The sequence below is a fragment of the Microbulbifer taiwanensis genome (genome assembly GCF_014904815.1).
Classification (GTDB): Bacteria; Pseudomonadota; Gammaproteobacteria; order Pseudomonadales; family Cellvibrionaceae; genus Microbulbifer; species Microbulbifer taiwanensis.
Genome location: NZ_JACZFR010000063.1, coordinates 1 through 40,851 on the forward strand (window position 1 = coordinate 1; position 40,851 = coordinate 40,851).

The 40,851-nt window shown below is 61.7% G+C and carries 38 protein-coding genes; 9 read left to right on the forward strand and 29 right to left on the reverse strand.

Features of this window, described 5'->3' with window-relative positions:
- Positions 1–79 precede the first annotated feature (79 nt).
- The 3 genes from prpC to IG627_RS18915 all read right to left on the reverse strand — a co-directional run bounded on the left by prpC (position 80) and on the right by IG627_RS18915 (position 2,980).
- Positions 80–1,207 carry a bifunctional 2-methylcitrate synthase/citrate synthase gene (prpC, locus tag IG627_RS18905; protein ID WP_193194574.1) on the reverse strand — a complete coding sequence of 376 codons (1,128 nt, stop codon included), beginning with the start codon at positions 1,205–1,207 and terminating at the stop codon, positions 80–82.
- Between the two features lie 187 nt (positions 1,208–1,394).
- Positions 1,395–2,273, reverse strand: coding sequence for a methylisocitrate lyase (gene prpB / locus IG627_RS18910; RefSeq protein WP_193194576.1), 879 nt, complete (start codon positions 2,271–2,273; stop codon positions 1,395–1,397).
- A 23-nt stretch (positions 2,274–2,296) separates the two neighbouring features.
- Positions 2,297–2,980 (reverse strand): GntR family transcriptional regulator, encoded by a 684-nt coding sequence (locus tag IG627_RS18915; RefSeq protein WP_226865452.1) that lies wholly within the window; start codon positions 2,978–2,980, stop codon positions 2,297–2,299.
- Positions 2,981–3,308: 328 nt separating this feature from the next.
- On the opposite strand from IG627_RS18915, the gene IG627_RS18920 reads away from it, so the two are divergent.
- On the forward strand, positions 3,309–3,833 hold the full coding sequence (locus IG627_RS18920; RefSeq protein ID WP_193194578.1) for a DUF2062 domain-containing protein: 525 nt from the start codon (positions 3,309–3,311) through the stop codon (positions 3,831–3,833).
- Here the strand turns inward: IG627_RS18920 and IG627_RS18925 are convergent.
- The 5 genes from IG627_RS18925 to IG627_RS18945 form a co-directional block, all read right to left on the reverse strand.
- On the reverse strand, positions 3,830–4,264 hold the full coding sequence (locus tag IG627_RS18925) for a hypothetical protein (RefSeq protein WP_193194580.1): 435 nt from the start codon (positions 4,262–4,264) through the stop codon (positions 3,830–3,832). The genes IG627_RS18920 and IG627_RS18925 overlap by 4 nt on opposite strands.
- Complete coding sequence (locus IG627_RS18930) at positions 4,261–5,523, reverse strand: lipoprotein-releasing ABC transporter permease subunit (RefSeq protein ID WP_193194582.1); 1,263 nt, start codon at positions 5,521–5,523, stop codon at positions 4,261–4,263. Before IG627_RS18930 ends, IG627_RS18925 begins: the two co-directional genes overlap by 4 nt.
- A complete protein-coding gene (gene lolD, locus IG627_RS18935) occupies positions 5,516–6,268 on the reverse strand; it encodes a lipoprotein-releasing ABC transporter ATP-binding protein LolD (RefSeq protein ID WP_193194584.1) in 753 nt (250 codons plus the stop codon). The genes IG627_RS18930 and lolD overlap by 8 nt, the downstream gene beginning before the upstream one ends.
- 166 nt (positions 6,269–6,434) lie before the next feature.
- The gene (locus tag IG627_RS18940) at positions 6,435–7,676 is read right to left on the reverse strand and encodes a lipoprotein-releasing ABC transporter permease subunit (RefSeq protein WP_193194586.1); all 1,242 of its coding nucleotides are present in this window, start codon (positions 7,674–7,676) and stop codon (positions 6,435–6,437) included.
- Between the two features lie 51 nt (positions 7,677–7,727).
- The gene (locus IG627_RS18945) at positions 7,728–9,359 is read right to left on the reverse strand and encodes an alpha/beta hydrolase (protein WP_193194588.1); all 1,632 of its coding nucleotides are present in this window, start codon (positions 9,357–9,359) and stop codon (positions 7,728–7,730) included.
- A gap of 178 nt (positions 9,360–9,537) precedes the next feature.
- Here IG627_RS18945 and IG627_RS18950 point away from each other — a divergent pair, with 178 nt between their 5' ends.
- Positions 9,538–9,834: a hypothetical protein gene (locus IG627_RS18950; protein WP_193194590.1), complete on the forward strand. Its 297-nt coding sequence runs from the start codon at positions 9,538–9,540 to the stop codon at positions 9,832–9,834.
- Positions 9,835–9,873: 39 nt separating this feature from the next.
- Positions 9,874–10,251, forward strand: coding sequence for a hypothetical protein (locus IG627_RS18955; RefSeq protein WP_193194592.1), 378 nt, complete (start codon positions 9,874–9,876; stop codon positions 10,249–10,251).
- 70 nt (positions 10,252–10,321) lie between these two features.
- On the opposite strand, the gene IG627_RS18960 is transcribed toward IG627_RS18955, so the two are convergent.
- The 11 genes from IG627_RS18960 to IG627_RS19010 form a co-directional block, all read right to left on the reverse strand.
- Positions 10,322–10,786 (reverse strand): thioesterase family protein, encoded by a 465-nt coding sequence (locus IG627_RS18960; protein ID WP_193194594.1) that lies wholly within the window; start codon positions 10,784–10,786, stop codon positions 10,322–10,324.
- Complete coding sequence (gene sthA, locus IG627_RS18965; protein WP_193194596.1) at positions 10,783–12,180, reverse strand: Si-specific NAD(P)(+) transhydrogenase; 1,398 nt, start codon at positions 12,178–12,180, stop codon at positions 10,783–10,785. The genes IG627_RS18960 and sthA overlap by 4 nt, the downstream gene beginning before the upstream one ends.
- Before the next feature lie 301 nt (positions 12,181–12,481).
- A complete protein-coding gene (gene nqrM / locus IG627_RS18970; RefSeq protein WP_193194598.1) occupies positions 12,482–12,718 on the reverse strand; it encodes a (Na+)-NQR maturation NqrM in 237 nt (78 codons plus the stop codon).
- Positions 12,715–13,731, reverse strand: a complete 1,017-nt coding sequence (locus tag IG627_RS18975) for an FAD:protein FMN transferase (protein WP_319024613.1) — start codon at positions 13,729–13,731, stop codon at positions 12,715–12,717. Before IG627_RS18975 ends, nqrM begins: the two co-directional genes overlap by 4 nt.
- Positions 13,732–13,826: 95 nt before the next feature.
- Entirely contained in the window at positions 13,827–15,050 is a 1,224-nt protein-coding gene (gene nqrF, locus IG627_RS18980; RefSeq protein WP_193194602.1) for an NADH:ubiquinone reductase (Na(+)-transporting) subunit F, read from the reverse strand.
- A gap of 18 nt (positions 15,051–15,068) precedes the next feature.
- The gene (nqrE, locus tag IG627_RS18985) at positions 15,069–15,677 is read right to left on the reverse strand and encodes an NADH:ubiquinone reductase (Na(+)-transporting) subunit E (protein ID WP_319024614.1); all 609 of its coding nucleotides are present in this window, start codon (positions 15,675–15,677) and stop codon (positions 15,069–15,071) included.
- Between the two features lie 2 nt (positions 15,678–15,679).
- Positions 15,680–16,351 (reverse strand): NADH:ubiquinone reductase (Na(+)-transporting) subunit D, encoded by a 672-nt coding sequence (locus IG627_RS18990; protein ID WP_193194604.1) that lies wholly within the window; start codon positions 16,349–16,351, stop codon positions 15,680–15,682.
- A 2-nt stretch (positions 16,352–16,353) separates the two neighbouring features.
- Positions 16,354–17,136 (reverse strand): Na(+)-translocating NADH-quinone reductase subunit C, encoded by a 783-nt coding sequence (locus tag IG627_RS18995; protein ID WP_193194606.1) that lies wholly within the window; start codon positions 17,134–17,136, stop codon positions 16,354–16,356.
- Positions 17,129–18,340, reverse strand: a complete 1,212-nt coding sequence (locus IG627_RS19000) for an NADH:ubiquinone reductase (Na(+)-transporting) subunit B (RefSeq protein WP_193194608.1) — start codon at positions 18,338–18,340, stop codon at positions 17,129–17,131. Before IG627_RS19000 ends, IG627_RS18995 begins: the two co-directional genes overlap by 8 nt.
- 2 nt (positions 18,341–18,342) lie before the next feature.
- Positions 18,343–19,683 carry a Na(+)-translocating NADH-quinone reductase subunit A gene (locus IG627_RS19005; RefSeq protein ID WP_193194610.1) on the reverse strand — a complete coding sequence of 447 codons (1,341 nt, stop codon included), beginning with the start codon at positions 19,681–19,683 and terminating at the stop codon, positions 18,343–18,345.
- A gap of 533 nt (positions 19,684–20,216) precedes the next feature.
- Positions 20,217–21,680, reverse strand: coding sequence for a glyceraldehyde-3-phosphate dehydrogenase (locus tag IG627_RS19010; protein WP_193194650.1), 1,464 nt, complete (start codon positions 21,678–21,680; stop codon positions 20,217–20,219).
- A gap of 295 nt (positions 21,681–21,975) precedes the next feature.
- Here IG627_RS19010 and mfd point away from each other — a divergent pair, with 295 nt between their 5' ends.
- From mfd to IG627_RS19025, 3 genes are all read left to right on the forward strand, one after another.
- Positions 21,976–25,455: a transcription-repair coupling factor gene (gene mfd / locus IG627_RS19015; RefSeq protein ID WP_193194612.1), complete on the forward strand. Its 3,480-nt coding sequence runs from the start codon at positions 21,976–21,978 to the stop codon at positions 25,453–25,455.
- 130 nt (positions 25,456–25,585) lie between these two features.
- Positions 25,586–26,311 (forward strand): CsiV family protein, encoded by a 726-nt coding sequence (locus IG627_RS19020; RefSeq protein WP_193194615.1) that lies wholly within the window; start codon positions 25,586–25,588, stop codon positions 26,309–26,311.
- A gap of 99 nt (positions 26,312–26,410) precedes the next feature.
- Entirely contained in the window at positions 26,411–27,646 is a 1,236-nt protein-coding gene (locus IG627_RS19025) for a DUF819 family protein (RefSeq protein ID WP_193194616.1), read from the forward strand.
- Positions 27,647–27,770: 124 nt separating this feature from the next.
- Here IG627_RS19025 and IG627_RS19030 read toward each other — a convergent pair whose 3' ends face one another.
- The 4 genes from IG627_RS19030 to IG627_RS19045 all read right to left on the reverse strand — a co-directional run bounded on the left by IG627_RS19030 (position 27,771) and on the right by IG627_RS19045 (position 31,317).
- Entirely contained in the window at positions 27,771–28,010 is a 240-nt protein-coding gene (locus IG627_RS19030; protein ID WP_193194619.1) for a cold-shock protein, read from the reverse strand.
- 288 nt (positions 28,011–28,298) lie between these two features.
- A complete protein-coding gene (locus IG627_RS19035; RefSeq protein ID WP_193194652.1) occupies positions 28,299–29,387 on the reverse strand; it encodes a mechanosensitive ion channel family protein in 1,089 nt (362 codons plus the stop codon).
- Positions 29,388–29,471: 84 nt separating this feature from the next.
- Positions 29,472–30,479 (reverse strand): beta-N-acetylhexosaminidase, encoded by a 1,008-nt coding sequence (gene nagZ / locus IG627_RS19040; protein ID WP_193194621.1) that lies wholly within the window; start codon positions 30,477–30,479, stop codon positions 29,472–29,474.
- 205 nt (positions 30,480–30,684) lie between these two features.
- Positions 30,685–31,317: a TetR/AcrR family transcriptional regulator gene (locus tag IG627_RS19045; protein ID WP_193194623.1), complete on the reverse strand. Its 633-nt coding sequence runs from the start codon at positions 31,315–31,317 to the stop codon at positions 30,685–30,687.
- 193 nt (positions 31,318–31,510) lie between these two features.
- Here IG627_RS19045 and IG627_RS19050 point away from each other — a divergent pair, with 193 nt between their 5' ends.
- Positions 31,511–31,834, forward strand: coding sequence for a DUF6763 family protein (locus IG627_RS19050; protein WP_193194625.1), 324 nt, complete (start codon positions 31,511–31,513; stop codon positions 31,832–31,834).
- Between the two features lie 15 nt (positions 31,835–31,849).
- Here IG627_RS19050 and IG627_RS19055 read toward each other — a convergent pair whose 3' ends face one another.
- A complete protein-coding gene (locus tag IG627_RS19055) occupies positions 31,850–32,488 on the reverse strand; it encodes an LOG family protein (RefSeq protein WP_193194627.1) in 639 nt (212 codons plus the stop codon).
- Between the two features lie 169 nt (positions 32,489–32,657).
- Between IG627_RS19055 and lexA the strand changes: the two genes are divergently transcribed.
- Positions 32,658–33,263, forward strand: a complete 606-nt coding sequence (gene lexA, locus IG627_RS19060; protein WP_193194629.1) for a transcriptional repressor LexA — start codon at positions 32,658–32,660, stop codon at positions 33,261–33,263.
- Positions 33,264–33,440: 177 nt separating this feature from the next.
- Here lexA and IG627_RS19065 read toward each other — a convergent pair whose 3' ends face one another.
- The 4 genes from IG627_RS19065 to IG627_RS19080 form a co-directional block, all read right to left on the reverse strand.
- Positions 33,441–33,698, reverse strand: a complete 258-nt coding sequence (locus IG627_RS19065) for a hypothetical protein (protein WP_193194631.1) — start codon at positions 33,696–33,698, stop codon at positions 33,441–33,443.
- Between the two features lie 115 nt (positions 33,699–33,813).
- Positions 33,814–34,305 (reverse strand): DUF6586 family protein, encoded by a 492-nt coding sequence (locus tag IG627_RS19070; RefSeq protein ID WP_193194635.1) that lies wholly within the window; start codon positions 34,303–34,305, stop codon positions 33,814–33,816.
- A gap of 144 nt (positions 34,306–34,449) precedes the next feature.
- The gene (gene topA, locus IG627_RS19075; RefSeq protein ID WP_193194637.1) at positions 34,450–37,137 is read right to left on the reverse strand and encodes a type I DNA topoisomerase; all 2,688 of its coding nucleotides are present in this window, start codon (positions 37,135–37,137) and stop codon (positions 34,450–34,452) included.
- A gap of 231 nt (positions 37,138–37,368) precedes the next feature.
- Positions 37,369–37,893, reverse strand: coding sequence for a hypothetical protein (locus IG627_RS19080; RefSeq protein ID WP_193194639.1), 525 nt, complete (start codon positions 37,891–37,893; stop codon positions 37,369–37,371).
- A 147-nt stretch (positions 37,894–38,040) separates the two neighbouring features.
- Here IG627_RS19080 and IG627_RS19085 point away from each other — a divergent pair, with 147 nt between their 5' ends.
- A complete protein-coding gene (locus IG627_RS19085) occupies positions 38,041–38,478 on the forward strand; it encodes a universal stress protein (protein ID WP_193194641.1) in 438 nt (145 codons plus the stop codon).
- 179 nt (positions 38,479–38,657) lie between these two features.
- Here the strand turns inward: IG627_RS19085 and IG627_RS19090 are convergent, their stop codons facing one another.
- Positions 38,658–40,529 carry an ATP-binding cassette domain-containing protein gene (locus tag IG627_RS19090; protein WP_193194643.1) on the reverse strand — a complete coding sequence of 624 codons (1,872 nt, stop codon included), beginning with the start codon at positions 40,527–40,529 and terminating at the stop codon, positions 38,658–38,660.
- Positions 40,530–40,851 lie beyond the last annotated feature (322 nt).

Genomic DNA, 40,851 nt, shown 5'->3' on the forward strand with positions numbered 1-40,851 from the left:
AGGCCGGGATCCAGTGCCGTCGGAACCTCCGGAGCAGCTGGATTCCGGCCTGCGCCGGAATGACGAGGTAGCGAGCGAATTAACCGCGCTCGGCGATCGGCACGACTTTGCGCAGTTCCGGACCGGTGTACTCGGCACTCGGGCGGATGATGCGGTTGTCGGCGCGCTGTTCGAATACGTGCGCGGCCCAGCCGGTCAGGCGGGACATCACGAAGATCGGGGTGAACAGCTTGGTCGGGATACCCATAAAGTGGTAGGCGGAAGCGTGGAAGAAGTCCGCGTTGCAGAACAGCTTCTTCTCGCGCCACATGACTTCTTCACAGCGCACGGATACCGGGTACAGAACCTCGTCGCCCACATCCGCGGCCAGTTTTTCGGACCACTCTTTGATGATGGCGTTGCGCGGGTCGGATTCGGTGTAGACCGCGTGGCCGAAGCCCATGATCTTTTCCTTGCGCTCCAACATGCCCAGCAGTGCTTTCTCGGCTTCGTCGGCAGAGGAAAAACGCTCGATCAGCTCCATCGCCGCCTCGTTGGCGCCCCCATGTAAGGGGCCACGCAGAGAGCCGATGGCGCCGGTGATGCAGCTGAACAGGTCGGACAGTGTGGAGGCGCAGACGCGCGCGGTGAAGGTGGACGCGTTGAACTCGTGCTCCGCGTATAAAATTAGGGAAACGTTCATCACCTGCTCGTGCAGTGCGTTCGGCTTCTCGCCGCGCAGCATATGCAGGAAGTGGCCGCCGATGGAGTCGTCGTCGGTTTCGGTTTCGATACGCACGCCGTCGTGGCTGAAGCGGTACCAGTAACAGATGATGGACGGGAAGGCGGCCAGCAGGCGGTTGGCTTTTTCCTGCTGCTGGTCGAAGCTCTCTTCGCCTTCCAGGTTGCCCAGCATGGAACATCCGGTGCGCATCACGTCCATCGGGTGGGCCTCGGCGGGGATGCGCTCGAGCACTTCGCGCAGAGCCAGCGGCAGGCCGCGCATGCCTTTCAGAATACCTTTGTAATCGGCCAGTTGCGCCTTGGTGGGCAGTTCGCCGTAGAAGATCAGGTAGGCGACTTCTTCGAACTCGCAGTTCTGCGCCAGATCTTTGACGTCGTAGCCGCAGTAGGTCAGGCCGGAGCCGGATACGCCTACGGTGGACAGTGCGGTTTTACCGGCGACCTGGCCGCGGAGGCCGGCGCCTCCCAGTTTTTTCTCTGCCATTTTTATTTCCCCTTTCTCTTGAGTTTGTTCGGAGCGTCGGTGCGCACGGCGCACCCTACGGAGTCTTCTGTAGGAGCGGCCCATGGCCGCGATAGATCTTTCCGGTTGTCGAGTCCTATCGCGGCCATGGGCCGCTCCTACAAAGCATTCGTTCAAGGATGTAGGGTGCGCCGCGCGCACCGCCAAATTACTTTTTGAAGAGTTCGTCCAGCTTCTGCTCGAAGTCGTGGTAGTTCAGGTAGTCGTACAGTTCCGCGCGGGTCTGCATGGTGTCGACCACGGCCTGCTGGTCGCCGTTCTGCAGAATACTGGTATAGACGTTCTCGGCGGCCTTGTTCATGGCGCGGAAGGCGGAGAGTGGGTAGAGGACCATGTCTGCGCCGGATTCGCCCAGTTCGGCGCGGTTGTACAGCTTGGTTTTGCCGAATTCGGTGATGTTGGCCAGGATGGGCACATTCAGGGCGTCCTTGAAGGCGCGGTAGTGCTCCAGTTCGGTGACCGCCTCGGCGAAGATGCCGTCGGCGCCGGCTTCGATGCAGGCCTGGGCGCGGTCGATGGCGGCTTCGAGACCTTCCTGGGCGAAGGAGTCGGTGCGGGCCATGATAAAGAAGTCGTCGTCGGTGCGAGCGTCAACGGCGGCCTTGATGCGGTCGACCATCTCTTCCTTGGAAACTATCTCCTTGTTCGGGCGGTGGCCGCAGCGCTTCTGCGCCACCTGGTCCTCGATATGCACGGCGGCGGCGCCGGCGCGGATCATTTCCTGGATGGTGCGGGAGATATTGAAGGCCCCGCCCCAGCCGGTGTCGATATCCACCAGCAACGGCAGCTCGGAGGCGGCGGTGATGCGGCGCACGTCCTCGAGTACATTGTCGAGGCTGGTCATGCCCAGGTCCGGCAGGCCGTAGGAGGCGTTGGCAACGCCGCCGCCGGACAGGTAGATGGCCTTGTGGCCGATGCGCTCCGCCATGATGGCGGTGTAGGCGTTGATGGTGCCCACTACCTGCAGCGGATTGTTTTCTTGCAGGGCTGCGCGGAAACGCGCGCCGGCGGAAGGCTTCTGGCTCATAGACGACCTCAGTGTTCTCTTTTTCAGGTTTCTGTCGTTAGTTTCTTTTCGATATTGTTGCGCGAGGCGCGGATATGGCGGCGCATCAACAGCTCCGCCAGCTCGCCATCCCCCGCTTCAATGGCTTCGATGATATGGCTGTGTTCGCGAAAGGCGCGCTTGGCCCGCGGGCTGGCCATGCCCAGCTGGTAGCGGTACATGCGCACCCGGTAATAGAGGCGATTGCAGAGGGTATCGATCAGCAGGTCGTTCTTGGAGGCCTGCACTATGCGGAAGTGGAAGTCGAAATCCCCCTCCGGCTGGAAGTAGGCCTTGCCGGCCTGTAGCTCTTCCTGCTGCTCGTGGCGGGCCAGCATCTGGCGCAGTTCGGTGAGATCCTCGTCGCTGCGGTTCTGGGCGGCCAGGCGGCAGGCCATGCCCTCCAGGGCCTCGCGCACCTCGTACAGATCCAGCAGGCCGCGCTCGGTCAGATCCACCACGCGCGCGCCGACGTGGACGCGGCGCTCCAGCAGGCCCAGGGATTCGAGGCGCATCAAGGCCTCGCGCAGGCTGCCGCGGCTGGCACTGAAGCGCCGCGCCAGCTCCGGCTCGCTGATCTTGCTACCGGCGGCCAGCTGACCCTCGACGATTTCGCCGCGCAGGGTCACAAACAGGCGCTCGGCCAGGCTCTGGTTGTTCTCTACTGCCTGCAGTTGTCCGCCTTCCAACTCGCGTCTCTCCCGCTCTCAACCCAGATTGTCGACAATCTTTATAAGTTGCGACCATAAACGAGTATAAACCCGGCGTCAACCAAGGCGAAAAGCATGGATTGTTGACAATCTGGCGAGAGATCTGACTTTTTTTGGAGCAGTAGTCTTGTAACAGCTAAGTGGGCATAATAGCGCCCGCGCGGTACGCTCGTGCCCCGCCTGCCCAGGCACTCTATGCTTATAAGGGCAGCGGGGGCGATCCCGCCGCAGAAGGCGACACACCGCCAATAACGATACTGTCCAGGGCTGCCAGTACCCCCACTCCCGGGTAAACAGAAACAGAGTTATGCCGAAGAGTATTATCAGGCGATGGCTGCCAACCCCCGAGCAGGTCCGCGCCAACAACGGCCTGAAGTTTCTCGGCACCCTGCTGCACGACCCCAACCTCTTCCACCTCAACCGCCACTCGGTTTCCGTGGCCTTTGCCGTGGGTGTCTTCACCAGTTTCCTGCCGCTGCCGGGCCAGATGATCATCGCCGCCCTGCTGGCACTCTGGTTCCGCTGCAACCTGCCGCTGTCGATGATCCTGGTGTGGATCAGCAATCCGGTGACCATGCCGGCCATCTTCTACAGCACCTACAAGCTGGGTGCCTGGATACTGGGCACGCCGCCGGTGGATTTCAGGATTGAGCTGTCGTGGGAGTGGCTGACGGAAGAGGTGGGGAAAATCTGGCTGCCGCTGTTTTTCGGCTCGCTATTGGCCGGTATTTTCTTCGCCGCAGTGTCCTACTTCGCGATGCAGGCGCTGTGGCGTTGGCATGTGGTGAAGCGCTGGAAGATGCGAATCAACCGGCGCTCCGCTGTCGGCTAAGGGCACTCCAGCAATTTGCGCGACTTCCCAACGCGTGCCACGGACCAAAGTGCCACAGCTCCTGCGGCGATTGCGGTGGCCGCGGGCAACAGAAAACCCAGCAAACCACCAAGAACCAGGGCGGCTGAGCTACCGATCAGGTAAGCCAGCGCCGCAACCCGCACACGATGGCCACTGGCCGTGAGCGCCGCGGACCAGACGACAAACACTGCGGACAGTGCCGCCCCACCGCAGATCAGCCAGAGCGGCCACCTCTGCCATTCGTCGGTATAGCAGTCCGATCCCTCGCGCATATTCTCGGGACAAAAATTTACGACCCGCCAGTAATCAAACCTGAGTGTGACAATCAGGGCCAGTATCCACGCCGCCAGCGCCGCTGGAATCGGCAGCAGCGCCCTAAGCCATTTCAGTATGTTGCTGGCAGTATTCACTGCTCGTTGCGCAGGGCCGCCGCCGGTTGCACGCGACTGGCCTGTAGCGCCGGGTAGAGAGTCGCCAGCAGGCTGAGCAGGAAGCCCGCCCCCACCACCAGCGCCACATCGCCCCACTGCAGTTCGGAGGGCAGATAGTCCACCGGGTAGACGTCGGATTTGAGGAACTGCACTCCGAACAGGGATTCCAGGCCGGCCACCAGGTCGGTGACAGTCAACGCGCCGAGGACACCCAGTATTCCGCCGACCACGGCGCCCACCAGGCCCACCAGCGCGCCCTGGCTGACGAAGGTCAGCAGTATCTCGCGGGTACTGGCGCCCATGGTGCGCAGGATGGCGATATCGCTGTGCTTGTCGATCACCACCATCACCAGGGTGGACACCACATTGAAGGCGGCGATGGCGATGATCAGCAGCACCAGCAGCCCGACCAGGTTGCGCGACATCTGGATTGCCTGGTAGAGGTTGCCGTGGGTGCTGCTCCAGTCGCTGCCGTAGAAATCCTGCGACGGCAGCTGCTGCAGCAGACTGCGCAGCGTCCAGTAGGATTCGAGCATCTTCCCGAAGCGCAGCTGCACGCCGGCGCCGCCGCTGCCGCCGGCCAGGGCCTGCGCCTGGGGCCAGGAGACCAGCGCCAGGGAGTGATCCAGCGCGGTACCCGAGTGGAATATATCCGCCACCACAAAGCCCGCCAGGCGCGCGGCGCGGCGGCCGCCATCGTCACTCTCACTGCTGGGCACTATCAGGGACAGGTACTCGCCCTCCCCGACGCCCAGTTTGTCCGCGATACCGCGGCCGAGAATCACGCCGGGCTGGGCGGGATCCCCGAGCGCGGCAAAGGCCTGCGGATCGAGGAACTGGCCGATATTCGACACTTCGACGATGGTTTCCGGGTTGATACCCTGCACCAGCAGCGGCGTGACCTCCCGGCCCTTGCGCGCCAGCGCATTGACCTGCCACACCTCGGCGGCGGCCAGCACCTCGGGATTGTCCTCCAGCTGGTCGCGCAGCGCCGGCCAGTCGATATCCGGGCTGGCGTTGTAGATGGTGCCGTGGGGCATGATGCCGAGGATGCGCTCGCGCAGCTCGCGGTCGAAGCCGTTCATGACCGACATCACCACGATCATCAGCGCCACGCCCAGGATCAGGCCGACCATCGACAGGCCGGAGATAAATGAGACAAGGCCTGAGGAGTCGCCGCCGCGGCGCTGGGCGCCGGCGTAGCGCAGGCCGATAAAGGCCGGCAGCGGCCTAAACACGGTCGCCCTCGTGCCAGTTGGCCTCGAGCCTGCCGTCGATCAGGTGCAGGGTGCGATCCAGGGCCGCGGCCAGATCCGGGTCGTGGGTGACGATCACGAAGCTGATCCCCATCTCGCTGTTGAGTCTGTCCATCAGCTTGTGAATTTCTTTGGCCGTCGCGCGATCCAGGTTGCCGGTGGGCTCGTCCATCAGCACGCAGGCGGGCCGGGTCACCAGGGCGCGGGCAATGGCCACCCGCTGGCGCTCGCCGCCGGACAGCTGTGACGGCTTGTGGCTCAATCGCTCGCCGAGCCCCACCGCCTCCAGCATCGCTTTCGCCTCGTCGCGCGCATTGGCAACGGAGTGCTTGCCGATCAGCAGCGGCATGGCGACATTTTCCAGGGCGGAGAATTCTCCCAGCAGGTGATGGAACTGGTAGACAAAACCGAGGCTGCTGTTGCGCAGCCAGCCGCGCTGGTTGGCATCCAGGCTGGCCAGGTTCTGCCCCGCCACCCGCACTTCACCGGCGCTGGGGGTATCCAGGCCGCCGAGCAGGTTCAGCAGCGTGGACTTGCCGGAACCGGATGCGCCGACGATCGCCAGTTTCTCACCGCGCAGCACCTGCAGCTCGACGCCGCGCAGCACTTCCAGCTCCTTGCTGCCCTGGCGGTAGCTCTTGCGCAACTCGCGGCAGGCGAGCACCGGCTCGCCGCCGGGCTTTGCCGGTGCGGCTTCGTCGGTATTTATTTCCACTTGGCTGTTCATCAATTTAATTAGCCTGAGTTTTTCACTCTTTATCAAATAATAATTTGTTCGTCATGCCGGCTCAGAGCCTGTGCCGGATTTGATCCGGTACCGGTATCCAGTTTGGTGGCAGCTGGATTCCGGCCTGCGCCGGAATGACGATGTTGCGCTGTAGTAGCGACTGCCATCACTCGTAGCGCAGCGCCTCCGCCGGCTCTATCTGCGCCGCGCGCCAGGCCGGGAACAAGGTCGCCAGCAGGCTCATCGCGATCGCGGCGGTCAATACAAGGACCGCATCGCCGACGCGAAATTCCGACGGCAGGAAGCTGACAAAAAATACCCGCGGATCGAATATCTTCGCCCCCAGCAGGTTCTCCGCCCAGCTGACCATTTCGGTCAGGTTCAGTGCAATCAGGATACCCAGCAGCGCGCCGACAAAGGCGCCGATAATACCGATGGCACTGCCCTGCACCACGAACACCGACATTATTTGCCGCGATGTCAGTCCGAGGGTGCGCAGCACCGCGATATCCGAGCGCTTGTCGGCCACCATCAACACCAGCGCGGAAACAATATTGAACGCGGCCACGGCGACGATGATCATCAGCATCAATGTCACCACGGTTTTCTCCATTTTCACCGCCTGGAAGAGGCTGCCCTGGGACAGGCTCCAGTCCTCGCCACTGAAACCCTCGCCCAGGTCCTGCGCATAGGCGGATACCCGGCCCAGGGCATTGTCCATATCGTCGAAGCGCAGCTGCAGTCCCTGGGCCCTGCCGCGCATTCTCAACAGTCGCGCGGCGTCATCGATATGCACCAGCGCCATATTCTGGTCCACCTGGGCACCGACGGAGAAGACACCGGCCACGGTAAAGCGCTTGGTGCGGGGAAAGATACCGGCCGGCGTCACCACCACTTCCGGCAGGGTCAGCACTAGGCTGTCACCGGGTATCACATTCAGCTGCCGGGCCAGGATACGGCCGAGCACAATGTTGTAACTGCGCGGCTGCAGTCCATCCAGGCTGCCCATGATCATATGTTCGCCAACCGCGGAGACCTTGCGCAGCGCCTGGGGCTCCACACCCTGGAACTCCACGCCGTGGCTGCTGCCCTTGGCCCCGAGCAGCGCAAAACCGCGCACAAACGGGCTGGCCGCCTCCACGTGGGGCTGCTGCTCCAGTTGCTGCGCCGCACCCTGCCAGTCCTCGAGGCCCCCGGCCTTTTCCACAAAACCGTGCGGCACCACACTGAGGATGCGGGTCTTCAGCTCCCGGTCGAAGCCGTTCATCACCGAGGTCACGACGATCAGCGCCAGCACGCCGAGCGCCATGCCCAGCAGGGAGAAGCCGTTGATAAAGGAGATGAACTGCTGGCGGCGGCGGGCGGCCACATAGCGCAGGCCGATAAACAGGGGGACAGGTTTGATCATGGAGGTGATTTAAGCGGAAAAACGCCAAGAAATCCAAGGATTTGGACACATTTACCTGGCGTTGTAGGTGTTGAGTTTTTCCCGCAGCCGCTGCAGATCCTGTTCCGTCCAGCCCTGCGGCTCCGTCAGCGCCAGCCAGGCGCGCACATAGTCCATCGGCGCATAGGTGTGCCCGAACCCCTTCGGGGCTATGCCAGCGTGCATATCCGCGGCCAGCTGGAACATGGTCACAATCGGGTACCACTTGAGGTCCGGCGAGACTTCCGGGCCCCGCGGTACATTCATCCAGGCCGGCTTGCGGTACAGGGCCTGGGGCTCAAAGAAGACGATCGGGTCGCTGGAATGCTGAAGGTAGGCGAGACGAAAGGTGCCCCAGGGGACCTTACCCTTTTCGTAACCGCCGAAGTGATTGCCGAAACGCACCACGGCACCGCCGCGGAACTGCGGCAGCCAGGCCGGCGAGTCCGGGTCGCGGTGCGCGGTGACCTCGCGCCAGGTATCGCTGCGAAACGGCGGACCCGCCCAGAGGGCGCCGTCAAACGGATCGTCGATAATGTCGTAGAAATCGAAGGAGCGATCGGAGTTCAGGGCCCCGAGGCTGAGACCGAACAGGTACAGCTTCGGCCGCGTCTCCGCCGGCAACCTGCTCCAGTGGCCGTAGATGGCCTCGAACAGTGCCTGTGCCGTTTCCTTGCCATAGGCGTCCTCGGTCATCAGCGCGATCGGACTCGGCAGGTAGGAATACTGCCCGGCGACACTGGCGATATCCCCGCGGTGCAGGAATTCCACCGAGTTGATAGCGCCGGGGTCCACCCAGCCGGTGCCGGTAGGGGTAATCAGCACCAGCACCGAGCGCTCGAAGCCCCCCACCCGCTTGAGTTCTTCCAGTGCCAGGCGGGCGCGCTCCCGGGGTGCCTCGGCCGCGTTCAGCCCCACATAGACGCGGATCGGCTCCATGGATTTGCCGGCCACTTCGCCGATATCGGCAGCCGTGGGTCCGAGCGCCAGATAGCGGCGCCCCTGGTGGCCCATATCCTGCCAGCGCAGCAGGGAATCGGCGCCGCCCGGCTTCGCCGGATCATCCGGCGGCACCATATCCGGCTGCATGCGCGCGTCCAGCTTCTGGTAGATGGAGTCCACCGAGTGCAGGGCCGCATTGAGCAGCACATCGTTGATCACCGCCCAGAAAAGCCAGAAGGCCGCCACCAGCCCCAGCAACAGCGACACGCGCCGCGGAATCCGCTTTTCCAGCCTGCGCGACAGAAAAAAATAAGTGCGCTTGAACAACTTGGCGATCAGCAGCACCAGCAGGAAGAACGCCAGCGCCACCAGCGCGACGGTAAACGGCCGCACGCCGGAAACCTCTTCCAGCCCCATCAGCGAGCGGACCGAGTTCTGCCAGCCACTCGCCTTAAAGAGAAACGCCAGTGCCAACAGCGCACAGAGGGCGGCGGCGATCCAGCGCAGCAACCGCCGGGTACTCGCCCCCGGCAGGGGCAGGCCGAGAAAGGACCAGAGCCAGATCAACAACACCCCAGCACCGTAACCGGCGGCGAAAGACAGCCCGGAAATCGCACCCTGGACAATATCGGTGCGCGGGATCAGGGAGGGAGTCAGCGACAGCGCAAAGAAGACAGTGCCAATCAGCAATCCGGCCGTGGAAAAGAAGTGTCCAAGTCGCATCCGTGCCCGCCCGCAGGTCGAAGTTTGATCTACAGGATAGTCCGAATACAGCCCCGCGGCCCGAGACAGCCGCGCCGCGGGGGTCCAGCCCGGGCGCAAAAACGTGAAGAAATCCAAGTGTTTAGGCAGAATATCTGCTTTAATTGGCCGAAATCCAGAATAACCCCGGTGAGGACATATGTTCAGCAGACTCCGCAACCGCATTCCCCAGTTGGCCGGCGCAGCCGCCCTGCTCTTCTCACTCGGCACCCAGGCAGAAACCCTCGAGGTGCCGGTCGGTGCCCAGGGCGACCACGCCATGGTCGAGCAGGTACGCGGCCTGAAGAAAGACGAAGTCAATTCGCGCCTCGGCGAACCCATCGGTATCCAGGGCCCGGTCGGCGAACCGGCCATCACCCGCTGGGAATACGCCGACTTCTATGTGTACTTTGAGTGGGATGTGGCGCTGCACACGGTAAAAAAGTACCGCGGCTGATCGCCTGATCGAAATCTTTTCCAGGGAGGGAAACCAGTGATGAAATCGCAGACGTCCATTCGCCGGGCACTTGGCCTGGCTATCGCAACCTTGGCCTTCAGCCAGTTCACCATCGCACAAGCCGATCCGGCCCAGCTGGTAATGCCTGACGTGGCGGGCCAGTTGGGTAAGTTCAGCGGCACACTACACGCCATCGCCAGCGCCTGCGGGCACTATTCCAACGAGCAGCTGGCGGAAATGAAAGAGCAGCAGAGAAAGCAGCTGCAAGATTCCGGCATGGACATCAGCGGGTTCGACAAAACCTTCGCCAGCAGCGAGCGCGAAATGGCCGAGAAATGGAAGGCGATGTCCGAGGCGGAACAGTCGGAAACCTGCGAGAAGGTCAAGCAGCAGATGTCCACGGCGCCCACCGGCTGAACTGCTTCAGCACGATCAATACAACGGTTAATCCCGCACGCAGCCAATGACATCGATACCGGTCGGCGACTCAATAGAGATAGGTCGCCGTACCGGTAGCAATCAACTCCTCCGCGTCATTGCGCAATTCCATGCGCGTCACCACCAGCTTGTTGCCGGTGCGCAGAATCGAGCCATGGCAGACAAAGCTCTCGCCCCTGCCCGGCTTCAAGTAGTCCACGCGCATATCCACGGTACCGAGTTTTGACAGGCGCTCGGTTTTTTCCTTCCAGTCGATATCGCCGAGGCGCTGGTAGGCGGCCACCATCGCGGTCAGGCCGCCGACGGTATCCAGCGCGGTGGCGATCACACCGCCGTGCAGGATTTTTTTCCAGATATTGCCGATCAGCTCTGGGCGCAGCTCGAAGTGCGCAGAGAGTGTGAGCGCTTCCAGGTCCAGCTCGCGCATCTCCAGGCCAATCTGGCGATTAAAGGGGATCTGTTCAAAGAACCCCTTGACCAGTGCGCGGAACTCGCTCGGTGATGGCTCGGTCACAGGCGCGCCACCCGGTTGAGTCCATCCAGTGCCGCACTGCGGTAGGCCTCGGCCATGGTCGGGTAGTTGAAGGTGGTGTTGACGAAGAAATCGATTGAATTGTTCGGCGCCGGCTGCTTCATGATTGCCTGGCCAATATGTACGATCTCCGCCGCCTCGGCGCCGAAGCAGTGGATGCCGAGAATTTCGCGAGTCTCTATGTGGAAGAGAACCTTCAGCATGCCCACCCGCTCACCGGAAATCTGCGCGCGCGCCGTGTGCTTGAACAGGGCCCGCCCCACTTCATAGGGCACCTTGGCGGCGGTGAGTTCCGACTCGGTTTTACCGACGGATGAGATCTCCGGCAGGGTGTAGATACCAGTGGGCGCATCCTCGACCACCCGATGGCCGCGGCCGGCAATGGCGGAGGCTACCGCGCGACCCTGGTCATAGGAGGCACTGGCGAGGCTGGGCCAGCCAATCACATCACCCACGGCAAAGATGTTCTCCACTTCGGTGCAGTAGTGCTCGTCGACACTCAGCTGGCCGCGGTGGTTGGCCTCCAGCCCGACATTGTCCAGGCCCAGGTTGCCGGTGTTACCGCTGCGGCCGTTGCACCAGAGCAGCGCGTCGGCGTGGATGCGCTTGCCGGACTGCATCTCCATGATCACGCCGCTGTCGGTGGGCACCACTCTGGCGTACTCCTCGCGGTGGCGCACTGTGACGCCCATATCGCGCAGGTGATAGCTGAGCGCATCGGAAATTTCGTCGTCGAGGAATTCCAGCAGGCTGCCGCGGGTATTGATCAGGTCCACTTTGACACCGAGCCCGGCAAAAATGGACGCGTACTCGCAGCCGATCACACCGGCACCGTAGATCATGATGGAGTGTGGGGTGTGCTGCATATCCAGGATCGTATCGCTGTCGTAGACACGCGGGTGATCGAAATCCACATCTCCGGGCCTATAGGGACGCGAACCGGTGGCGACGACAAATTTTTCCGCGCTGATGATCTCGGTGGCCCCATCCGGCAGCAGCACTTCGACACTGTTGGCATCACGGAATTTGGCTTCGCCGACAATCAGGTCGACGCGATTGCGGGCGTAGAAGGCGGTGTGCATTTCCACCTGGTAGGAGATGACCTTGTTGACCGTGCGCATCACTTCCGGAAAGGTCAGGCGGCGCGGCTCCCCCAAGGCGCGGAATACCGGCTGGGTGTTGTAGCGCATCAGTTGCTTGACCGAGTGGCGCAGCGCCTTGGACGGAATTGTGCCCTTGTGGGTGCAGTTGCCGCCCACCGATTGGCCCTTCTCAATCACTGCCGCGCGCATGCCCTTCTTGGCCGCACTCATGGCCGCAGCCTCGCCGGCGGGGCCGGAGCCGATAACTACCAGGTCGTATTTTTGATCTGCCATCTACAAGCTCTGTCTTATTGGTTTAATGTAATGCGCCGTGCGTACCGAAATTTGTACTCGTCATACCGGCGCAGGAACGTCATGCCGGACTCGATCCGGTACCGGTATCCAGTTCAGCGGCACCTGGATTAGGTGGTGCTCCTGCACCACGCCCTCTGGGCCATTCGCTTTCGCGAATGCTCGCTACGGCATCCATGCCTGCGCAGTCCGGCCTGCGCCGGAATGACGACAAAACGCCCGGGAGCAGCCCTCTCCCCCAGCCCCTCTCCCGCGAGCGGTAGAGGAGAGAAAGTAGAAGGCATCAGCGCTTGCTGGCGTCATAGGCCAGGTCTGCCTGCTTGGAAAGGCGCTGCTGCCGCTCCTGCTCCTTTTTGCACTCGTCGTCGTCACCGCCGCAGATCTCACACCCCTCTTTCAGGCCGAGGGTGTTGAGGCCGCCGCAGGAGCCCTTGAGTGGCTTGTTCTGCACTATCGCACCCAGTGCCATACCGGTGACGACCAGCAGCATGACGACAAAGGCAAATATGAATACTGTCATTTCTCAGACCTCTCTAGATAGGGTTCGAAGGCACTGCTGTAGCGTTCCTCGAACCCCTTATCGGTTTTCACCAGCATAAAGATTGCCAGGTTTTCCTTCTCCGCCAATTTTAATCCGGCGTCGGCACCCAGCACATTCAGCGCCGTCGCCAGGCCATCGGCTTCGGCACAGGTATCGGCGATGACGGTAACCGAGGCCAGGCGGTGCTGCAGCGGGCGCCCGCTACGCGGATCTATGCTGTGGGCATAGCGCACGCCGTCGCGCTCATAGTAGTTGCGGTAGTCACCGCTGGTGGCGACGGATTTACCGCTCACCGTAATCGGCTTCTGCACCACACCACCAGCGGGGTCCGGACTCTCAATGCCGATACGCCAATCCCCGCCCTTGGGATTTTTACCCCGGGTGCGCAGCTCGCCGCCAATCTCCACCAGGTAATTGCGGATGCCCTGGGCTTCCAGCAGCAGCGCAACCCGGTCGACACCGTGGCCCTTGGCGATGGCCGACAGGTCTATCTGAACCGGGCGACTGCGGGTGATGCGATCCGGTGCGCGCTCGACCCTGAGGGCATCGGAGCCGACCTGCTGCAGCAATTCTTCGATCGCCGCATCACTGGGCACCTGCTCCGGTTCCGGCTGGGGTCCGAAACCCCAAAGATTCACCAGCGGGCCAACGGTGATCTCGAAGGCGCCCTCACTGCGACGATAGATATCCATCGACATCTCCACCACATCGGCCAGGTGGCCGCTGACCGGCACTGCCTCGCCTATGGGCCCGCGGTTGAAGCGCATCAGTTCTGAGTCGTCGATATAGGTCGACATCTCCTGATTGACCTGCTGCAACTCAACGTCAACCAGTCGCTGCAGTTCGGCGCGAACTACCCGGGGGGGCACATCCACCACGGTGATATGGTAGCTGGTCCCCATGGTCGGGCCTTGCAGCTGCCAGGTCTTGGACGCCGGCGAACAGCCGGAGATAAATACCGATACTGTTACCGCGACTATTAGCGACGCCACTGCCGATCTAAAAAGCAAAAACAGGGCCGGTATTACGGGCCCTGTTTTTGTTATTGTCGGCACTCGAATTGCTTTTGGCAATTTAAGCTCCCCGATTATCCACCGAAGTCATCCAGCAGGATGTTGTCATCCTCTACGCCCAGATCCTTGAGCATATTGATAACAGCAGCGTTCATCATGGGCGGTCCGCACATGTAGTACTCGCAGTCTTCCGGCGCCGGGTGGTCCCTGAGGTAGTTCTCGTAGACCACATTGTGGATAAAGCCGGTGTAACCGGTCCAGTTGTCCTCCGGCTGCGGGTCGGACAGGGCCACATGCCACTGAAAGTTGTCGAACTCTGCCTGCAGACCGTTGTAGTCATCCTCGTAGAACATCTCGCGCAGGGAGCGGGCGCCGTACCAGAAGCTGATCTTGCGCTTGGAGTGCAGGCGCTTCAGCTGGTCGAAGATGTGCGAGCGCATCGGCGCCATACCGGCACCGCCGCCGATAAACACCATCTCGTTGTCGGTTTCCTTGGCGAAGAACTCACCGAAGGGACCGTACACCTTGATCTTGTCGCCCGGCTTGAGGCTGAAAACATAGGAAGACATCTGGCCCGGCGGCACACCTTCGGTGCGCGGCGGCGGAGTGGCGATACGGATGTTGAACTTCACAACGCCCTTCTCTTCCGGGTAGTTGGCCATGGAATAGGCACGCACCACCGGCTCGGTCACCTTGGATTCCAGGTTGAAGAAGCCGAAGTGCTCCCAGTCGCCGCGGTACTCTTTCTCGACTTCAAAATCGGAGAATTTCACGTGGTGGGGCGGCGCTTCCAGCTGTACGTAACCGCCAGCGCGGAAGTCGACGTTCTCACCTTCCGGCAGTTTCAGGGTCAGCTCTTTAATGAAGGTGGCCACGTTGGGGTTGGATTCCACAGTGCACTCCCACTGCTTCACACCGAACACCTCTTCGGGCACCTCGATTTCCATGTCCTGCTTGACCGCCACCTGGCAGGAGAGGCGCTTGCCCTCCTTCGCATCGCGCGGGGTGAAGTGGGCGGCCTCGGTCGGCAGCATGTCGCCGCCACCGGAATTGACCACGCACACGCACTGGGCGCAGCTGCCGCCGCCACCACAGGCGGAGGCTAGGAACAGGTTGTTGCCCGCCAGGGTCTGCAGCAGCTTGCCGCCGGCGGGGACGGTCAGGGTTTTCTCACCGTTGACCAGTATGTTGACGTTGCCGGTGTTTACCAGGCGCGAGCGGGCGACGAGGATCACCGCCACCAGCGCCAGCACTATGACGGTAAACATGGCTACGCCGAGGATGATTTCAATATTCATTCTATTGTGCTCCCCCGCTTAAATATCGATGCCGCCGAAGGACATAAAGCCCAGGGACATCAGGCCAACGGTAACAAAGGTGATGCCCAGGCCCTTGAGGCCATTCGGTACGTCGCTGTACTTCAGGCGCTCGCGAATACCTGCCAGGGCGACAATCGCCAGTGCCCAGCCGAGACCGGCGCCGAAGCCGTAGGCAACACTCTCACCGAAGTTGTACTCGCGCTCCACCATGAACAGAGAGGCACCCATGATGGCGCAGTTCACGGTGATCAGCGGCAGGAAGACACCCAGTGCGTTGTAGAGCGCCGGCACGTATTTATCCAGGAACATCTCCAGGATCTGCACCAGCGCGGCGATAACGCCGATATAGGACAACAGACCCAGGAAGCTCAGGTCCACGTCCGGGTAACCGGCCCAGGCCAGGGCGCCGTCTTTCAGCAGGTAGGTGTAGATCAGGTTGTTGACCGGCACTGTCAGCGTCAGTACCACGATCACCGCCACACCCAGGCCGAGAGCCGCCTCGATCTTCTTCGACACGGCCAGGAAGGTACACATGCCGAGGAAGAAGGCCAGCGCCATGTTTTCAACGAAAACGGCGCGAATAATCAACGAAATAAAATGTTCCACGATCAGGCCTCCTGCGCTTGCGCCGCTACAGCTTTAGAGTTGGGCGCAATCTTGAACTCGTCCTCTTCCACCTGCGCCGGCTTCCAGCTGCGGATGGCCCAGATAAACAGGCCGATCAGGAAGAAGGCGCTGGGCGGCAGCAGCAGCATGCCGTTGGGCACGTACCAACCACCGTTGTTGACGGTCTGCAGCAGTTCGACGCCGAACAGCTTGCCGGCACCGAAGAGTTCACGGATAACGGCGAGGCCGATCAGGATCACGCTGTAACCGAGACCGTTGCCGATACCATCGAAGAAACTCGGCAGCGGCGGGTTCTTCATGGCGAAGGCTTCCGCGCGGCCCATCACGATACAGTTGGTAATGATCAGGCCGACGAATACCGACAGCTGCTTGGAGATGTCGTAGGCCACCGCCTTGATCACCTGGTCCACCAGGATTACCAGCGACGCGATCACGGTCATCTGTACGATGATGCGGATGCTGTTCGGGATCTGGTTGCGGATCAGGGATACCGCCACGTTGGAACAGGCCACAACCGTAGTCAGTGCGATACACATAACCAGGGTGACCTGCAGCGAGCTGGTTACCGCCAGGGCGGAGCAGATACCGAGAATCTGCAGCGCGATCGGGTTGTTGTTAAAGACCGGCTCGAGCAGAGTATCTTTTACTTTCATGATTACGCCTCCCCTGCTTTCAGGTTTTCCAGGAAGGGACCGTAGCCCTCACTGCCCAGCCAGAAGTTGACCAGGTTATCGACGCCGTTACTGGTCAGGGTGGCACCGGACAGACCGTCCACCTGATGTGCGGCATTGGGGCTGTTCGGGTCGACGCTGCCCTTGATCACGTCGATGTCCACCTGACCGTCCTGGTCGTAGACGACCTTGCCAACCCACTGGGCTTTCCAGTTGGGATTGTCCACTTCACCGCCCAGTCCGGGGGTTTCCTTGTGCTCGTAGAAGCCGAGACCGCCAACGGTCTTGAGGTCGCTCTGCAGGGCGAGGAAGCCGTACAGCTGACCCCAGAGGCCGTAGCCGCGCACCGGCAGAACTATCTTCTGCAGTTCGCCGTCTTTCTCCACCAGGTACACCTCCTTGGTGTTTTCCCGGCGGATGATTTTGGCCTTGTCCTGCTCCGGCTCCAGCTTTTCGCTGGCGGACGGAATCTTGGACGCGGCGCGGCCGCTGCCACCCGCGGGAGCCTCATCGGTAAACTTACCGGTGCGCAGGTCCACGTATTTGATAGTTACGCTTTTGAAAGCCTGCTCAACTTCAGCTGCGCTGGCCTTGGTATCGCTGATCAGGCCGCCGGCCATCAGCACGTTGCGCTTCATATCCAGCTCGGCATTGGCCTCCTGAGCCGGCTTTAGCATCACCGCCGCGGTGGAAACTACCACCGAGCAGACGAGACACATCACCAGGGCAACCAGCAGCGTGCCCTTTACGGAATCTTTATTAGCCACGTGCCAACCTCCGTTTGATATGGGACTGCACCACAAAGTGGTCAAACAGCGGTGCGAACAGGTTGGCGAACAGAATCGCCAGCATCATGCCTTCCGGGAAGGCCGGGTTCACCACGCGAATCAATACACACATGACGCCGATCAGGATGCCGTACCACCAGCGGCCTGTGTCGGTCATGGCAGCGGATACCGGGTCGGTGGTCATGAAGATCAGGCCGAAGGCGAAGCCGCCAACCACCAGGTGCCAGTACCAGGGCACGTTGAACATCGGGTTGGTGTCGGAACCGATCATGTTGAACATGAATGCAGTGGCCATCATGCCCAGCAGGGTGCCGGCGACGATGCGCCAGCTGGCAATCTTCATAAACAACAGGATGGCGCCGGCGATCAGTATCGCGAGCGTCGAAGTCTCGCCGATGGAGCCGTGCATGCTGCCGAGGAAAGCGTCCATCCAGGTCAGCTGGCCGCCGGGCACGCCCACGGCGCCGTTCTGGATACCGTCGCTGGCCATAACGGACAGCGCGGTTGCGCCGGTATAACCGTCGACCGCGGTCCATACCGCGTCGCCGGACATGCTGGCCGGATAGGCGAAGAACAGGAAGGCGCGGCCGGTGAGTGCCGGGTTGAGGAAGTTCTTGCCGGTACCACCGAAGACTTCCTTGCCGACCACCACGCCGAAGCTGATACCCATGGCCACCATCCACAGCGGCAAGTCCGGAGGACAGGCCAGCGCGAACAGGATGGAAGTCACGAAGAAGCCCTCGTTGACCTCGTGGCCGCGAATTGCCGCAAACAGCACTTCCCAGATACCGCCGACCACAAAGGTGACGAAGTAGATGGGCAGGAAGTACATGGCACCGTGGACAAGGTTGTCCCACAGGCTGCCGGGATTGTAGCCGGACAGGGCGCCGATGATGGCGTGGCGCCAGCCGGCCAGTTCCGGATTGGTCATGCCTTCGATGATGGTGTTGGCCTGGAAGCCGACGTTCCACATACCGTAGAACATCGGGATCATGGCACAGGCCCAGACGCTGATCATGATGCGCTTCAGGTCAATGCCGTCGCGTACATGCGCCGTGCCCTTGGTGGTGTCCGCGGGCTGGAAAAGGCCGGTGTCTACCGCCTCGTAGAGCGCGTAGAACTTTTCGTATTTGCCGCCCTTGTGGAAGTGCGGCTCAATGGAATCGAGGAATTTGCGCAACATCCTTAACCCTCCTTCTCAATACGGGTGAGGTTGTCCCGCAAAATGGGGCCGTATTCGTACTTGCCCGGGCACACGAAGGTGCACAGCGCCAGGTCTTCTTCGTCCAGCTCCATAATTCCCAACTGCTGGGCGGTGGCGGTGTCGCCGACGATCAGCGCGCGCAGCAGCTGGGTCGGCAGCAGGTCCATCGGCACCACGCGCTCGTAGGTACCGATCGGCATCAGTGCGCGCTCGGAACCGTTGGTGCTGGTGGTGAAGGGGAACAGGCGGTGCTTGAACAGGCGCGACAGGTAGATCGGCAGTATAGAGAAACGCTTGTTGCCCGCGCGCAGGTAGTGCAGCAGGGGGCGCTCGCGGCCCTCTTCCAGCACGCTCACCTGGTTGTGGTAGCGACCCAGGTAGCCCAGCGGGCCGGCTGCAGTGCGGCCGCCGAAGACAGAACCGGACACCACGCGGTTGTCATTGCCCTCTATCTCGCCGGCAGTCAGCTCGTCCAGGCTGGCGCCCAGGCGAGTGCGCAGCAGGCGCGGCTTGCTGACGCGCGGGCCGCCCAGGGCGACAACGCGATCGGTGAACAGCTGGCCGGTAGTGAACAGCTTGCCGACGGCGATCACGTCCTGGTAGTTGATGGTGAACACGCTGCGACCGGGCTTGACCGGGCTCAGGAAGTGCACATGGGTACCGGAGAGACCCGCAGGGTGCGGGCCGGCAAAGGCCTCGCGGCGAATGTTGCCGGCGCTCGGCACCGGCACATCGGCGTCCGGCGCGGTGCAGACGTAGGTGACATCCGCCAGTTTGGACAGGATTTCCACACCCTGGGCGAAGGCGTCACGCTGCTCGGCGATCACCAGCACCGGGTCCGCCGCCAGCGGGTTGGTGTCCATTGCGTTGATAAAGATGGCTGCAGGCTCGGCGTCCAGGGCCGGCACCTTGCTGAAGGGACGGGTGCGCAGCGCGGCCCAGAGACCGGACTCGACCAGGTTCTCGATCACCTGCTCGCGGGTCAGGTTGGCCAGCTGGTCGGCGCTGTAGCTGGCGAACTGCTCCGCCTCGTCGCCGTCGATCTCGATGACCACGGACTGCAGCACACGGCGGGCACCGCGGTTGATCGCGACAACGCGACCCGCAGCGGGTGCGGTATAGCGCACGCCTTCGGTTTTCTTATCGGTAAACAGCAGCTGTCCGAGTTTGACGCTATCCCCCTCTGCCACCGCCATGGTCGGCTTCATCCCGTGGTAATCGGGGCCGAGCACAGCGACGGTCTTGAGTGCAGGGCCATCGTGGATGACCTGCTCGGGCGCGCCGGATATGGGTAAATCCAATCCCCGACGGATCTTTCTCATACGCCTATGCCTAAGTTTCTAGTTTAAAAAGTATGCAAAATGGCCTCGAAACTCAGACGCAGGGACCCGCGCCCGGATTGCGAAGCCAGATTGAGGAATTCTCGCGCTGCGAGGACTTATGCCGCTTAACCCCGGAATCGGGTGTGGAGAGAACTTCTCGGCGCACGGCGGCCTAGCAAAATCGCGCGCATTATAAAGATGGGCCAGGGGGTTTACCAGTGCACAAGCGGCCGAATTGGGCCCGGGGGAGGAAATTTTTGCTGCAAAAACAGGGAGATAGGGAGGGGAGAATGCGGAATGGTGAATGCGGAATACGCGACCAGGCGCCAGCGCAGCGTCAAGGCTGTGCCCGCGGTCCAGCTTTCGATGGCGCCGAAAGCCGGATCGCGGGCAGAGAACCGCCCTACACTGAGGGGCCGGGCCGCGTATTGACTCGGGCCATCCATGGCCCTTACCCTTCGGGCGCCTGCGGCGTCCAGATTTGTTCCCTACAAATTTGTCCTCATTCCGCATTCCTCATTCCGCATTCAAGATCAGTCCTGCAGCGGGAACAGCTTGTACCTGACGCCGGCCATATCCTCCAGGCAGCGCACCACCTGGCAGCTGTAGCCGAACTCGTTGTCATACCAGCAGTAGAGCACTGCGTTCTTGCCATCGACGATGGTGGCGATGGAGTCGAAGACACAGGCGCGGCGGGAGCCGACGAAGTCGCTGGACACCACTTCCGGGGAGTTTGTGTAGTCGATCTGCTGGCGCAGCGGTGAGTGCAGCGCCACATCGCGCATATACTCGTTCAGCTCGTCCTTGGTGGTCTCCTGACCCAGGTTCAGGTTCAGGATCGCCATGGAGACATTCGGGGTCGGTACGCGGATGGCGTTGCCGGTCAGCTTGCCCTTCAACTCAGGCAGCGCCTTGGCCACCGCCTTGGCGGCGCCTGTCTCGGTCAACACCATGTTCAGCGCGGCGGCGCGGCCGCGACGCTCACCCTTGTGGTAGTTGTCGATCAGGTTCTGGTCGTTGGTGTAGGCGTGCACCGTTTCAACGTGACCGTGCTCAACGCCGTACTTGTCCATCATCGCCTTCAGCACCGGCACAATCGCGTTGGTGGTACAGGAGGCCGCGGACAGTATCTTGTCCTGCTCGGTGATGTCGCCGTTGTTGATGCCGTAGACGATATTCTTGATATCCCCCTTGCCCGGCGCGGTCAGCAGTACCTTGGAAGCGCCCTTGCTCTCCAGGTGCTGGCTCAGGCCATCCTCGTCGCGCCATACGCCGGTGCTGTCGACAACGATGGCATCGTGGATGCCGTGCGCCGTGTAATCCACTTCCTGCGGGGAATTGGCGTAGATCACCTTGATCTCATTGCCGTTGCAGATCAGGGTATTGGTCTCCTCGTCGACGCGGATGGTGCCCTTGAAGGCGCCATGTACCGAGTCGCGACGTAGCAGCGAAGCGCGCTTGACCAGGTCGTTATCGGCCTTGCCCTTGCGCAGCACAATGGCACGCAGGCGCAGCACGTCGCCACTGCCGGCCTTGTCGATCAGCAGGCGCGCCACCAGGCGACCGATGCGGCCGAAGCCGTAGATGACAACATCTTTGGGTTCCGGCAGCGGGGTACCGGCACCTTCCGCATCCGCCAGCTCTTCCTTGACGAACTGGTCCACGGACAGGCCGCGGTCATCGCGCATGTATTTGTTGGTCAGGGTGCCCAGATCGATGTGCACGGGGCCCAGTTCCAGCTTGCAGATAGCTTCCAGCACCGGGAAGGATTCGAATTCTGAAAGTTCGTTCTCCTCCACCTGCCGCACAAAGCGGTGCGCCTTCATAATGCTCAGCACTGAGCGGTTCACCAGGTTGCGGCCATACATATAGACACCGACGTTGCGCTCACGGTTGAGCTTGCCAATCATCGGGATCATGGATTCGGCCAGCGCTTCGCGCTCCTTCCAGTCCTTGAAAAAGTCCGCGGGCTTCGGTCGCTTCTGAGTCACAGTCAGACACCTCTGCAATGTGTTTGATAGGCAGGAATATCACGGCTCCGCGGGGAAGCCCCGGGGGCGCGTGGCTGCGGAATATATGCATTACACCCCAGTGGCGCAACCGGGCAAAAAAGCGGCAAAATTCTGTAGTTAAACTACCGACTCACCCAATCCCAATCTTTTCCCGCTCGCCTCTATAGAGGGGAGCACCAGGCAGCCAGAAATCCACAGTCACTGCACCGACGGTCGTTCACCGCTACAATAGCGTCCCCCTGACCCAGCCCCGACTGAAAGTGCGGATATATAAGGAAAGATGACCGATTTACACCCCCTCTCCCCGCCCCCCTTTCGCTCCCCCAGTGACCGACAGTTCTGGGGCCAGCTGCACGGCGCGGCGGCCGCACTGGCAATTCTCAACGCGGCGCGCGACAGGAATGCCCCCAGCCTGCTGATCGCCCGCGACAGCCTGGAGGCGCACCGCCTCGAGGTGCAGCTGAAATTTTTTAACAAACGCGGGAGAGATGCCGCCGTCGGCGGGGAACTGGAAATCTTCCACTTCCCCGATTGGGAGATACTGCCCTACGACACCTTTTCGCCGCACCAGGACATCATCTCCGATCGCCTGGCCACCCTCTACCGGCTGCCACACATGGGCAGTGGTATTGTCATAGTGCCGGTCAGCACCCTGATGCACCGCTTGCCGCCGCGGGACTATGTGGCCGGCAATGCGCTGATATTGCGCGAGGGACAGCAGTTCGACACCAATGTCCAGCGCCGTCTGCTGGAACAGGCCGGCTACCACTGCGTAGACACCGTCTACGAGCACGGCGAATTCGCGGTGCGCGGCTCGCTGATGGACATTTACCCGATGGGCAGCCGCCTGCCCTACCGCATCGACCTGTTCGATGACGAGATAGAGTCCCTGCGCACCTTCGATCCGGAGAACCAGCGCACCGTCGACAGGGTCGAAAGCATTCACCTGCTGCCAGCGCGGGAGTTTCCGCTGCACAAGGCGGCGCTGGCGGAATTCCTGCAGAACTGGCACGAGCAGTTCGACTGCGACCCCAGCCTGGTGCCCATCTACCAGGATATCAGCGCCGGCATAGCCCCGGCCGGTATCGAGTACTACCTGCCGCTGTTCTTTGGCGGCAACTGTGCCAGCCTGTTCGACTACCTGCCGGAGGGCAGCCAGGCCTTTGTACAGGGGGAGCTGCAGCAGCCGCTGGATAACTTCTGGCGCGAAGTCGGCAACCGGTATGAGAGCCGCTGTGGAGACCTGACCCGCCCGGTCCTGCAGCCACGGCAGATACTGCTGGACATCGCCGAGTTCAACGGGGCCCTGAAGGCGATGCCGCGGGCGATCTTCTCGGCTGAGACGTTGCCGGACGCCCAGGGCAACTACAACTTCGCCAGCGAGATTCCGCCCAGCCTGCCGGTGGACGGAAAATCCGAGCAACCACTGGCGGCACTGGAGAGCTACCTGATGGAGCACTCCGGCAGAGTGCTCTTCTGCGCCGAGAGCGGTGGCCGCCGCGAGGCGCTGCTGGAACTGCTGGGCGGCATTCGCCTGCAACCGGTGCAGTTCGACTGCTGGAGCGCCTTTCTCGACAGCGACGAGTCGATCGGCATCACCGTTTCCCCACTGGACCAGGGGCTGAAACTGGCGGAGCCCGCCGTCGAGCTGATCGCCGAGCCGCAGCTGTTCGGCGAGCGGGTGCTACAGCAGCGGCGGCGCAAGAAGGCCAAGGACGACGCCGACAACGCGGTGAAGAACCTGGCGGAACTGCGCCCGGGCGCGCCGGTGGTCCACATCGACCACGGCGTCGGCCGCTACCGCGGCCTGCAGAGCCTGGAGATCGACGGCCAGCCAGCGGAATTCCTGACCCTGGAGTACGCTGACGAGGCCAAGCTGTATGTACCGGTGGCCAGCCTGCACCTGATCAGCCGCTACTCTGGCGCCGACGAGGCGCTGGCGCCGCAACACCGGCTCGGCAGCGAGCAGTGGCAGAAAGCCAAGCGCAAGGCGGCGGAAAAGGTGCGCGACGCCGCCGCGGAACTGCTGGATATCTACGCCCGCCGTGAGGCCCGCGTCGGTCACGCCTTCGCCGACCCCGGCCTGGCCTACCGCGAGTTCACCGCCGGCTTTCCCTTCGAGGAGACGCCGGACCAGCAGCAGGCCATTGAGGCGGTGGTCGCCGATATGCTGTCGAAAAAACCGATGGATCGTTTGGTCTGCGGCGATGTAGGTTTCGGAAAAACCGAAGTGGCGATGCGTGCGGCCTTCGTCGCCGCCCATGCCGGCAAGCAGGTGGCCATGCTGGTGCCCACCACCCTGCTGGCCCAGCAGCACTTTCAATCCTTCCAGGACCGCTTCGCCGACTGGCCGGTAAACGTCGAGGTGATCTCGCGCTTCCGCTCGGGGAAAGAGGTAGACAGCGTCAAGGACAAGGTGGCGAGCGGTGCGGTGGATATCCTGGTCGGCACCCACAAGCTGCTGCAGAGCGACCTGGACTTCAAGAACCTGGGCCTGCTGATCATCGACGAGGAGCACCGCTTCGGCGTGCGCCAGAAGGAGCGATTGAAGAGCCTGCGCGCCGAAGTGGATATCCTCGCCATGACCGCGACGCCGATTCCACGCACCCTGAATATGGCCATGGCCGGGATCCGCGACCTGTCGGTGATCGCCACGCCGCCGGCGCGACGGCTGTCGGTGAAGACCTTCGTGCGCGAGCGCGACGAGGCGCTGATCAAGGAGGCGGTGTTGCGGGAGATACTGCGTGGCGGCCAGGTGTACTTCCTGCACAACGAGGTCAAGAGCATCGAGCGCATCGCCCGCGAGCTGCAGGAGCTGGTGCCCGAGGCACGTGTCGGCATAGGTCACGGGCAGATGCGCGAGCGCGAGCTGGAACAGGTGATGAGCGACTTCTACCACAAGCGCTTCAACGTCCTGGTCTGCACTACCATTATCGAGACCGGCATCGACGTGCCCACGGCCAATACCATCCTGATCGAGCGCGCGGACAAGTTCGGCCTGGCCCAGCTGCACCAGCTGCGCGGCCGTGTCGGTCGCTCCCACCACCAGGCCTACGCCTACCTGCTGACACCGAACAAGCGCGCCATGACCGGCGACGCCGTCAAGCGCCTGGAAGCCATCAGCGAAGCCCAGGACCTGGGCGCCGGCTTCACCCTGGCCACCCACGACCTGGAGATCCGCGGCGCCGGTGAACTGCTGGGCGAGGAGCAGAGCGGCCAGATCCAGAGTGTCGGCTTCACCCTCTATATGGAGATGCTCGACCACGCGGTGAAAGCCATCCGCGAGGGCAGGACTCCCAATATCGACGAGCCGCTGGAATCCCCCGCGGTGGATGTGAACCTGCGGGTGCCGGCGCTGATCCCGGAGGACTACCTGCCGGACGTGCACGGCCGGCTGATGATGTACAAGCGCATCGCCAACGCCGCCGACAGCCAGGCACTGAAGGAGCTGCAGGTCGAGATGATCGACCGCTTCGGCCTGCTGCCGGAACCGGTCAAACACCTGTTCCGCACCACCGAGATCAAACTCCAGGCCGACGCCATGGGTATCCGCAAGCTGGAGGCCTCGGCCGCCCGGGGACGTATCGAATTTGCGGACAATGCCCGGGTGGATCCGCTGACTCTGGTTAAGATGGTGCAGACAGAGCCCGGCCGCTACCAGCTGCAGGGTGCCAACCAGCTGAACTTCAGCCTGGACGAGGAAGGGCCGGACCAGCGCCTGCAACAGGTGGCCGGAGTGTTGGAGCGGCTGGCGCAGTGATATTATTTCGCGACTGGAGGTTCGGGACTCGGGACCATCGTAGGGTGCACCGTGCGCACCATCCAGCCTCAATGGTGCGCGCGGCGCACCCTACGGGTACACACGACATAATGACTACAGCGGTATTTTCATGACCAGAATCATTCAACTCGGCTCCGCCCTGCTGCTGGCTATAGCGGCAGCAAGCGCCCAGGCGGCCAACTACGCCGGCACCACCTTCGAAATCGAGATGATCGTCTTCGAGCGCCCCCAGGGCATGGAGCAGTCCCGTGAGACCTGGCCGACGGCGCCGCGCCTGCAGTACCCGAGCCGCTGGGTCGATTTCGATACCGCCAGGGGCGGCTCCCTGTTCCTGTCCCCCGCCGCTACCCGGCTGGACAACAAGGCCGCAGCACTGACCCGCGGAGGCGACCGGGTGCTGTTCCACAAGGCCTGGCGCCAGGTGCTGCAGCAGAAGCGCAACTCCCCGGCTATCCTGATTTCCGGCGGTGACCGCGCCGGGGATCAGAGTCGGCTCGGTGGCAGTGTCACCCTGAGCGTATCCCGTTACCTGCACCTGAGCACCAACCTGTGGCTGAGCGAATTCGCTGCGGCCGGTGCCGACAGCGGTATCCCGCTGCCCCGGCGCCCTGTCGCGACCACCGAAGAGCCCCTGGACCTGGCCAGTGAAGCCGGTGATTTCCAGGCCGCCGCGGCGAGCGCCTTCGCAGCGCAGCCTCAGCAAGCCGTATACGCCCAGCACCTTGTCCCCCTGCAGGCCGAGCGCCGCATGCGCAGCGGCGAGCTGCACTATATCGACCACCCGGCCTTCGGCATCCTGATCGAAGTCCGCACCGTCAGTGGCAGTGATGAGTAATCAGCGGTAAGTGGCCGGTGACCGCAACTCCCGCGGTCACCTGACCATCGCTGCTCCTCTCTGACCACCAACCACCAGCTACCAACCACTCTAAAAATAATGATTACCAACGACGCCATTATTCTCGGCATGCTCGCCGCCATCCTCGGCTTTGTCTTTTACACCGCCGGCAGCGAGCACCGCTTCTGGAAACGCTTTTATCGCATAGTACCTACGGTGCTGATGTGCTACTTCCTACCCTCCCTGCTCGCCACCTTCGGCATAATTGACGTGGAGAACTCAAAGCTTTACTACGTCGCCTCCCGCTATCTGCTGCCGGCGAGCCTGGTGCTGCTGACGCTGAGCATCGACCTCAAGGCCATCGTGAACCTCGGCCCCAAGGCGCTGGTGCTGTTCCTGACCGGCACCCTGGGCATTGTGATCGGCGGCCCCATCGCCCTGCTGCTGCTGTCCGCCATTCACCCGGAAATCCTCAATGTGGGCGGGCCGGGTGAGGTATGGCGCGGCATGACCACGGTGGCCGGTAGCTGGATCGGCGGCAGTGCCAACCAGACGGCGATGAAGGAGGTGTTCGATGTGGGCGATCAGGTCTTCTCGGCCATGGTGGCCGTGGATGTGATAGTGGCCAATATCTGGATGGCCGTACTGCTGGTCATGGCCGGCAACGCCAGGAAACTCGACGAGCGCCGCGGGGCCGACACCAGTGCGATCGCGGTACTGCGGGAAAAGGTGGAGGCGCTGCAGAAAAAGCACGCGCGCATCCCGAGCCTGCCGGACCTGATGCTGATCGCCGCCATCTGCTTCGGTGTGACCGCTATCGCCCACGCCGCTGCCGACCAGATAGCGCCCTGGTTCCAGGAGCATGCACCACAGACGGCGCGCTTCAGCTTTACCAGCCAGTTTTTCTGGTTAGTGATAATCGCCACCACCATAGGGGTATCGCTGGCCTTCTCCCCGGCAAAGAAACTGGAGGGCGCCGGCGCCTCCAAGATCGGTTCGGTATTTATCTATTTCCTGATCGCCACCATCGGCACCCATATGAATATCACCGCCCTGAAAGACAGCCCCGAGCTGTTTGTACTGGGCGCTACCTGGATGGCGGTGCACGCGGGTTTGATGCTGCTGGTAGCCAAGCTGATCAAGGCACCGACCTTCTTTATGGCGGTAGGCAGCCAGGCCAATGTGGGGGGTGCGGCTTCAGCGCCGGTGGTGGCGGCGGCCTTCCACCCGTCACTGGCGCCGGTGGGGGTTCTGCTGGCGGTACTGGGCTATGCCCTGGGCACCTATGCGGCCTGGTTCTGCGGCCAGCTGCTGCGGGTTGTCGGCGGGGGTTAGTCAGCGGTCAGCGGTCAGCGGTCAGCGGTAGCAGGCTACACACTCCACCAAAGGCCACTCATCACCTCACCTCGGCAAGCAAACAAAAACCCGGCCGCGGGACAAACCCCCGGCCGGGGTTTTGTTAAAAGGTCACGGTGGGCGGGAAACACTCACAGGGAACAACATCTTCCGCCAGCAATCCTTTGTCACCCTGCTGCATTTCAAACTCTACCGCCTGACCCTCGTTCAGGGTTTTATAACCCTCACCGCGAATGCTGCGGTAGTGAACGAAAATATCTTCAGTTCCTTCTCCACAGGTGATGAAGCCATAACCACGGGCGTTATTAAACCACTTCACTGTACCTGTAACGCGATCACTCATTGAGACAACCTCATTATTGTTATTGCGTTCACCTCTTTAACCTCTGCGGGCAAGAGGGGTAAACGCCACCCCAATATCAGCAAACGACCGAACGCCGATTACTGTCTTGCACTGTCCACCAAGTCGGACTCGATGTACGTAGTTCGATTCTTAGATAAAACGGCGCCAGTGTCTAGGTTTCTATGTGAAATAAATACTAAGGTTTATAAATAATGCGCAATAAATCGCCAATAATGAAATTCAATTCTCCAATAACTGTCCTTTTGTGCTTTAAGTTACTCCCGTCCATCAACTGTCTAACGCGGCTTCGCGCGTTAATGCAGGAATTTCCGCTATATGCAGGGTTGATGTCGGGAAAGCACAGGAACCGCCGTATCCTTCGATTATCCGCAATATGGTGAGCAGGATATCCTGCTTAATTTCGTGATATCGCACCCAATCGGTCGTATTGGTAAAGGTGTAAATAAAGAAATCCAGTGAAGACGGGGCAAAACTATTGAAGTTTACGATTAACGTCTGGTTGGAATCGATTTCAGGATGCTGCTGCAGCATGGCTTTTACATCGGTAACTATAGCCGGCATCAAATGCGCATCCTCATAGCGAATACCGATGGTCTCGTATATACGCCGATTCAACATACGCGAGGGATTCTCTACCGCTATCTGGGTGAATATGCCATTGGGGATATAGAGCGGCCGCTTATCGAAAGTGCGAATCCGGGTAAGGCGCCAGCCGATATCCTCCACAGTGCCCTCGATGTTCCTGTCCGGCGAACGCACCCAGTCACCCACGGCAAAAGGCCTGTCCAGGTAGATCATCAGGCCACCGAAAAAGTTGGCCAGCAGATCCTTGGCCGCAAAACCCACCGCCAGGCCGCCGATGCCACCAAATGCCAGAACACCGCTGATGCTGTAACCGAGGAACTGCATGACCACCATGGCCGCAGTGATCAGGATCGAGGCCCGCACCAGCTTGCCCACCGCCCGCACCGTGGTCGCGTCCATCGGCTTGCCCATATAGCGGGGGTCGCGCAGGTTTCGCTCCACACTGTGCGAGAAGCGCCAGGCAAACCAGGTGAGCACCAGTATCAGCCCTATCTCCCGCGCCGGCTCCGCGAGGGAGAAAATGTCTGCGCCTGTCGCCACGCCCGCCCGGCCAGCGGCCACGGTCAGGCCCAACAGCCAGATCAATGCGGGACCGGGGGGCGTCAGTGCACCGACCAGGGCATCATCCCAGGGGTTTACTGTACGCTCCGCGCGCTGTGCCAGTCGCTGGACGAAACGCCCGAACAGCCACGCAGCCAGGGCTGTCGCCAGCACTATCATGAAAATTGCCACTATCCAGAACCGATTGTCCCCCAGCCAGGACAGCAACATTCCCTCTACGGATTCCACTGACAACTACTCCTCATCTCTGCAAAGATATTCTTGTGATCACAGCTTCCGGGCGGGCGCACTCCCCTACCCCATGATGGAAGCCAGCCAGCTGCGGGTACTCTGCCAGCGCTCGCTGGCTTCCAGCTCTGCCCAGGATTTTATCGCGGGCCTGCCGCGCATGCGTTGCAGCCTGTCACTGGATTCGCGCGACGGCGAGAATCCCTCCAGTGCTTTGAGCGCTTCCAGGGCCCCGGTGCGATTGTTGCAGACCACACCCATATCGCATCCGGCGTCCATGGCCGCCCTGATCCGGCTGCCGTAGCCACCGGCGGCGCCGGCGCCCTCCATGGACAGATCATCGCTGAAAATGACTCCGTCGAAGCCCAGCCTGCCGCGCAGCACCTCCTGGAGCCAGTAGCGGGAGAAACCCACCGGCTGGCTGTCCACCTGCACGAAGCGGATATGCGCGGGCATGACTGCATCCAGCTCTCCCGCCCGGATACACTCGATAAACGGCAGCGCGTCGGAATCCATCACCCGATCGAGGTCGCGCTCGTCCTCGGGCAGCTCCTCGTGACTGTCCTCGAGCACGTGGCCGTGCCCGGGAAAATGCTTGCCAGTAGTGGCCATTCCCGCATCGTGCATACCCTGCATAAACGGACGCACCCGCGCGGCCACCTGCGCGGGATCCGCGCAGAAACTGCGGTCGCCGACGATGCGGCAGTGCCGGTCGTCCGCGTCCAGCACCGGTGCGAAGCTGAAATCCAGGCCCACGGCGAGCAGCTCTGCCGCCAGCAGCCAGCCCACATCCCGCAGCCGCTCGCTGTCGGCCTCGGCACACAGGGCCTGCATCGATGGCAACCGCGTGAACTGGTCGCGAAAGCGCTGCACGCGGCCGCCCTCCTGGTCCACCGCCAGCAGGATCTCCGGGCGCTCCTCGCGGATGGCCGCCACCAGGTCCTGCAGCTGCCCGCGATCGCGGTAGTTGCGCGCAAAAAAGATGAGCCCACCCACCAGTGGGTGCCGCAGCAATTCGCGGTCCTCCGCGGTCAATTGCTGTCCGTCGATGTCGATCATTACCGGGCCGAGCATAGGAACTCCTCCTTAATGCGGAATGATGAATGCGGAATGCGGAATGATGAATGCGGAATGCGGAATGCGGAATGCGCGCGCGGGCCCTATGCCACCCGGAAGGGAATGGTCCGCGGCCGCACTTCCAGGCACCCCTGAACTTCGATCGCGGCCACCGGCCGCTCCTACAGCAGGGGGTCCCTCGCGATTCCACATTCCGCATTCCTCATTCCGCATTTACTTTAAGCATCGCTGCCGCCGCGGGCACCAGGCGCTCCAGGGTTTCGGGCAGGCTGCTCTGCGCGCCAAAATCCTCTCTCAGGATAGCCTCGATGGCGTCGTAGCTCGACAGGGTAAAAATGGTCGCCCCGAGCATAAAGTAGAGGCGCCAGTAGAAGGTCACCGGATCCAGCCCCGGCAGCGCCTGGGCCAGCAGGCCGGCGAAGCGGCGATAGCTGTCCCCGTAGCGGGACACGATAAAGCGGCGCAGGTGGCCCTGGTACTGGGTGTAGGCGAGCCCGAGCAGCCGCATAAAGCGCTGTGGGTCCCGACCCTGCTCGGCCAGACTGCCCATGCCCACGCGGTAGAGGCTCTCCAGCAGGCCTTCCACGGTCAACGTCTGCCCCTCGGCGACACGCCGATCCAGCTCCCTGACCAGGGCGTCGGTAAAAGGCGTCAAAAAGCGCTCGAATACCGCCTGAATCAATTCTTTTTTGGAGCCGAAATGATAATTTACAGCGGCGAGATTGACGCCGGCAGTACTGGTGATGGTGCGCAGGGAAGTCTCGGTGAAGCCGCGCTCGGCAAACAGCACCTCCGCCGCATCCAGTATCCGACTGACGGTATCCGTCTGGCTCATAGGGTTCAAACCAACATTTAAAACAGTTGTTTAGTACCGAGTCAGATTAGCACATTCCGCGCCACGTGGCGCCGCCAAGGGCGGCGGCGGCAATCCCGGATTCGTTGGAAAGCGGATTGGTCGAAAAGCGGATTGGTCGGAAAGATAGCGGCTGGACATTAGATTGAGAGGAAAGCAACAGGGAGCAAAGGCCATGGCACATTTGCAACCGGATATCGGCAGCTGGTTTGAAGACATCGACAACGGGCAGCTGTTTGAAGTGGTGGCCATCGACGAGACGCAGCAGACGGTGGAAGTCCAGTACCTGGACGGCACCCTGGACGAGTTCGAACTGGATCAGTGGCAGGGCCTGCCGGTCATCGCCGCCGCTCCGCCGGAGGATGCCAACATTGCCTATGGCATGACCGCTACGGAGCAGGACCCCAACCTGAGCGGGAACGGATTCGGCACAAACCAGAACCCGGTGGATACCGTCGAGGGCGAGAGCTTTATCGGCACCGACGAATCGCCCTTTTAGTCCGTGGAATACTGTTTATTCCCGCTGCTTGATATATTCGATAATCAATTCCGCAGCCTCGTCCACGGTATCGACAATATGAAACAGATCCAGGTCTGAGGCGTCGATACAGCTGCGCTCCAGCACCGTATCCACCAGCCAGTCGTGCAGGCCGGACCAGTAACGCTTGCCCACCAGCACTATAGGGAAGCGCCGCACCTTCTGTGTCTGCACCAGAGTCAGCGCCTCAAACAGCTCATCCAGGGTTCCATAACCACCCGGCAGACCGATAAAACCAACCGCGTGCTTTACAAACATAAACTTGCGCACAAAAAAGTAGCGAAAGTGCAGGCTGATGTCCTGATAAGGGTTTGCGCTCTGCTCAAATGGCAGCTCGATGTTGAGGCCAATGGAGGCTCCGGGCTGGGGATAGGCCCCGCGATTGCAGGCCTCCATCAATCCCGGCCCACCCCCTGTAATGACCGGAATCCCCTCGGCGGCGAGCAATTCGCCGAGCCTGACCCCCTGCTTGTATTCCGGGCTGTCTTCGGTAAATCGCGCACTGCCAAATACGGTAACTGCGCCACTCAGCGCAATCAGCCGCTCTATGCCATCCACCAGTTCCGACTGTATGCGCAGTACGCGCCAAGCCTCGGGCATTTTTGCATCTAGCATTATTGTATTTCCTTATTGTCGCGTCATTCGACGATCTGTTTATTCGCTCTCTCGCTTCCCTCTCAATGTAGCAGCTCCCGACGATGCCACTGCGGCGATTGCGTCCTCACCGAATCTGTATATAATCACAGCAACTGTATATAAATACAGAATAAGACTAGGTGACCCTATGAGCAATCTCACAGCACGCCAGGCCCAGGTATTGGAGCTGATCAAAGTCTATCTGGATGAAACCGGATACCCGCCCACCCGCGCGGAAATCGCCCAGGAGCTGGGTTTTCGCTCCCCCAATGCGGCGGAGGAGCACCTGAAAGCGCTGGCGCGCAAGGGCGCCATCGAAATGGTGGCCGGCGCCTCCCGGGGAATACGCATACCGGACCACCACACGGGCCTGCCCATCGTCGGTCGCGTTGCGGCGGGCAACCCGATCCTGGCTGAGGAAAACATCGAGGATTACTGCGATCTGCCATCGGACTTCTTCCATCCCCCGGCGGACTACCTGCTGCGGGTACACGGCATGAGCATGCGCGACGCCGGCATTCTCGACGGCGACCTGCTGGCGGTGCAGAAAACCGACCAGGCGCGCAATGGCCAGATAGTGGTCGCACGGATTGAGGACGAGGTGACAGTCAAACGCTTCCGCCGCAAGGGCAACCAGGCAACGGTTCAGCTGCTGCCGGAAAACGAGGACTTTGAAGTGATCCAGGTGGACATGCGGGACAGGAGTTTCGCTATAGAGGGGTTGGCAGTGGGAGTGATTCGCCAGACGCCTTGAGGGAATGCGGAATGCGGAATGCGGACTACGCGGGCCGACTCTAACGCTATGGGGACCAACGTCGGCCGCGGCCTAACATTCTGGCACCCAGAATGACTGATCGCGGCCAATACGCTCGCCCAAGGCACCGTGCCCAATCGCGTATTCCGCATTCATCCTTCCGCATTCCGCATTCAATCAATGCACCGTGTGGTTGATCGGCATCAGCTCATCATCTTCGTCGAAATAACCCGGCTCCAGATCGTCGAGGTTCTGTACGGCCTCGATACCCGCCTCCAGCATGGCGCGGGCCACTTCGACCTTGTGTTCGCGCAGGAACTGCAGGCTTTCTGCAGAGAAATGGATACGTACGAGCGGGTCCTCCTTGTGGCCGGCACGGCGCAACGCCACATCGCCATTGGCCAGCTCGATTATTTCAAAAGTCTCGGAGGACATTCGCTTCTCCCTTCTTTACATCCCAAGATTGTGTGCAGTGTACCACAGGCGCTCCGGCAGTTTCATTGCAGAGCTGGCGTGAAAATGTAGAGGGACCTAGAGGGATTTTGCGGCGCTACCACTCCTGCGACTGGGCGCGCTGGCGTCGCACCAGCTCGCTCAGCGCAGATTGCCAGTCGCGCAGTAGTTCACCACTGAGCTGCACCGGGCCGGGCGCGGACAGATTCTGCAGCGGGATCAGGTTGGCCGCCGGCTGCCCGCTGCCACTTTCCGCCGCAAAGCTCCACAGCTGTACCCAGGCCGCCTGCAGCCGGGACAGCCAGCTGTCCGGATCCAGAGCCAGTTCCTGCAGCTCTACCGCCTCGCCGCTGGCCTTGCCGAAGGCCAGGGCCCGCTCGGCGAGCGCCTGGGCGGACTCCGGCTCTGTATCCAGCTGCAGCTGAAAGGCCAGCTCGGCGAGAAAGGCGCGGTAGGCCCGCCACAGGTGCATCACTACCGCCTCCTGCGCAGCGACACGCTGCAGTGGCGCCGCACAATCGGTCTCCAGCAGTAGCTGGCTCTTGCGCAGTGCAGAGGTCACGGAGCTGGTATAGGGATTAACCCGCACTTGTCACAATCCTCCTTCTGCGGCGGCCCCAGAGCACACCCTGTCTGCCTTTCGCCCGGTCGGAGCCGAAACGCCGGACCGGCTCAACGTACTGCACGCACTCTGGAACCACCTCGCTACGGACGATTGTGACAAGTGCAGGCATCATTTGCTTTTCGCAGCCGCCTTCTTGCCCGCCGGCTTGCGCTTGGCACCACTGGCCTTGCTGCCGGCTTCGATCTGCCACTTGCCATCACGATAGAAGGCGCGCCAACCGGTGGCCTTGCCCTCTTCCTCGGACTGCACATACTGCTCCTGGGTCTTGCGGCTGAAACGCACTACCGTATCGCGACCCTGGTCGTCTTCCGTGGGCGCTGAGAACAGGAAACTGTACTTCGGGTCTATCTCACTCTTGTGCGGCAACAGCTCCTTCACCAGGGGCGCGCGCGTCTCGCGATTCTTCGGGAACTGGCTGGCAGCGAGGAACAGGCCTGAGGCGCCGTCGCGCAGGATATAGTGGTCGTCCACCTTCTGGCAGGGCAGCTCCGGCATGGGTACCGGATCCATCTTCGGCGGCGCCGGCTGGCCGCTCTTGAGCAGCTTGCGGGTGTTCTTGCAGTCCTCATTGGTGCAGCCGAAATACTTGCCGAAGCGACCGGATTTCAGCTGCATGTCGCTGCCGCACTTGTCGCACTCGATCACCGGGCCGTCGTAGCCCTTGATCTTGAAGGTGCCCTTCTCCACCTCGTAGCCATTGCAGTCCGGGTTGTTGCCGCAGATATGCAGTTTGCGCTGTTCGTCCACCAGATAGCTGTCCATGGCGGTACCGCACTTGGCGCAGCGCCGCTTGTCGCGCAGCTGGCGGGTTTCTGCTTCTTCATCCTGGTCCGCGTCCACTGCCTCATCGCCGGACACCAGGTTCATGGTGTTGGTGCAGCGCTCCTTGGGGGGCAGCGCGTAGCCGGAACAGCCGAGGAAGACACCGGTGGAACCGGTGCGTATCTGCATATGGCGGCCACATTTACTGCACTCGATGTCGGTGTCCGTCGGTGTGTTGCGGCGCATGCCGCCCTCGGCGGACTGGGCCTTCTCCAGTCGGCCGGAGAAGTCCTGGTAAAATTCGTCGAGCAGATCCTTCCAGCCCCTGTCACCGTCCGCCACCGCATCCAGGGATTCCTCCAGGTTGGCAGTGAAGCCGTAGTCCATCAGGTCCTTGAAACTCTCACTGAGACGGTCGGTGACAATATCCCCCATTTTCTCCGCATAGAAACGGCGATTTTCCAGCCGTACGTAACCGCGGTCCTGGATAGTGGAAATGATCGAGGCGTAAGTGGAGGGGCGGCCTATGCCGCGCTTTTCCAGCTCTTTTACCAGCGCCGCCTCGCTGTAGCGCGCCGGCGGCTTGGTGAAGTGCTGTTTCGGGTCCAGTTGCTTCAGCGACAGCTTTTCACCAACCTTCACATCCGGCAGCACCAGGTCCTCGTCTTTCTTGCTGACCTGCGGCGCCACCTTCAGGAAGCCATCGAAGCGGATCACGCGGCCGCGCGCCCGCAGCTCGAAATCGCCGGCATTGACGACAACGGAAGTGGAGGTGAACTGGGCCGGTGTCATCTGGCAGGCGACAAACTGCTGCCAGATCAGGTTGTAGAGGCGCTCAGCATCCCGCTCTACGCCGGAGAGCATATTTGGCTGCATACGCACGTCCGAAGGGCGAATCGCCTCGTGCGCCTCCTGGGCACCCTCTTTACTGGAGTAACTGTTGGGTGCGTCCGGCAGGTATTTATCGCCGAATTTCTCGCCAATAAATTCCCGCGCCGATTCCACAGCCTCTTTGCTGAGGTTAGTGGAGTCGGTACGCATATAGGTGATGTGCCCCGCCTCGTACAGGCGCTGCGCCAGCATCATGGTCTTCTTCACACTGAAGCCGAGGCGGTTGCTCGCCGCCTGCTGCAGGGTCGAGGTAATGAAGGGGGCAGTGGGTTTGGAACTGGTGGGTTTGTCGTCGCGCGCACTGACGACGAAATCACTGGCCTGCAGCGCTTTGGTCGCGGCACTGGCCTGCGCCTCGTTGGTGGGGCGGAAGGCTTCGCCGGCCTGCTTCTTCACTTCCAGGCGCAGGGCATCCGTCTTGCTTGTGGTCGTGTCCGCGAACAGGGTCCAGTATTCCTCCGGGATGAAGGCGCGGATCTCGCGCTCGCGCTCGACGACAAGACGCACCGCCACCGACTGCACGCGTCCGGCGGACAGGCCGCGGGCGACCTTTTCCCACAGCAGTGGCGACACCATATAGCCGACGATACGGTCGAGGAAACGCCGCGCCTGCTGCGCGTTGACACGGTTGATATTCAGCGGCCCCGGATCCTTGAAGGCCTCCTGGATCGCGGACTTGGTGATCTCGTTGAAGACCACACGGCGATAGCGGTCATTGTCACCGCCGATGGCCTCGCGCAGGTGCCAGGCAATGGCCTCTCCCTCGCGATCCAAGTCCGTCGCCAGGTAGATGTGATCTGCGTTGGCGGCCAGTTTGCGCAACTCGCTGACCACCTTTTCCTTGCCGGGCAGTATTTCGTAGTGGGCGGCCCAGTTGTGGTCCGGGTCTATGCCCATGCGCTTGATCAACTGCTCGCGGTTTTTCTTGCGCTTGTAGATCTCCTTGGCCTCCGGCGACAACTTGCGCGTCTCAGCGGCGCGGCGCGCGCGCTCCTTGGGATCTACCGGTTGCTTGTTGCCGCCGGCGGTGGGCAAATCGCGAATATGGCCGACGCTGGACTTCACTACAAAGTCCTTGCCGAGATATTTATTGATGGTTTTCGCTTTGGCCGGCGATTCGACGATGACCAGTGATTTACCCATAAGTACTTGATTTTAAATAGAGAATTTACTGCTTTCGCAAGCCCGTGCGGCCTTTTTCCAAGACCTGCGCTGCGCGAATATATAAGCTCCGACCCGGGTGCGGTCAAGCGAGTGACGCAAATTCGTATCGCCAGTCACCAGGTTTTTGCCGCCGCGCGCGCTGTAAAAATACGGCTCAACGGCATTCACCGGGCCGTAAAAGGAGCAATTCCTGCACTGAATCCCGGGGATTCACTCCCCCCGATCCTGCGCCGGTTTCGGCTGCCGTATCGCTTCTTCTATAGTGGGACGGAATTGGCCCAGAGCAGACTCCAGCGAGCGGAAGGCACTATCACCGCCGGTCTCGCGCCACTGGATGCCGAGCCCATTCTGGGAAGCCACCAGCGCACAGGCGCCCTCAGGTAGTTGGTCCAGCATTTGCCGCAGGGGTTCCCATGCCGCCTGCGGCGCGGCGCGGCCATTGCGCCAGTCCCAGCGGCCCTCGAAATGCATATCGTGCTCCACGCGCTGCCGCTCCAGAATCCACCCCAGTTGAAGGCGACGACTGTCCTGCCAGCGGCTGTAGTAGACCGCCGCCGTGCCCTCCCCCAGCGCCGCAGGCAGCGCCTGCATCTGCACTGTCATGCCGGACCTGGCTGCGCGGCCGCGCAGGTCCGCCAGGCGCCTGTCCCGCTCGCTGGGCTTCAGCCACATGACAGGCCCCAACACCAGCGCTACGGCAAAGAGAATGATGATCAGCGGAAGCCATCCGGACATAACCGATCCTTGTCAGAGGGAAAAGGCGCCTATTGTGCGATGCCTTGCGCCATTTATGTCAACCAGTTTTTTTTACAGTAGACTTTCGAGAGCAAAAGCGCGCTGCCAATTAGCGGCGCGATGACAGGGAGAGGAGCAGAGCGACCCATGGCCAGTTACAAACGCGTTCTCGTCGGCTTGGACCTTTCGGAGGAATCATCCCAGGTGCTGCAGAAGGCCGGGGAAATCGGCCAGGCATTTTCCGCGGACCTGAGCCTGGTCCACGTAATAGAGCCGCTGACTTTCGCCTATGGCGGCGATATTCCGATGGATCTCTCCGAAGTACAGGAGCAGTTGCAATCCCAGGCCAAGGACCAGCTGCGCAAGGCGGCAGAGAAACTCAATGTGCCAGCCGAGCGCCAGCATGTGGTACTGGGCCAGCCGGCGACGGAGATCCACCGCCTCGCCGAGGAGCTGGAGGTGGATATGATCGTTATCGGCAGCCACGGCCGCCACGGCCTGGCCCTGCTGCTCGGCTCCACGGCCAACGGCGTGCTGCACGGCGCCGGCTGCGATGTACTGGCGGTCAGGGTGAATGTGGAATGACGAACGCGGAATTCTGAATACGCGATCTGGCTCCTACAGCACCAGGTCAGATCGCGTATTGCGCATTGATGAGGCACATCCCTGTGCCTCACCCGCTTCGCGGGCAGCCTTCGGCTGTCCAAATCTGGCTCCAGCCGCTCCAAGAATTCGCGGCGCCTGCGGCCCAGGCAAATTTGTCATCATTCCGCATTCCGCATTTCTTCCAGCTCCGACCAGCGCTCGAATGCAGTCTCAAGCTGCGCCTGTTTCTCCGCCAGCAGGCGCAGCCTGCCTTCCACCAGTGGCTGCTCCCGCTGGTAGAAATCCGGCTGCGCCATCTCCTGCTCCAGCGCCCCTACCTCCTCTTCCAGCTGTTCGATCAGCGCCGGCAGGCTGTCCAGTTCACGCTGTAACTTGTAGCTGAGCTTTTTCTTTTTCGGGGGCGCTTTTTCCGCAGTTTCCCCCCTGGCTTTGGGCCTGCTCTCCGCCGCCTTTTCCCGCTCCTCGGCGCTGGCGAAACGCCCCCCCTGGCGCAGGAAATCGCCGTAACCGCCGACGTATTCGCGCACCTGGCCATCGCCTTCGAACGCCAGGCAGGAGTCCACCACATTGTCCAGGAAGGCGCGATCGTGGCTGACCAGCAGCACGGTGCCGGAGAACTCCAGCAACAGCTGTTCGAGCAGCTCCAGGGTTTCCACATCCAGGTCATTCGTGGGCTCGTCGAGCACCAGGATATTGGCCGGTTGGCTGAACAGCTTGGCCAGCAGCGCGCGGTTGCGCTCGCCGCCGCTCAGAGCCTCTACCCTGGTGCGCGCCTTGACACCGCTGAAGAGGAAATCCGCCAGGTAGGACATGGCGTGGCGACTCTTTCCACCGACAGTGATGGACTCGCGCCCCCCGGCAACATTGTCCAGCACCGTCAGCTCGGGATTCAGCTGATCGCGACGTTGGTCGAAATAGGCGACCTGCTGCTTGGTGCCCAGGCGCACCTTGCCCGAATCCGGCTGTAGCTCGCCCAGCAACAGGCGAATCAGGGTGCTCTTGCCAACGCCGTTGGGGCCGATCAGGCCCACCTTGTCACCGCGCATCAGGGTAAAGGACAGGTCGCGAACCAGCGGCGCTTCTCCCGGGTAGGCGAAGGACACCTCCGTCAGCTCGGCCACCAGCTTGCCGGACATCTCGCCCGAGTCCAGTGCCATCCTGGCGGTACCCTGGCGGGTCCTGCGCGCCTCGCGCTGGCGGCGCAGCGACTGCAGGGCGCGCACCCTGCCCTCGTTGCGGGTGCGGCGGGCCTTGATGCCCTGGCGGATCCAGGCCTCCTCCTGCGCCAGTTTCTTGTCAAACAGCGCCTCGTTCTTTGCCTCTTCTTCCAGCAGCTTCTCCTTTTCCTGCTGATAGCGATCGAAGCGACACTGGAAAACCCGCAGGTGTCCGCGATCGAGATCCCACACCGTCTGCGCCAGGCGCTGCGCCAGTGCCCGGTCATGGCTGACAAACAGCAGTGCGCCGCGATAACTGGCGAGAAAGCTCTCCAGCCATTCCACTGCCGAGATATCCAGGTGGTTGGTGGGCTCGTCGAGAATCAGCAGATCCGGCTCTGTGACCAGCGCCCGCGCCAGCGCCGCGCGCCGCTGCCATCCACCGGACAGGTCGGCGACAGTATCGTCGCCATTCAGGCCGAGCCGATCCAACACGCTGTCGATACGTGGCAGCAGGTCCCAGCCGTGGGCGGACTCGATACGCGACTGCAGCTCCTCCCGGGGGTCGGCACGGTAATCGGCGAGCCACAATCCCACCTCGCCCAGGCCGCCAGCGACAAACCGATAGACACTGTCGGAGCAGTCCGACGGCAGCTCCTGATCCAGGGTCGCCAGGACCAGGTCGCTCGCGCGCACCACTTCGCCGCCATCGGCGTCTATCTGGCCGCCAATCAGGCGCAACAGGCTGGATTTGCCCTCGCCGTTGCGCCCGACAAGGCAAATACGATCGCCGCGCTCGATTCTGGCGCTGACACCGTCCGCGAGCACCTGGGTTCCGTAGCGCAGACTGACGCCATCCAACTGAAGCAACATAAATAACCACTACAATGAAGAGAGCCGAACCCCAACCGCCTCACAGAGCAACGGCGGTGGAAAAAGCGGATTCGGGCAAATGTAAAAAACGGATATTTTACGCATATTTTGCCGCGCCGTTCTGCTAGTGTCCTGTAAGGCACTAAAAGCGGTTATCAGCGGGCCGCTAAGCGGCTAGATACAAGGCGCATTTGCGCAGGCATAGCTGGCTACGTCAAGCAAATGCAACGCAGTAGATGGCTGCTTAGCGGCCCGCCCGAAGGGAGCCTCCCCAAAAACCCCCCCCGCGCCTGCCCCCCCCTGGTAGGGACCACCCCCCCCC

What these genes read in the sequence shown, in the direction of transcription:
- prpC (WP_193194574.1), bottom strand. Translation starts at nt 1,207, where the DNA reads ATGGCAGAGAAAAAACTGGGAGGCGCCGGCCTCCGCGGCCAGGTCGCC.
- prpB (WP_193194576.1), bottom strand. Translation starts at nt 2,273, where the DNA reads ATGAGCCAGAAGCCTTCCGCCGGCGCGCGTTTCCGCGCAGCCCTGCAA.
- IG627_RS18920 (WP_193194578.1), top strand. Translation starts at nt 3,309, where the DNA reads ATGCCGAAGAGTATTATCAGGCGATGGCTGCCAACCCCCGAGCAGGTC.
- lolD (WP_193194584.1), bottom strand. Translation starts at nt 6,268, where the DNA reads ATGAACAGCCAAGTGGAAATAAATACCGACGAAGCCGCACCGGCAAAG.
- IG627_RS18940 (WP_193194586.1), bottom strand. Translation starts at nt 7,676, where the DNA reads ATGATCAAACCTGTCCCCCTGTTTATCGGCCTGCGCTATGTGGCCGCC.
- IG627_RS18945 (WP_193194588.1), bottom strand. Translation starts at nt 9,359, where the DNA reads ATGCGACTTGGACACTTCTTTTCCACGGCCGGATTGCTGATTGGCACT.
- IG627_RS18950 (WP_193194590.1), top strand. Translation starts at nt 9,538, where the DNA reads ATGTTCAGCAGACTCCGCAACCGCATTCCCCAGTTGGCCGGCGCAGCC.
- IG627_RS18955 (WP_193194592.1), top strand. Translation starts at nt 9,874, where the DNA reads ATGAAATCGCAGACGTCCATTCGCCGGGCACTTGGCCTGGCTATCGCA.
- sthA (WP_193194596.1), bottom strand. Translation starts at nt 12,180, where the DNA reads ATGGCAGATCAAAAATACGACCTGGTAGTTATCGGCTCCGGCCCCGCC.
- nqrM (WP_193194598.1), bottom strand. Translation starts at nt 12,718, where the DNA reads ATGACAGTATTCATATTTGCCTTTGTCGTCATGCTGCTGGTCGTCACC.
- nqrF (WP_193194602.1), bottom strand. Translation starts at nt 15,050, where the DNA reads ATGAATATTGAAATCATCCTCGGCGTAGCCATGTTTACCGTCATAGTG.
- IG627_RS18990 (WP_193194604.1), bottom strand. Translation starts at nt 16,351, where the DNA reads ATGAAAGTAAAAGATACTCTGCTCGAGCCGGTCTTTAACAACAACCCG.
- IG627_RS19000 (WP_193194608.1), bottom strand. Translation starts at nt 18,340, where the DNA reads ATGTTGCGCAAATTCCTCGATTCCATTGAGCCGCACTTCCACAAGGGC.
- IG627_RS19005 (WP_193194610.1), bottom strand. Translation starts at nt 19,683, where the DNA reads ATGAGAAAGATCCGTCGGGGATTGGATTTACCCATATCCGGCGCGCCC.
- mfd (WP_193194612.1), top strand. Translation starts at nt 21,976, where the DNA reads ATGACCGATTTACACCCCCTCTCCCCGCCCCCCTTTCGCTCCCCCAGT.
- IG627_RS19020 (WP_193194615.1), top strand. Translation starts at nt 25,586, where the DNA reads ATGACCAGAATCATTCAACTCGGCTCCGCCCTGCTGCTGGCTATAGCG.
- IG627_RS19025 (WP_193194616.1), top strand. Translation starts at nt 26,411, where the DNA reads ATGATTACCAACGACGCCATTATTCTCGGCATGCTCGCCGCCATCCTC.
- IG627_RS19030 (WP_193194619.1), bottom strand. Translation starts at nt 28,010, where the DNA reads ATGAGTGATCGCGTTACAGGTACAGTGAAGTGGTTTAATAACGCCCGT.
- IG627_RS19035 (WP_193194652.1), bottom strand. Translation starts at nt 29,387, where the DNA reads ATGTTGCTGTCCTGGCTGGGGGACAATCGGTTCTGGATAGTGGCAATT.
- nagZ (WP_193194621.1), bottom strand. Translation starts at nt 30,479, where the DNA reads ATGCTCGGCCCGGTAATGATCGACATCGACGGACAGCAATTGACCGCG.
- IG627_RS19045 (WP_193194623.1), bottom strand. Translation starts at nt 31,317, where the DNA reads ATGAGCCAGACGGATACCGTCAGTCGGATACTGGATGCGGCGGAGGTG.
- IG627_RS19050 (WP_193194625.1), top strand. Translation starts at nt 31,511, where the DNA reads ATGGCACATTTGCAACCGGATATCGGCAGCTGGTTTGAAGACATCGAC.
- IG627_RS19055 (WP_193194627.1), bottom strand. Translation starts at nt 32,488, where the DNA reads ATGCTAGATGCAAAAATGCCCGAGGCTTGGCGCGTACTGCGCATACAG.
- lexA (WP_193194629.1), top strand. Translation starts at nt 32,658, where the DNA reads ATGAGCAATCTCACAGCACGCCAGGCCCAGGTATTGGAGCTGATCAAA.
- IG627_RS19065 (WP_193194631.1), bottom strand. Translation starts at nt 33,698, where the DNA reads ATGTCCTCCGAGACTTTTGAAATAATCGAGCTGGCCAATGGCGATGTG.
- topA (WP_193194637.1), bottom strand. Translation starts at nt 37,137, where the DNA reads ATGGGTAAATCACTGGTCATCGTCGAATCGCCGGCCAAAGCGAAAACC.
- IG627_RS19080 (WP_193194639.1), bottom strand. Translation starts at nt 37,893, where the DNA reads ATGTCCGGATGGCTTCCGCTGATCATCATTCTCTTTGCCGTAGCGCTG.
- IG627_RS19085 (WP_193194641.1), top strand. Translation starts at nt 38,041, where the DNA reads ATGGCCAGTTACAAACGCGTTCTCGTCGGCTTGGACCTTTCGGAGGAA.
- IG627_RS19090 (WP_193194643.1), bottom strand. Translation starts at nt 40,529, where the DNA reads ATGTTGCTTCAGTTGGATGGCGTCAGTCTGCGCTACGGAACCCAGGTG.